Annotated in this window: 51 protein-coding genes; 28 read left to right on the top strand and 23 right to left on the bottom strand. The window is 74.4% G+C overall.

What is annotated here, in order from left to right; all coding sequences use genetic code 11:
* Positions 1-63: 63 nt before the first annotated feature.
* Positions 64-702, top strand: a complete 639-nt coding sequence (locus K353_RS06200) for an MSMEG_1061 family FMN-dependent PPOX-type flavoprotein (RefSeq protein WP_233533407.1) — start codon at positions 64-66, stop codon at positions 700-702.
* A 230-nt stretch (positions 703-932) separates the two neighbouring features.
* Complete coding sequence (locus K353_RS06195) at positions 933-2,321, top strand: FAD-dependent oxidoreductase (RefSeq protein WP_111552563.1); 1,389 nt, start codon at positions 933-935, stop codon at positions 2,319-2,321.
* A 175-nt stretch (positions 2,322-2,496) separates the two neighbouring features.
* On the opposite strand, the gene K353_RS06190 is transcribed toward K353_RS06195, so the two are convergent.
* Positions 2,497-3,123: an ABATE domain-containing protein gene (locus K353_RS06190; protein WP_111552562.1), complete on the bottom strand. Its 627-nt coding sequence runs from the start codon at positions 3,121-3,123 to the stop codon at positions 2,497-2,499.
* 148 nt (positions 3,124-3,271) lie between these two features.
* On the opposite strand from K353_RS06190, the gene K353_RS06185 reads away from it, so the two are divergent.
* The 3 genes from K353_RS06185 (at position 3,272) to K353_RS06175 (ending at position 7,102) form a co-directional block, all read left to right on the top strand.
* The gene (locus tag K353_RS06185) at positions 3,272-4,012 is read left to right on the top strand and encodes a metallophosphoesterase (RefSeq protein WP_111552775.1); all 741 of its coding nucleotides are present in this window, start codon (positions 3,272-3,274) and stop codon (positions 4,010-4,012) included.
* A gap of 11 nt (positions 4,013-4,023) precedes the next feature.
* The gene (locus K353_RS06180; RefSeq protein WP_111552561.1) at positions 4,024-4,620 is read left to right on the top strand and encodes a LysE family translocator; all 597 of its coding nucleotides are present in this window, start codon (positions 4,024-4,026) and stop codon (positions 4,618-4,620) included.
* A 124-nt stretch (positions 4,621-4,744) separates the two neighbouring features.
* Positions 4,745-7,102: a hypothetical protein gene (locus K353_RS06175; RefSeq protein ID WP_111552560.1), complete on the top strand. Its 2,358-nt coding sequence runs from the start codon at positions 4,745-4,747 to the stop codon at positions 7,100-7,102.
* A gap of 41 nt (positions 7,103-7,143) precedes the next feature.
* Here the strand turns inward: K353_RS06175 and K353_RS06170 are convergent, their stop codons facing one another.
* On the bottom strand, positions 7,144-8,532 hold the full coding sequence (locus K353_RS06170) for an FtsW/RodA/SpoVE family cell cycle protein (RefSeq protein ID WP_111552559.1): 1,389 nt from the start codon (positions 8,530-8,532) through the stop codon (positions 7,144-7,146).
* Between the two features lie 178 nt (positions 8,533-8,710).
* Here K353_RS06170 and K353_RS06165 point away from each other — a divergent pair, with 178 nt between their 5' ends.
* The gene (locus tag K353_RS06165) at positions 8,711-9,721 is read left to right on the top strand and encodes a cytochrome c oxidase assembly protein (RefSeq protein ID WP_111552558.1); all 1,011 of its coding nucleotides are present in this window, start codon (positions 8,711-8,713) and stop codon (positions 9,719-9,721) included.
* Positions 9,722-9,770: 49 nt separating this feature from the next.
* Here K353_RS06165 and K353_RS06160 read toward each other — a convergent pair whose 3' ends face one another.
* Both K353_RS06160 and K353_RS06155 read right to left on the bottom strand, forming a co-directional pair.
* On the bottom strand, positions 9,771-10,424 hold the full coding sequence (locus tag K353_RS06160) for an endonuclease (RefSeq protein ID WP_199528012.1): 654 nt from the start codon (positions 10,422-10,424) through the stop codon (positions 9,771-9,773).
* A 195-nt stretch (positions 10,425-10,619) separates the two neighbouring features.
* Positions 10,620-11,309 carry an HAD family hydrolase gene (locus K353_RS06155; protein WP_111552557.1) on the bottom strand — a complete coding sequence of 230 codons (690 nt, stop codon included), beginning with the start codon at positions 11,307-11,309 and terminating at the stop codon, positions 10,620-10,622.
* A gap of 372 nt (positions 11,310-11,681) precedes the next feature.
* Between K353_RS06155 and K353_RS06145 the strand changes: the two genes are divergently transcribed.
* The gene (locus K353_RS06145) at positions 11,682-11,888 is read left to right on the top strand and encodes a hypothetical protein (protein ID WP_111552773.1); all 207 of its coding nucleotides are present in this window, start codon (positions 11,682-11,684) and stop codon (positions 11,886-11,888) included.
* Between the two features lie 29 nt (positions 11,889-11,917).
* Here K353_RS06145 and K353_RS06140 read toward each other — a convergent pair whose 3' ends face one another.
* The 3 genes from K353_RS06140 to K353_RS06130 form a co-directional block, all read right to left on the bottom strand.
* On the bottom strand, positions 11,918-12,661 hold the full coding sequence (locus K353_RS06140) for an SOS response-associated peptidase (RefSeq protein ID WP_111552555.1): 744 nt from the start codon (positions 12,659-12,661) through the stop codon (positions 11,918-11,920).
* Positions 12,662-12,744: 83 nt separating this feature from the next.
* Positions 12,745-13,716 carry an aldo/keto reductase gene (locus tag K353_RS06135; protein WP_111552554.1) on the bottom strand — a complete coding sequence of 324 codons (972 nt, stop codon included), beginning with the start codon at positions 13,714-13,716 and terminating at the stop codon, positions 12,745-12,747.
* A gap of 76 nt (positions 13,717-13,792) precedes the next feature.
* Positions 13,793-14,227: a hypothetical protein gene (locus K353_RS06130; protein ID WP_199528011.1), complete on the bottom strand. Its 435-nt coding sequence runs from the start codon at positions 14,225-14,227 to the stop codon at positions 13,793-13,795.
* 102 nt (positions 14,228-14,329) lie between these two features.
* Here K353_RS06130 and K353_RS06125 point away from each other — a divergent pair, with 102 nt between their 5' ends.
* Together K353_RS06125 and K353_RS06120 are read left to right on the top strand one after the other, a co-directional pair.
* Complete coding sequence (locus K353_RS06125; RefSeq protein ID WP_111552553.1) at positions 14,330-15,007, top strand: (2Fe-2S)-binding protein; 678 nt, start codon at positions 14,330-14,332, stop codon at positions 15,005-15,007.
* A 154-nt stretch (positions 15,008-15,161) separates the two neighbouring features.
* Positions 15,162-15,818, top strand: a complete 657-nt coding sequence (locus K353_RS06120; protein ID WP_233533406.1) for a TetR/AcrR family transcriptional regulator — start codon at positions 15,162-15,164, stop codon at positions 15,816-15,818.
* Between the two features lie 24 nt (positions 15,819-15,842).
* On the opposite strand, the gene K353_RS06115 is transcribed toward K353_RS06120, so the two are convergent.
* A complete protein-coding gene (locus K353_RS06115; RefSeq protein WP_233533405.1) occupies positions 15,843-16,652 on the bottom strand; it encodes a helical backbone metal receptor in 810 nt (269 codons plus the stop codon).
* 328 nt (positions 16,653-16,980) lie between these two features.
* On the opposite strand from K353_RS06115, the gene K353_RS36785 reads away from it, so the two are divergent.
* Positions 16,981-17,217 carry a hypothetical protein gene (locus tag K353_RS36785; protein ID WP_305000288.1) on the top strand — a complete coding sequence of 79 codons (237 nt, stop codon included), beginning with the start codon at positions 16,981-16,983 and terminating at the stop codon, positions 17,215-17,217.
* Positions 17,218-17,254: 37 nt separating this feature from the next.
* Here the strand turns inward: K353_RS36785 and K353_RS06105 are convergent, their stop codons facing one another.
* Positions 17,255-18,229, bottom strand: coding sequence for a helix-turn-helix transcriptional regulator (locus tag K353_RS06105; protein WP_111552552.1), 975 nt, complete (start codon positions 18,227-18,229; stop codon positions 17,255-17,257).
* Between the two features lie 553 nt (positions 18,230-18,782).
* Here K353_RS06105 and K353_RS34250 point away from each other — a divergent pair.
* From K353_RS34250 to K353_RS06090, 4 genes are all read left to right on the top strand, one after another.
* Positions 18,783-18,944 (top strand): hypothetical protein, encoded by a 162-nt coding sequence (locus K353_RS34250; protein WP_158585356.1) that lies wholly within the window; start codon positions 18,783-18,785, stop codon positions 18,942-18,944.
* A gap of 377 nt (positions 18,945-19,321) precedes the next feature.
* On the top strand, positions 19,322-19,765 hold the full coding sequence (locus K353_RS06100) for a hypothetical protein (RefSeq protein WP_111552551.1): 444 nt from the start codon (positions 19,322-19,324) through the stop codon (positions 19,763-19,765).
* A 262-nt stretch (positions 19,766-20,027) separates the two neighbouring features.
* Positions 20,028-20,912 carry a peptidoglycan-binding protein gene (locus K353_RS06095; protein ID WP_233533404.1) on the top strand — a complete coding sequence of 295 codons (885 nt, stop codon included), beginning with the start codon at positions 20,028-20,030 and terminating at the stop codon, positions 20,910-20,912.
* A gap of 171 nt (positions 20,913-21,083) precedes the next feature.
* Complete coding sequence (locus K353_RS06090) at positions 21,084-21,890, top strand: CHAP domain-containing protein (protein ID WP_111552550.1); 807 nt, start codon at positions 21,084-21,086, stop codon at positions 21,888-21,890.
* 241 nt (positions 21,891-22,131) lie between these two features.
* Here K353_RS06090 and K353_RS06085 read toward each other — a convergent pair whose 3' ends face one another.
* Positions 22,132-25,239, bottom strand: a complete 3,108-nt coding sequence (locus K353_RS06085) for a carbohydrate binding domain-containing protein (protein WP_199528010.1) — start codon at positions 25,237-25,239, stop codon at positions 22,132-22,134.
* 232 nt (positions 25,240-25,471) lie between these two features.
* Positions 25,472-26,767 (bottom strand): MFS transporter, encoded by a 1,296-nt coding sequence (locus tag K353_RS06080; protein WP_111552549.1) that lies wholly within the window; start codon positions 26,765-26,767, stop codon positions 25,472-25,474.
* Between the two features lie 96 nt (positions 26,768-26,863).
* On the opposite strand from K353_RS06080, the gene K353_RS06075 reads away from it, so the two are divergent.
* From K353_RS06075 to K353_RS06060, 4 genes are all read left to right on the top strand, one after another.
* Positions 26,864-27,337, top strand: a complete 474-nt coding sequence (locus K353_RS06075; RefSeq protein ID WP_111552548.1) for a hemerythrin domain-containing protein — start codon at positions 26,864-26,866, stop codon at positions 27,335-27,337.
* A 186-nt stretch (positions 27,338-27,523) separates the two neighbouring features.
* Positions 27,524-27,832 carry a hypothetical protein gene (locus K353_RS06070; RefSeq protein WP_111552547.1) on the top strand — a complete coding sequence of 103 codons (309 nt, stop codon included), beginning with the start codon at positions 27,524-27,526 and terminating at the stop codon, positions 27,830-27,832.
* Entirely contained in the window at positions 27,808-29,469 is a 1,662-nt protein-coding gene (locus K353_RS06065; protein WP_111552546.1) for an alpha/beta hydrolase, read from the top strand. Before K353_RS06070 ends, K353_RS06065 begins: the two co-directional genes overlap by 25 nt.
* A 31-nt stretch (positions 29,470-29,500) precedes the next feature.
* Positions 29,501-30,013, top strand: a complete 513-nt coding sequence (locus tag K353_RS06060) for a hypothetical protein (RefSeq protein ID WP_146616407.1) — start codon at positions 29,501-29,503, stop codon at positions 30,011-30,013.
* A gap of 87 nt (positions 30,014-30,100) precedes the next feature.
* Here K353_RS06060 and K353_RS06055 read toward each other — a convergent pair whose 3' ends face one another.
* The 5 genes from K353_RS06055 to K353_RS33695 form a co-directional block, all read right to left on the bottom strand.
* Positions 30,101-30,967 carry an ABC transporter permease gene (locus K353_RS06055; protein WP_111552544.1) on the bottom strand — a complete coding sequence of 289 codons (867 nt, stop codon included), beginning with the start codon at positions 30,965-30,967 and terminating at the stop codon, positions 30,101-30,103.
* Positions 30,927-31,784: an ATP-binding cassette domain-containing protein gene (locus K353_RS06050; protein WP_111552543.1), complete on the bottom strand. Its 858-nt coding sequence runs from the start codon at positions 31,782-31,784 to the stop codon at positions 30,927-30,929. Before K353_RS06050 ends, K353_RS06055 begins: the two co-directional genes overlap by 41 nt.
* Entirely contained in the window at positions 31,781-32,263 is a 483-nt protein-coding gene (locus K353_RS06045) for a MarR family winged helix-turn-helix transcriptional regulator (RefSeq protein WP_111552542.1), read from the bottom strand. The genes K353_RS06050 and K353_RS06045 overlap by 4 nt, the downstream gene beginning before the upstream one ends.
* A 270-nt stretch (positions 32,264-32,533) precedes the next feature.
* Positions 32,534-33,343 (bottom strand): hypothetical protein, encoded by an 810-nt coding sequence (locus tag K353_RS06040; protein ID WP_111552541.1) that lies wholly within the window; start codon positions 33,341-33,343, stop codon positions 32,534-32,536.
* Positions 33,344-33,461: 118 nt separating this feature from the next.
* On the bottom strand, positions 33,462-34,433 hold the full coding sequence (locus tag K353_RS33695; protein ID WP_158585355.1) for a transglycosylase SLT domain-containing protein: 972 nt from the start codon (positions 34,431-34,433) through the stop codon (positions 33,462-33,464).
* A 301-nt stretch (positions 34,434-34,734) separates the two neighbouring features.
* Here K353_RS33695 and K353_RS06030 point away from each other — a divergent pair, with 301 nt between their 5' ends.
* Positions 34,735-35,004, top strand: coding sequence for a GlsB/YeaQ/YmgE family stress response membrane protein (locus K353_RS06030; protein ID WP_030913001.1), 270 nt, complete (start codon positions 34,735-34,737; stop codon positions 35,002-35,004).
* Between the two features lie 141 nt (positions 35,005-35,145).
* On the opposite strand, the gene K353_RS06025 is transcribed toward K353_RS06030, so the two are convergent.
* Positions 35,146-36,489, bottom strand: a complete 1,344-nt coding sequence (locus tag K353_RS06025; RefSeq protein ID WP_111552540.1) for a hypothetical protein — start codon at positions 36,487-36,489, stop codon at positions 35,146-35,148.
* A gap of 358 nt (positions 36,490-36,847) precedes the next feature.
* Between K353_RS06025 and K353_RS06020 the strand changes: the two genes are divergently transcribed.
* From K353_RS06020 to K353_RS06005, 4 genes are all read left to right on the top strand, one after another.
* Entirely contained in the window at positions 36,848-37,507 is a 660-nt protein-coding gene (locus K353_RS06020; RefSeq protein WP_233533403.1) for a hypothetical protein, read from the top strand.
* 330 nt (positions 37,508-37,837) lie between these two features.
* Positions 37,838-38,689: a fumarylacetoacetate hydrolase family protein gene (locus K353_RS06015; RefSeq protein ID WP_111552539.1), complete on the top strand. Its 852-nt coding sequence runs from the start codon at positions 37,838-37,840 to the stop codon at positions 38,687-38,689.
* A 48-nt stretch (positions 38,690-38,737) separates the two neighbouring features.
* Positions 38,738-39,340 carry an RNA 2',3'-cyclic phosphodiesterase gene (gene thpR, locus K353_RS06010; protein WP_111552538.1) on the top strand — a complete coding sequence of 201 codons (603 nt, stop codon included), beginning with the start codon at positions 38,738-38,740 and terminating at the stop codon, positions 39,338-39,340.
* Positions 39,341-39,700: 360 nt separating this feature from the next.
* Complete coding sequence (locus tag K353_RS06005; protein WP_111552537.1) at positions 39,701-41,809, top strand: cellulose binding domain-containing protein; 2,109 nt, start codon at positions 39,701-39,703, stop codon at positions 41,807-41,809.
* Between the two features lie 71 nt (positions 41,810-41,880).
* Here the strand turns inward: K353_RS06005 and K353_RS06000 are convergent, their stop codons facing one another.
* Complete coding sequence (locus K353_RS06000; RefSeq protein ID WP_111552536.1) at positions 41,881-43,299, bottom strand: MFS transporter; 1,419 nt, start codon at positions 43,297-43,299, stop codon at positions 41,881-41,883.
* Positions 43,300-43,675: 376 nt separating this feature from the next.
* Between K353_RS06000 and K353_RS37130 the strand changes: the two genes are divergently transcribed.
* Together K353_RS37130 and K353_RS05990 are read left to right on the top strand one after the other, a co-directional pair.
* A complete protein-coding gene (locus tag K353_RS37130; protein ID WP_199528008.1) occupies positions 43,676-45,448 on the top strand; it encodes a discoidin domain-containing protein in 1,773 nt (590 codons plus the stop codon).
* A 49-nt stretch (positions 45,449-45,497) separates the two neighbouring features.
* Positions 45,498-48,986: a discoidin domain-containing protein gene (locus tag K353_RS05990; protein WP_199528007.1), complete on the top strand. Its 3,489-nt coding sequence runs from the start codon at positions 45,498-45,500 to the stop codon at positions 48,984-48,986.
* A gap of 138 nt (positions 48,987-49,124) precedes the next feature.
* Here the strand turns inward: K353_RS05990 and K353_RS05985 are convergent, their stop codons facing one another.
* Both K353_RS05985 and K353_RS05980 read right to left on the bottom strand, forming a co-directional pair.
* Positions 49,125-49,892, bottom strand: coding sequence for an NPP1 family protein (locus K353_RS05985; RefSeq protein ID WP_111552534.1), 768 nt, complete (start codon positions 49,890-49,892; stop codon positions 49,125-49,127).
* 318 nt (positions 49,893-50,210) lie between these two features.
* On the bottom strand, positions 50,211-50,927 hold the full coding sequence (locus K353_RS05980) for a TetR/AcrR family transcriptional regulator (RefSeq protein ID WP_111552533.1): 717 nt from the start codon (positions 50,925-50,927) through the stop codon (positions 50,211-50,213).
* Positions 50,928-51,013: 86 nt separating this feature from the next.
* Here K353_RS05980 and K353_RS05975 point away from each other — a divergent pair, with 86 nt between their 5' ends.
* A complete protein-coding gene (locus tag K353_RS05975; protein ID WP_111552532.1) occupies positions 51,014-51,937 on the top strand; it encodes an NAD(P)H-binding protein in 924 nt (307 codons plus the stop codon).
* Positions 51,938-52,013: 76 nt separating this feature from the next.
* Here the strand turns inward: K353_RS05975 and K353_RS05970 are convergent, their stop codons facing one another.
* Positions 52,014-53,258: a S53 family peptidase gene (locus K353_RS05970; protein ID WP_111552531.1), complete on the bottom strand. Its 1,245-nt coding sequence runs from the start codon at positions 53,256-53,258 to the stop codon at positions 52,014-52,016.
* A 504-nt stretch (positions 53,259-53,762) separates the two neighbouring features.
* Here K353_RS05970 and K353_RS05965 point away from each other — a divergent pair.
* A complete protein-coding gene (locus tag K353_RS05965) occupies positions 53,763-54,101 on the top strand; it encodes a hypothetical protein (protein WP_146616405.1) in 339 nt (112 codons plus the stop codon).
* Positions 54,102-54,597: 496 nt separating this feature from the next.
* On the opposite strand, the gene K353_RS35285 is transcribed toward K353_RS05965, so the two are convergent.
* Both K353_RS35285 and K353_RS05955 read right to left on the bottom strand, forming a co-directional pair.
* Positions 54,598-54,786 (bottom strand): hypothetical protein, encoded by a 189-nt coding sequence (locus K353_RS35285; protein ID WP_233533402.1) that lies wholly within the window; start codon positions 54,784-54,786, stop codon positions 54,598-54,600.
* A gap of 242 nt (positions 54,787-55,028) precedes the next feature.
* Positions 55,029-55,907 carry an SDR family oxidoreductase gene (locus K353_RS05955; protein WP_111552529.1) on the bottom strand — a complete coding sequence of 293 codons (879 nt, stop codon included), beginning with the start codon at positions 55,905-55,907 and terminating at the stop codon, positions 55,029-55,031.
* A gap of 83 nt (positions 55,908-55,990) precedes the next feature.
* Here K353_RS05955 and K353_RS05950 point away from each other — a divergent pair, with 83 nt between their 5' ends.
* Positions 55,991-56,563 (top strand): TetR/AcrR family transcriptional regulator, encoded by a 573-nt coding sequence (locus tag K353_RS05950; protein ID WP_111552528.1) that lies wholly within the window; start codon positions 55,991-55,993, stop codon positions 56,561-56,563.
* Positions 56,564-56,815: the final 252 nt, after the last annotated feature.

Here is a 56,815-nt window from a genome sequence, read left to right as displayed (position 1 = left end):
GGTCGGGGAGTCGGGGCGACACCGCCCGTCGGGCGCGCGGTGAGCGGGGGTAGCGTCGGGCGGGTGATCTTCGACGCCCTGGCCGCGGACGCGATCCGCGGACCGGCCCGCCTGCGGGCCCTGTACGAGCAGCCGAGCGCGCTGGTGCGGCGCAAGCAGGTCGACCGCCTGCACGAGGCGGACCGCCGGCTGATCGGCTGCTCCTCGCTGGTGTTCGTCGCCACCGCCGACGCGGACGGCAACTGCGACGCCACGCCGCGCGGCGGCCCGCCCGGCTTCGTCGCGGTGCTGGACGAGCACACCCTGGCGATCCCGGACGCCACCGGCAACCGGCGGCTGGACACCCTGCACAACGTCGCCGCCACCGGGAAGGCCGGCCTGCTCTTCGTCGTCCCCGGCCGGGCCGCCACCCTGCGGGTCAACGGGCGGGCCTGCGTGAGCGAGGACCCGGAGCTGCTGGCGCGGCTGACGCCGGTGGGCAAGCCGCCGCGCACCGCGATCGTGGTGGCCGCCGACGAGGTGTACGGGCACTGCCCGAAGGCGCTGCTGCGTTCGTCCGCGTGGCGGCCCGAGCGGTGGCCGCCCGCCGACGCGGCGCCCGGTTCGGCCGAGATCACCCTCTCCCACCTGGGCGATCCGGCGCTCACCCTGGAGCAGGTGGTGGCCGCCGAGGAGGAGTCGCTGCGGCTGCGCTACGAGTGACCCGGGGTCCGCGGCGGGAGGGACCGCGGGAGGGGGCGGGCGGAGGGGCCGTGGGAGGGCTCCGCGGCGGGCTGGTGCATGCTGGGAGGCACGGGATCTCCGCATAGGCGGAACTTTGGGGGGCCATAGCTTCGACTTATGACGACATAAGCCGGAGCCCGGTACCGGGCGCGCCCGCCGGCTGCGAGGCTGGGCGGTACGCGCCCCGAGTCGAACAGGAGTACCTGCCCATGCCCCGCCCCGTCCGGGTGGCCATCGTCGGTTCCGGCCCCGCCGGAATCTACGCCGCCGACGCGCTGCTGAAGTCCGACCTGGCCGCCGCCCCCGGCGTCTCCATCGACCTGATCGAGCGCCTGCCCGCCCCCTTCGGCCTGATCCGCTACGGCGTCGCCCCCGACCACCCCCGGATCAAGGGCATCATCACCGCCCTGCACCAGGTCCTCGACAAGCCCCAGGTCCGCCTGCTCGGCAACGTCGACTACCCCGGCGACCTCTCGCTCGACGAGCTGCACCGCTTCTACGACGCGGTGGTCTTCGCCACCGGCGCCGAGGCCGACCGCGACCTGAACGTCCCCGGCATCGAGCTGGACGGCTCGTACGGCGCGGCCGACTTCGTCTCCTGGTACGACGGGCACCCCGAAGTCCCGCGCGAGTGGCCGCTGGAGGCCGAGCAGGTCGCCGTCCTCGGCGTCGGCAACGTCGCGCTCGACGTGGCCCGCATCCTGGCCAAGACCGCGGACGAGCTGCTGCCCACCGAGATCCCGCCGAACGTGTACGAGGGCCTGGCCGCGAACCGCGCCGTCGAGGTGCACGTGTTCGGGCGGCGCGGGCCCGCGCAGGCCAAGTTCTCCCCGATGGAGCTGCGCGAACTCGACCACTCCCCCACCATCGAGGTCGTCGTCGACCCCGAGGACATCGACTACGACGAGGGCTCGATCGCCACCCGGCGCGCCAACAAGCAGGCCGACATGGTCGCCTCGACCCTGGAGAACTGGGCGATCCGCGACGTCGGCGACCGGCCGCACCGCATCCACCTGCACTTCTTCGAGAACCCGGTCGAGGTGCTCGGCGCGGACGGCAAGGTCGTCGCGCTGCGCACCGAGCGCACCGAACTCGACGGCACCGGCAACACGGTGGGCACCGGCACCTTCCGCGACTGGCCCGTCCAGGCCGTCTACCGGGCGGTCGGCTACCGCTCCGACGAACTGCCCAAGCTGCCCTTCGACCCCCTGACCGCGACCGTCCCGCACCAGGCCGGCCGGGTCCAGGAGAACGGCGCCCACCTGCCCTCCGTCTACGTCACCGGCTGGGTCAAGCGCGGCCCGGTCGGCCTGATCGGCCACACCAAGGGCGACGCCAACGAGACGGTCGCCTGCCTGGTCGCCGACCACGCGGCGGGCCTGCTGCGGACCGCCGCCGAACCCGCCGAGGACGCCGTCGTCGGCTTCCTGCGCAGCCGCGGCGTCGACTTCACCACCTGGGAGGGCTGGCAGCACCTCGACACCCACGAGAAGGCCCTCGGCGCGGCGGGGGGCCGCGAGCGGGTCAAGGTCGTCGACCGGGTCGGCATGCTCGACGCCTCCCGCAGCGACCGGGCGGCGGACCGCAACCCGCGGTAGCCGCCCGCGGGCCCGGGTGAACGCCCGGCCGGACCGTCCGGGACCACGTCCCGCGGCGCGCCCGGCCGGGCGTTCGCGCGCGACCGCGCGGCAGGCCGGGGGGCCCGGGCCGGTCGGTCCGGGCCGGTCGGTCCGGGCCGGTCGGTCCGGCCGGGCGACCGGTCCTGCGGGGCGGTCAGTCCTGCGGGGCGGGGCCGGTGCGTCGGCGGTCGTAGTGCCGGGCGACCCGGGCCCGGTTGCCGCAGGAGGTCTTGCACCACTCCTGGCGGCCGTGGCTCTTGACGAAGTAGCGCACGCAGCGCGGCGCCTGACAGGCCCGCAGCTGTTCCCGCTCGGGCCCGGCCAGGAACTCGATCACCGCGCGGGCCAGCGCGGCGAGCAGCCGGGCCCGGGCGTCCCCGGTGGAGGAGAGCGGACGGATCGGGGCCGGTGACTCCCCCGCGTCCCAGCCGAGTTGCGGGGCGACCGGGTCGAGCGCGGCGGCGGCGTTCAGCCGTTCCAGCGCCCGGTCGGCGGGCATCAGCCGGTGCGCGTCGGCGCGGCTGGCGGGACCGGGGCTGACGGCCCGGGCGAACAGGGCGCGGGCGGCGCGGCGCAGTTCGAGCACCTCGGCGTGCACCTCGGCGTCCAGGGCGGGGAGTTCGGCCGGGCCGGTGAAGCGGGTGCCGTGTTCGGCCAGCCAGGCGGCCGCGTCGCCGGCCTCCGCCAGGTCGTCCAGCACGCCGCCGTCGCCGTCGTGGCGGACGGTGCCCACCAGGTCCAGTGCGGGCCACCGCTGCCGGGTGCCGCCCTCGTTCGCCATGCCGTCGCTCCTCGTTCGCGCCACCAGGCCACCGGGCCGGTGGGCCGGTGGGCATTCTCCCTTGCCCGGTCGGCCGTTCCTACCCTAGATTCCCTAACGCCAAAGCGAAAGTTATCCGTTAGGACATGGCCGAGGAGCCCCCGTGACCCTGCTGTTGGCCCAGATCAGCGACCTCCACCTGGACGGCACCGCGCGCGCCACCGAACGCGCCACCCGCGTCCTGCGCCACCTGTTCGACCTGCCCCGACCCGTCGACGCGCTGCTGGTCACGGGGGACATCGCCGACCACGGGACGGAGGACGAGTACCGGGAGGCGGCCGAACTGCTGGCGGACGCCCCCTTCCCGGTGCTCTGCTGCCCGGGCAACCACGACGCCCGCCCGGCCTACCGCAAGGCCCTGCTCGGCGAGGAGCCGGACACCGCGCCGATCAACCGGGCGCGCCTGATCGGCGACACCGCGATCCTGACGGTCGACTCGACCGTCCCGGGCCGGGACGAGGGGCTGCTGGCACGGTCGACGCTCGACTGGATCGACACCACCCTGGCCGAACTCCCTTCCGGCACAGCCGCGTTGATCGCCTTCCACCACCCGCCGGTGGCCCTCCACCACCCGATGCCCGACGGGTACTCCCTCCAGCGCCCCGAGGACCTCGCCGCGCTGCTCGACGCCCACCCCGAGGTGGCCGCCGTCCTCACCGGGCACGCGCACACCGCCGCCGCGACCGGCTTCGCCGGACGCCCGCTGCTCGTCGGGCCGGCCGTCACCTGGACACTTCAACTCCCCTGGGAGAGCGAGGACTTCGTCGGCCGTGACCAGCCGCCCGGACTGGCCTACCACGTGCTGGACGACGCCCGCCGGCTCACCACCCACTACCGCGTCGTGCCCTGACGGCCCGCGCCGTGGCCGACCCCCGCGCCGTCGCCGCCTTCCTGGTCGCGCTCCTCCCGCTGATCGCCACTCCCGGCGCGAGCCTCGCGCTGCTGCTGCGGCAGGTCGCCGAGCACGGCCGCCGCCGCGCGGCCCCCGTCGTCCTCGGCACCGTCACCGGCCTGGCCGTCCACGCGGCCCTCGCCGCCGCCGGACTGGCCCGCCTCACCGCGCACCACCCCGGCGCGCTCGCCGCCGTCCGGTGGGCCGGCGGCGCCTACCTGATCGGCCTGGCCGTCCTGACCTGGCGCTCCGCCGACCGCCCACCGGGGGCGCGCCGTCCGCACCGGACGGGCCCGGTCCCGGTCCAGGCCCTGCTGGCGAACGTCCTCAACCCGAAGGCGGCGTCCGTCTACCTCACCCTCGTCCCGCAGTTCCTCGACCCCGGACGTCCGCTGCCCGGCCAAGTGCTCACCCTGGCCGCCGCCCACGCCGCCCTGCTCACCGCCTGGCTGCTCGCCTGGACCGCCCTGCTCGGCCGCGCCGCCCCGCGCCCCGGCCCGCACCGCCGGACCACCCGCGCCACCGCCGCCGTCCTGCTCGCCCTCGGCCTGCACGCCCTGCGCTGAGGCCCCGGCCCCGGTGCGCCCTCCGTTCGGGCGACCGGCGGTGCGTCGAGGGCGAAGGTGTGCCGTCGGGCCAGGTCGGCGTGCTTCGCTCGGACGGTCACTGCCCCCGACCGGACGGGCCGTCATGCGCCGACTGCGGTTCCTGCTCGCCACCGCCGCCCTGCTCGCGGCCCTCCCCGGCCCGGCCGCGGCCGCCCCCGACCCGGGGGACCTGCTGGTCACCTACGTCGCCCGGGTCTGCGACAGCTACGACCAGGTGATGGCCAACAAGGCCCGCAACAACGTCCAGGAGTCGCTGCGCGACCTCGGGCCGGACTCCAACTACGCCCGCACCGAGACGGTGGGCGCCGCCAAGGAGGCCGCCGGGACACCGCTGCCGCCCTGCCGCCCGCTGCCGGACTGGACCTTCTCCACCGGGCGCGGCTTCACCGGCCGCAGCCCCGCCACCCGGAACCTCAGCACCGTCTCCACCCCGCTCCGGCAGGACATCACCACCACCGCGAGCACCCCCGAGCTGGACGCCGCCGGGAACCCCACCGGCCGCACCCTGACCGGCGCGGTCACCGTCGCGCTGACGGCCGCCGAGCGCGCCGCCGTCCAGGTCGGCAACCTGGTCGCCCAGGGCGGCACCAAGGCCGACCCGCTGAACGGCCGCGCGGACACCTACAGCTTCGCCGCGCTGCGCTGCGCCCAGGACGCCGTGAACGGCGACAACGTCGAGTACCTGAGCTACCCGTCCGGCGCCCGGCACGTGTTCTGCTACTACTACGCGGTCACCCCGCCGTCCGGCGCGGGCACCATCACCGTGGTCAAGCAGGTCGCCCCCGGCAGCAACGGCGCGGGGACGTTCCGCTTCGACGGCGACATCTCCTACGCGGACACCAACGGCGACGGCGTCAACGACTTCACGCTGACCGCGAGTTCGGCCAAGCCGGCGTCGATGGACTTCATCCGTGCCGCGACCGGGCCGAACGACCCGCCGTGGACCTTCCAGGAGCGGATCGACCCGGACAGCGGGTGGGCCCCGCCCGGCGCCCCGAGCTGCACGGCCGTGGACGCGGACGGCGGCCCCGGGCGCAGCGTACTCACCACGGACTCCACCGGCCGGGCCGGCGTCTCGCTGGTCGGCGGGGAGCACGTCACCTGCACCTACACCAACCGGCGGGAGGCCGGGAGGTCGCTGCTGGAGAAGGAGACGATCGGCGGCACCGGCACCTTCGACATCGCCCTCACCCCGCCGCCGGGCTCCGACGTCCTCGTGATCAGCCCCGTCACCACCACGGCCGAGGGCGAGCCCGTCACCGTCGCCTCCGCCGCCCACCCGCTGGCCGGCCACTACGCGCTCACCGAGGCGATCCCCGCCCCCGACGGCACCGGCCACTGGGACACCCCCACCGCGTACTGCAACGGCACCGAACTGCCCGTCACCACCGGGCCCGCCACCGGCACCGCGCCGCGCGGCACCTGGAACGCCGGGTACGACCTGCCGACCGACAGCGAGACGCACTGCCTGCTGACCAACCGGTTCGTCCCCGGCGGGCGGATCACCGTCGAGAAGACCACCCTCGGCGGGACCGGCACCTTCGACTACCTGATCACCCCGCACCCCGTCGGCCGCACCGCCGAACCGACGGACGTCACGCTGCGTGCCACCGCCACCACCACCGCCGAGAACACCCCGGTGACCGCCGTGCCCGCCGCCGAGCAGCTCCGCGTCAGCGACCAGATCCGCTACACCGTGCAGGAGTTGATGCCGCCGGCGACCGCCGACGGCCGGTGGGAGCTGGAGAGCGCCGACTGCGGCCCGAACACCGGCCCGGTCGACCGCGAGCGCGCCGTCACCGACGTCCTCCTCACCGCCGCGGACCCCGCCCCCACCTGCCGGTTCACCAACCGCTTCCACCGGTTCGCCCGGCTCGACGTGGTCAAGCTCACCACCGACGACACCGCCCTGCGCCCGCTCGCCGCCCGCCTGGAACTGCGCTGCACCGGCGACGACGCCCCGACCGCGCTCCGCGTCGAACCCGGCCGCACCCGCGGCGACCTCCCGCGCCGCACCTTCGCCGCCCCCGCCGCCTGCACCCTGACCGAACCCGCCACCGGCGGGGCCGACGGCATCGACACCGCGACCGAGGCAGTCCTGCGCACGGACGACGGCGCCGAGCAGGCGATCACCCTGGGGCGCGAGTTCACCGTCCCGGCGGAGCGCACCAGCACGGTGACCGTCACCAACCGGCTGACCCGGCCGTCCCCCTCGCCGTCCCCGTCCCCGTCCACCTCCGGCTCCCCGTCGCCCTCGCCCTCGCCGTCCGCCGGGCCGTCCTCCCCCGCGCCCACGCCGCCCACGCCGCCCCCGCCGCCCACCGGGGGCCTCCCGGACACCGGCGCCTCCCCGCTCGCCCTGCTGGGTGCGGTCTGCGCCGCCGCCCTGCTCGTCGCGGGAGCGGTCCTGTGGACGGGCAGCCGCCGGAGCCGGGGCTGACCGGGCGATAGGGCGAGCTGGACGGCCAGGCGGGCCGGGCGTCAGGGCGGGCCGGGTTCCCGTTCCGCCCGGCCCGCCGCGTCGGAGAGTTTGAGCAGGACGGCGGTGAGCAGCCAGTTCGCGGTGAGCGAGGAGCCGCCGGCGGCGAGGAAGGGGAGGGCCTTGCCGGTGAGCGGGATGAGGCCGGTGACGCCGCCGACGACGACGAAGACCTGGAGGGCGAGGGCGGCGGCCAGGCCGGTGGCGAGGAGTTTGCCGAAGGGGTCGGGCAGGGCGACGGCGGTGCGCAGGGCGCGTTGGACCAGCAGGCCGTAGAGGAGGAGGACGGCCATCGACCCGGCCAGGCCGAGTTCCTCGCCGATGGTGGTGAAGATGAAGTCGCTGCGCCCGGCGAAGCCGATCAGGAAGGGGCGGCCCTGGCCGAGGCCGGTGCCGAGGACGCCGCCGGTGCCGAGGCCGAAGAGGGCCTGGGCGGGCTGCTGGGAGATCAGCGCCGGGTCGTGGACGGGTTCGTAGATGTCGAGCGGGTGCAGCCAGGCTTCGACCCGGCCGTGCACGTGCGGTTCGAGGTCGCCGACCACGGCCGCGCCGCCGACGGCCATCAGCAGGCCGATGACCACCCAGCCGGTGCGTTCGGTGGCGGTGTAGAGCATCACCACGAAGACGCCGAAGAAGATCAGCGAGGTGCCGAGGTCCCGTTCGAAGACCAGCACCAGCAGGCTGACCACCCAGATCGCCAGCACCGGCCCGAGGTTGCGGCCGCGCGGCAGGCGCAGGCCCCACGCCTTGCGGCCGGTGAGCGCGAGGGCGTCCCGGTTGGCGGTCAGGTAGCCGGCGAAGAAGACCGTGATGGCGACCTTGGCGAACTCGTCCGGCTCGAAGGAGAGTCCGCCGACCCGGATCCACCGCTTGGCGCCGAAGCTGTCGCCGGGGAAGAACGCGGGCGCGGCGAGCAGCACCAGCGCGCCCGTCATGATCAGGTAGACGTACTTCTGGAACAGCCGGTGGTGCCGGACCACGGCCAGCACGCCGACGGCCAGCAGCACGGCGATCACCGTCCACCGCACCTGGGCGGGCGCGGCCGGGAGCTTCTGCCAGTCGCCCTTGTCGGGGTGCCAGAGCGCGTAGGAGCGGTCCAGGCGGTCGAGCAGGACGAGTCCGAAGCCGCTGAGCAGGACCGCGAGCGGCAGGATCAGCGGGTCCGCGTACGGGGCCCAGCGGCGGACGGCGAGGTGCAGCAGCAGGGCGAGCGCGCCGAGGCCCGCGCCGTAGGGCAGTAGGCCGGGCGGGACGGTGCCGTGCAGGGCCAGGCTCGCGGTGGTCCAGCCCGCCAGGCAGACGGCCACCGCGAGGAGCAGCAGGGTGAGTTCGCTGCGGCGGCGGCGGTGCGCGGCGCGGCGGCGGCCGGCGCGGTGCGGGGCGGCGTTCACCCGGGCTCCCCCACTCGGTAGATTCTACAGCGGTGTAGATGCCGGAGCCGGGTCCGCGGTCGCGGGCCCGCCCCTGCGACGACGCCCGGAACCCCGCCCCGGGTTCCACCGCCGGGCCCCGCCCCCGGCACCGTCCCGGCACCGCCCCCGGCACCGCCGCCCGAAGGAGGCCCCCGGCATGACCCACCCCGCGGTCGTCGCGCCCTGGCACTGGTCGGCGTTGGCCGACACCTGGACCCTCGAACCGGCGGTCGCCGCCCTGTCCGTCCTGCTCGCGGCCGGCTACCTGGCCGGCGCCCGCCGCCACCGCACCGGGGGCGCCGGCCGCTGGCCCTGGTACCGCACCCTGGCGTTCCTGGGCGGCCTCGCGGTCTGGGTCTGGACCACCTGCTCCGGCCTCGGCGCGTACGAGCGGGTGCTGTTCACCGACCGCGCGGTGCAGCTGGTCCTGCTGCTGATGCTGGTGCCGATGCTGCTCGCCCTGGGCGCGCCCGTCTCGCTGCTGGCCGCCGCCCTCCCGGCGGCGGGCCGCGAGCGGCTGCGGGCGGCGCTGTCCGGCCGGGTCTCCCGGGTGCTGATGTTCCCGCTGGTGTCCACCGTGCTGCTGGTCGCGCCGCCCTGGCTGCTGTACTTCACGCCGCTGTACGTCCGGACGCTGACCGACCCGGCCTGGAACACCGGCTTCCACCTGGTCCCGGTGCTGCTCGGCCTGCTCTACTTCTGGCCGCGCCTGCAACTGGACCCGGTCGCGCACCCGTACCCGCTGATGATCGGCGTGGTGATCACCTTCGTCGAGGTGGTCTTCGACGCGGCCCTCGCCCTGGTGCTGCTGTACGGCGGCCACGTGATCGCCGAGCCGTACTACGCGGGCCTGGCCCGCGACTGGGGGCCCACCCTCGCCCGCGACCAGTTCGTCGGCGGCAACGCGATCTGGCTCCTCGGCGACCTGGTCGGCCTGCCCTTCCTGTGCGCGCTGGTCCGCCGGATGATCGTCACCGGGCGCGCCGAGACGGCGGCGGTGGACGCCGCGCTGGACGCGGCGGAGGAGGCCCGGGCGGCGGCCTCCGCCGCGGCCTCCGCTGCGGCCTCCCCGGCGGGCACCGCCCCGGGGGCTCCGGCGGGCGCTGTCACCGGGGACCGGCCGTGGTGGCTGGACGACCCCAACCTCCGGCATCGCTACGGCGGTTGAGGCCCGGCGTCCCGCGCTGTCGCGCCCCGCGCCGTCGCCACGGCTTGGGCTACCCGACCGGCTCGCCGGCGTTCAGCACCCGTCCGGCGAACTCCGGGTCGAGGGCGACCCGGACCAGGGCGTCGGCAAGCCGGTGCAGTTCCGCCGGATCGATCAGGGCGGCCAGCTCGGCCGGGTCGGTCGGGAGCCGGAGCAGTTCGGCGCCGGCCAGCACCCGGGCGTCCAGGGCCGGGCGCAGGTGCGGCCAGACCGCCTGCGCGTCGCGGCAGAACGCGGCGGCGCCGGCCGGGCCGATGCCGGGGAAGCGCTGGAGCAGGGCCCGGGTCCGTTCGGGGCGGTGCTGGGCGGCGACGGCGAGCTTGCGCAGGTCGCCGCCGTACTCGTCCTGGGCCAGGCGGGCGCAGTCGTTGAGGCGGGTGGCGGTGCCCTCGGCGAAGTGGCGGTAGTGCCCGGCGATCAGTGCGTCCTTGCAGTGCTGCCGCCCCAACTCCAGGGTGCCGTAGGGCGTTCCGGCCCCGGCGGCGATCAGCGCGGCCGTGCCGGTAACGGCGGTCGCGCCCTGGACCCGGGCCGACACCAGGTTGCTCAGCACCAGGAGCTGCCAGAGCGGTTCGGCCCGGTCCGCGAGCACGATGCCCGCCTGTTCCGGGTACGTGCCCCCGGCCGCCTCCACCAGCACCGCCACCCGTCGCCGCGCGTCCATTCCGGCCCTCCCGCCGTTGATTCGCTGACGAACCGCCAGCCGTCGGGCCCGACGGTACGCGGCGGCGGCCCCGACCGGCCCGCAGCCACGCCGCGAACGCCCCGGTTCGGCCCGCGCCCGCCCGCCGGGAAACGACGGGCGGGCGGGCGAGTGGGCGGAACGGTCGGGGCTCCGGGACTCCGGGGCGCCGGGGGCTCAGCCCAGCAGCGCGGCGACCTCGGCCAGCGAGTGCACCCGTGGTACGGCGCTCCCCTCGCCGCTCGGCTCGCGGTCCAGCCAGATGCCCAGCAGCCCGGCCTCGGTGGCGGCCTGCGCGTCCACGTCCAGGCGGTCGCCGACGTACGCGGCGCGCCCGGGGGCGACACCGAGGGCGCGGCAGGCGAGGTGGAAGATCGCCGGATCGGGCTTGGCGCAGCCCGCCTCGGCGGAGGCGGTGGTGTGCGGGACGAGCAGGTCGAGGCCGACGGCGCGCAGCTTGCGCCGCTGGATGTCGCCCTCCCCGTTGGTGATCACGCCCGTCCGCCGTGTCGCACCCAACTCCCTTACCACGTGCGGTACTTCCGGGTAGGCCCGCCAGGAGCGCTCGTAGCGCCGCAGGTAGCCGGCGAACCAGGCGTCGGCCCGCTCGGCCGGCCACTCCCCCAGCCCGAGGTGCGCGGCCAGCCCGGCGGCCCGGTTGCGGCGCTGCTGGTGCACGGTCGACTCGCCCGCCAGGTAGCGGTCGTACTCGACCCGTTCGAGGTGGCGCCAGAACCGCAGCACCTCGTCCCGGTCGAACTCCCGCCCGGGCAGCTCCGCCGCGACCCCGGCCAGCACGGCCGCCTCGGCCGCCCCGGCGTGGTCGAGCAGCGTGCCGTCGAGGTCGAACAGCACCGCTTCGATCACCGCCCGCCTCCCGTCCTCGCCCGTTTCACCCTACCGGCCGCTGACGTGCCGTCACCACCCGGCCACCGGGCGCTCACCTCGCGGTACCGGGCGCCCCCGCTTCCGGCTCCAGCTCCAGCTCCAGCTCCAGCTCCAGCTCCAGCTCCAGCTCCAGCTCCAGGAGGACGTCGAGCAGGTGGGCGGGGCCGGACCGGTGGGCCGGGTGGGCCTCGGTGCGGGCGGCGCGCGGGTGTCAAGCGCCTTCCCGTGGCGGCCGAGCGGCCTGCGGACCCCGGGGGGGGAGGACGGGGTGACCGGTCGCGCGTCGCCCGGCCGGGGCGGCGGTGGCCTGGGATGATCGGCCGGTACGTTCCGGAACGGAAGGTGGACCCCATGGTCGGCACGGTTCTGATCGTCGTCCTGCTGCTCGTGCTCGGCGGCTGCGCCTGCGTGGTGTGGGCCGCGCGCGGCGGCCCCGGTTGGGTGCGGGCCGTCTCGCGGGTCACCCTCGGCGTGGGCGAGGTGGTCCGCCGGGCCGAGCGCGACCGGCAGCGACGCGGCTTCACCAGCGGCAAGTCCGGTACCAGCAACGGGGACTGACCCGGGCGCCGACGGCTCCCGGCGGGGCGTCAGTCGGACAGGCCCAGCGGGTCCGGGGTGTCGGCCAGCAGCTCGGGCCCGTTCGCGGAGACCCGGTTGACGGCGGTCGGCACCGCCCGGACCAGGATGTCGCCGTCGGCGGGGCGGTGCAGCAGGTCGTGCAGGTCGGCCGGGTCGGTGCTGGCCGGGTCGAGCCAGTCGTCCAGGTCGTCCCGGTCGATGATCAGCGGCATCCGGTCGTGCACCCGGCCGGCCCGGTCGGTGGCGTCCGTGGTCAGGATGGCCGTCGTCGCCAGCCAGGCCGCCGGGTCGTCCTCGGGCAGGCTCGCGTCCCGCCAGAACTCGTACAGCCCGGCCATCAGCATCAGTCCGCCGGTGGACAGGAAGTAGGGCTGCTTGTACGCCTTGCGGCCGTCGGCGGCGGGCACCGGGCGCCACTCGTAGTACCCGTCGGCCGGGATCACGCAGCGGCGCTTCGCGAAGGCCCGGCGGAACGAGGGCTTCTGGTCGGCGGTCTCCGAGCGGGCGTTGATCAGCCGGGCCGCGCCCGACCGGTCCTTCGCCCAGGACGGCACCAACCCCCAGCGCAGCGTCCGCAGTTGGCGGACCACCTCGCCGGTCTCGGGGTCCACCCGCTCCAGCACGGCGGAGACCGGCTGGGTCGGGGCCACGTTCCAGTTCGGCGCCAGGGCCTCGGTCGGGTCCCAGCTCGCCACGTCGAGCAGGGGGACCAGGTCGGCGGGATCAGTGGTGGAGACGAAACGACCGCACATGCGTCCCACCCTGCCACCGAACCCCGACAACCGCACGCGTCGGCGCCGGGCGCCGGGCCCCGGAAATGTCTCCCGGGAGTGCCTCAGGAGTAGAAGTTGCGCTCCCAGCGGTGCCCGGCCAGCACCTTCAGCTGCCGCTCGTCCAGCGGCACCCCGTCGGCCACCGCCGCGTTGCGCTCCACGTTGCGCACCGTGCGCATGCCGGGGATCACCGTCGACACGGCGGGCGCGCCGAGCACGAACCGCAGCGCCGTCTCGGCGAGCCGGTCCGGCTCGATGCCCAGGTCGGCGGTGATCGCCGCGACCCGCCGGGCCACCTGCGCGGGCCGGTCGTCGCGGAAGTACCGCCGCCGGAAGTCACCCTCCGGGAAGGTGGTGTCGGCGGTGATCCGGCCGGTCAGCCCGCCCTCGTCCAGCGCGACCCGGACGATCACCCCGACGCCGTGCTCCTCGCAGGCCGGGAACAGCTCGTCCAGCGGCGACTGGTCGAACACGTTGAAGATCACCTGCACCGCGTCCACCTCCCCGCTGCGCACCAACTCGACCGCGCTGTGCGGCTCGTGGTCGTTGATCGAGACGCCGAACAGGCCGATCAGGCCCTCCCGCTTCAGCTCCCGCACGGTCTCCAGCCAGTCGCCCCGGCCCAGCCACTCGTCGCTCCACACGTGGAACTGGAGCAGGTCGAACCGCTCCAGCCCGCTGGCCGCCAGCGAGGTCTCCAGGCTCTGCCGGATGTGCGCCCCCGGGAAGGTCTCCGCCGGGTCCACCCCGGCGCGGGCCGGCCACTGCCCGTTCAGCGGCGGCACCTTGGTCGCCACCCGCACCTGCTCGCCGTTGGCCGCCCGCTCCCGCACCACCCGGCCGACCAGCCGCTCGCTCTCCCCGTACCCCCGGGCCGTGTCGACGAAGTTCACCCCCAGGTCGACCGCCCGGTGCAGGGCCGCCAGCGAGTCCTCCTCCCGGGCGCCCACCCAGCTGGACGCCCCGATCCCCCACGCCCCGTAACCGATTTCCGAGACCTGCACGCCGCTGCGCCCGAGCTCGCGGTACCGCATCCGTTCTCTCCCTCACCGGTGAGCCGACCGTTCCGGGACGGACCCTAGGTGCCGTGGCCGGGCGGACGCCAGGGGGTTATCCGGGCTGCTGGGTGCCGTTCGTCGGCGCGGGCGCCTGCTGCGGCTGGTGCTGGTGCTGGTGGACGCCGCCGTTGACCTTGCCCTGGATCGTGATGCCGCTGAACGTGCCGCCGCTGATCACGTTGTGCAGGGTGTCGCCGCTCAGCGCGGCCTCGGCCTGGCCGTGCCAGCGCTCCAGCGCGGGGCCGAACTCCGGTTCCAGCGCGGCGCGGACAGCCAGCGCGCTGTTCAGCCGCCCGGCCAGTTCGGTGTTCTGCGGGTCGCGCTCCAGCGCCACCAGCTCGGCCTCGCCGCTGCTGACCGAGGCCGCCGCCGCGTGCTGGAACGGCCGGCGGACCAGTGCGGTCAGCCCGGTCCAGCACTGCTTGCCGAGCTCCCCGCCCGCGCCCCCGGCCAGTGCCGCCAGCAGTCCCAGCGAAATCGGGTCCATCGGCCCGCCCCCTCCCTCGATCTGCCGCCCGCGCCGGGCGGCTTGCCACACTACACTCCGCGATGTGCCCCTCACCTGCGATTCGCCGACGCCGTCCCGACCGTGACGGCCACCGATCCGCGCGCCGCGCTCGGCCCGTACTTCGCCGTCCGCACCGACGCGTCCCCGCCGCCCGGGTTCCGGCCGCTGCCCGAACTGTCCGCAGCGGACGGCCCGTTGGCGGCGCGGATCGCCGAGGTGGGCCGGGTGCTGGGGACGGGCGAGCCGCGGGTGGCGGCGTCGACGGCGCACCTGGGGCTGGCGGCGCGGCTGTGGTCGGTGGCGCTCGGGGCGGCGCTGGCGACGGGGCGGGTGCCGGAGTTGGACGGGGCGTGGTTCGCGCTGCCGCCGCAGGGGCCGTTCGACCTGTGGCTGCCGTCCGCGCCCGGCCGGGAGGCCACCGCCGAGGCGCTGGAGGCGACGGTGCTGACGGGCCAACTGGCGCCGCTCGCGGGGGCCGTGCGCGCCGTCACCCCGCTCGCCCCGGGCCTGCTCGCGGGCAACGCCGCCTCCGCGCTGGTCGGTGCGGCCCGCCAGGCGGCGACCGTCCCGGCCTTCCGCGCCCCGGCCGCCGCGCTGGCCCGCGCCCTGCTGGCCCGCCCGGCGCTCGCGGCCACCGGGACGGTCTCCGCGCCCGGGCGTCCGCTCGCCTTCCGTCGGGCCTCGTGCTGCCTGTACTACCGCACCCCGTCCGGCGGCCTGTGCGGCGACTGCGTGTTCACCCGGGCGCCCCGCCGCTGAGGCCCGCTCCGGGCGGCCGGGCCCGTGAACCCGGGGTCGGCGGGTAGCAGGCGGGGTGAGGGCAGTGGGCGACGCATCGCGCGAGGGGGCGGACGGGGCAGTGGCGGTGGCCGGGGCGGGGACAGGGACGGCGGAGACCGGGCCAGGGACAGGGGTGGCGGAGCCGGGCGGCAACCGGCGCGGTCGGCGTTCGAAGGAGGAGATCCTCGACGCGACGGCCCGCGTGATGGCCCTGCGGGGCTACGCCGCCACCACCATCTCGACCATCACCGCCGAGACCGGGCTGCCCCGGAGCGCGATCTACCACCACTTCCACTCCAAGGGCGGCCTGCTCTCCGCCGTGATGGCGCGCGGCGCCCGCGACTTCTTCGCCGCCATGCGCACCGCCCACCGCGATCCCCCCGAGGGCGGCAGCCACCGCGAGCGGATGGCCTGGTACCTGGACCGGACCGCCGAAGTCCTCGCCGCCCAACCCGACTTCATGCGGCTGCACTTCCTGCTGCTGCTGAGCGACGAGGCCACCGAGGCCGAGGTCGCGGAGATGAACCGGCGGGTGCGCGACGAGGCCCGCGCCCACATCCGGGCGATGATCTCCGCGGTCTTCACCGACCAGGGCCCCGAGACCGCCCGGGCGGTCGCCGAGGAACTCGACCACTTCACCCTCGCCGGTTTCGACGGCGCCTTCCTCACCTCCCAGGCCGACCCGGAACGCACCGTCGCCACCCAGACGGCCCGCCTCGCCGACGCCCTCGTCGCCCTCGGCGAGGCGACCGCCGTGCACCACAAGGGCCTTTCGCGACAGCCGAGTTGACCCACCGTCGGGGCGGTCGGGCAGTCAGGGGCGGCGGCGGTCGGCGAGCTGGGCGGCGAGGACGGCCGGGGCCTGGGCGAGCGAGGGGCCGTACCAGGTGAGGTGGCGGCCGTCGAGGAGGGCGTACGGGAGGCCCGGGAAGGCGTCCGGCCCGTCGGTGGCGGTGAAGCGGTAGGGCTCGTCCGGCAGGAGCAGCAACTCGGGCCCCAGGGAGTGGAGTTCGGCGAGCGGGAGGCGCGGGTAGCGGTCGGGGGCGCCGGGGCGGTCGGGGTCGTCGGGAGCGTCGGCCGGGAGCAGGTCGACGCCCAGGCGGCGGAGCAGATCGGCGGCGAAGGTGTCCCGGCCGAGGACCATCCAGGGGCGGCGCCAGATCGGGGCGACGGCCCGCACGGCGCAGGCGGGCGGCTGGAAGGACCATGCCTGTCGGGCGGCCACCAGCCAGTCGGGGCAAGGGAGTTGGAGGACGTCCACGAGCAGCCGGTGGAGCGAGGCGAGGGCCTGGTCGAGGTCGCGGACGCGGGTGGTCCACACCGGGAGTCCAGCGGCGCGCAGCGCGGCCAGGTCGGGGGCGCGGTTCTCCTCCTCGTTGGCGATCACCAGGTCGGGGCGGAGCGCGCAGATCGCCTCCACCGAGGGGTTCTTGGTGCCGCCGATCCGGGCGACGTCCAGCCCGGCGGGGTGGGTGCACCAGTCGGTGGCACCGACCAGCAGGCCGGGGGCGCTGACGGCGACGGCCTCGGTGAGCGAAGGGACGAGGGAGACCACCCGCCGGAGCCCGGGCGGCAGCCGTACGTCGTCGCCCTCGTCGTCCGTCAACCGCCGCGCCGCGTCCATGCGGGACACGTTACTGAATTCGGCGGCCAATGACGCATTTTTCACGAATTCGGAATGTCCGGACGTCCGGATTTTCCCGACATCACGCCGGAATCGGATTCGCCCGCCGCCACTACCGCGCGGAGAACCCCGCGAACCCCGGGTGCACGGAACGGGAACGGGCGGGGCGCATTTCCGGTTCGGGGCCACGGTGCGGGCGCGCGATTCGAGCCCGCGATTCGGGCCCGCGGTTCCGGGACGACCGCCGCACGGCCACCCGGGCCGCGGTTGCCTCCGGTACCCCGCGAAGGCGTCCCCGATCGCGGGCCTGGGGACGGGAGCGGACGAGATGAGCGGTCCGGACTGGGTGCCGGCCTCGTGCACGCTACCCGTGGCGGAGCGGCCGCTGCGGGTGGCGGGGTGGGACGCGCTGTTCGCCGAACGGCTGGAGCGGGTCTCGCGGCCGGAACCGTTGCGGCTGCGGCTGGTGCTGCGCGGCGGCGAGGGCGTCGAGGAGCGGGTGCGGGAGCCGGCCGAGCGGCCGGGGCGCCCCCGTTCCCTTCGCCGGGACGACGCACTCCCGTAGTGCCCCGGGCAGCCGCTCCGGGGCAGTTGCCGTGGGGTCAGAGCCAGTCGTTCCGGACGGCCTGGGCTCCCGCCTGGAAGCGGCTCTCGGCGCCCAGCCGGCTCATCAGGTCCTGCATCATTCGGCGCACCGTCCGCAGGGACAGGCCCAGCTTGCGGCCGGCGGACTCGTCGGTGTGGCCTTGGCTCAGCAGTTCCAGCAGGGCGCGCTCGGACCCGGTGAGATCCTGGCCGTCGCGGGGGGTGGGCTGCCCGAAGTCGGTTCCGCTGCGCCAGAGTTCGTCGAACAGCGCGCACAGCGGCTGGATCAGCGCCGCCCCGTGCAGCTCCAGTGCGCCGCGGCGGCCGTCGCTGGGGTCGATCGGCACCAGGGCGATGCTGCGGTCGACGATCACCAGCCGGATCGGCAGCAGCGGCACGGTGCGCGTCAGACCGCCCAACTCGGCCAACCAGCGGGCATATCGCAGGGTGTCGGGGTCGTTGCGGAAGCTGTCCTGGAAGATGCTGCGAATGACCACGCCGCGTTCCAGCGCCAGCTGATTGGGGTGTTTGCCGGCCTGGATGGAATCGGGACGAACTGCTCCCCCCCGCATCAGGGAGAGGCATTCCCGGGTCGCGGTGGCCGCGAGTTCCTCCAGGCGGTCGCGGACGGCGTCGAGGGACTCCAGCCGCAGGACCTGCTCGTCGTCGGGCCGCCGGTCGACGTACTCGGCGGAGAGGGCGGCGATCTCGGACCGGGCGCTCTCCAACTGCTGCTGGCGGAAGAGTAGTTGGTTCTGGTTGCGGGCGAGTAGCCTGGTCAGTCCGACTTCCGGGCTGACGGCCCGCAGTGCGTGCGAGCCGGTCGTCGGCCGAAGCAGCGTCAGTTCCAGTAGTTCGTCGAGCGCTTCCCGCACCTGCGCCTCCGTCAGGCGCAGGCTCGTGGCGATCCGTTCGACCCCCGCGTCCGGCTCGGCCAGTAGGGCCCTGTAGACGCCCTCCGTCAGGGCGTTCAATCCCAGTACGTGCAACACCGCGACACCCTCCCCGTATCGATGATCATCATCGGTGCAGGGCAGCCGGGGACGCAATGCTTTCGCAGGCGAAATGATCTGGCACTTAGCTGCCGAGTGACTTCATGCCAGTTCCGTAGTCGTGACATCGCCTTCCGTAGGCGGCAAGCTCTTCCTCGTCAGCGGAAAACGCCGCAAAAACCGGGACGAGTTCCGCGAACCACTCACTGACACAGCAAACCCTCACGGGCACAGCATGGGTACGAAACAGGAGAGAACAGTCGTGACTCACTCGATACGCATCGTATGCACTGGTCTGGTCGTCGCATTCACTGTCGGTCTGGTCTCCTTCGCCGCGGACGGCGCCGCCGCCGGCCACTCGGCCGTCCGGCACTCCGTCGCCGGCTCGGGCTTCGACTGGGATTCCGCTCCTGCTTCACCCCCCGCACAGAGTTGACCGGACCTCGTGCAGTTGGTCGCGGTGACTCTCACCTGTTCCGATCCGGCGCCCTCGCAACTGACGGCTGAAGCGGTCACCGACCTGATCTGGGTCCACAGCCGGCACGAAGACCGAGTGGAACACATCCGCACCCGCGTCGACCTCAACTGCTACCGCATCGCCGCCGCGATCATCGCGGACACCCCGGACGCGGCGACCATGAACCTGCGCCACGTCTGCGAACGCGCCCTGCAGCAAGCGCCGGCCCTGCGCGGCTGGTGCCTCGCCCTCACCTGAGCCTCCGCCGAGAGCTCCAGCGAGGGCCCCACCCGGACTCCCCTTCAGACTTCCGCGCAGACCTCCACGGACCGAGCCCGCGGCTCTGCCGGCCGCACGAGGCCGTCCCGCCCGGAGGTCGAGCACCACCTGCCCGCCGCCGCCGTCCGAACACCTCGGACCAGACCGGAACATGACGTCACGTCGGGAAGAGACGACCCCGACCGCGACAGCCCCCGATGGCCGACGCAGCGGTCGTCACAGGCTCCTCGGCCCCGCCCGCCGGTCTCCGCACGCCCTGAGCGGCCCGGTCCGTCCCCGGCGGAACCCGCTCCGGCGTCCCGGCGACGGCCGAGACACCTCCTCCCTCCCCCTTTCCCGAAAGAAGGCTCCTCGCCATGCGCGTCCTCGCCAAGATCGCCACCGCCGCGGCCATCGCCGTGCCGATGCTCGTCGCCATCCCCGGAGCGGCCAACGCCGCAGCCACCCCGTCCGGCTGTTCCAGCGTCACCCAGATCGGCAGCACCGCCTACCTCAACGTCGGCGGGCAGACGATGGCGTCGGTGAAGCAGTACAAGGGCTGCGGGAAGAACTACTCCTACCTGTACGTGTGGGAGGGCTACCGCAACACCCACAGCAGCTGGGACGTGTGCACGGCCATCGTCACCGGCGGCGGGCACGACGTCCAGGACCCCCGGTGCGGCCACAACTCCGTGGAGCTGTGGTCCTTCGGCGCCGCGACCCTGGCGGAGTGCACCCAGGGCCTGGGCTGGACGGGCTACGGCCCCATCCCCTACCCCAGCGACGGCGACATCGCGGTCAAGACCGACGTCCGCTGCTGACCGCCTGACCGCCCCACCTGCGGCGACCGCCGTGGCACCGGCTCCCGGAACACCGGCGACGACCGTGACGGCCGCGACAGCCATGACGACCGTGACGACCGCACCGGCCGGCCGCACCGACCGGCGGTGCCGCTGAGCGCCGCCCCGGCCGGGAGCCCCTCCGACTGAACCCCCGCCCGCCCGCTGCCCGTTGCCCGACACCGGGACGGGAGCGGGGCCGGGGTCGAGATCCATCCTCCACCGAACCAGAAGGAACCCTCGCATGGCATCCGCCATCAAGACCCGCAAGACCGCCGTCCGACTGCTCACGGCCGCCGCCGTCCTGAGCGGCCTGGTACTGAGCGCCGCCCAGGCCAACGCGGCGATCCCGACGCCCCGCGCCGACGCGGCGGCCGCCGCCGCGCTGCCGACGGTGAACATGGAGGCCACCGTGCTGGCCGCCCAGATCGACCCCCGGCGCGCCGACAACACGCTGACCCCGGGCGCCAAGGACTCGGTCCTGGCCGTCGAGCGGGCCCTGCAGGCCCGCGGCCTCCTCGACGCCAAGTGGGTGGACGGCTACTTCGGCACCACCACCATCGCCGCCTACGCCGCCTACCAGCGCTCCCTCGGCTACACCGGCCTGGCCGCCAACGGGCTGCCCGGCACCACCTCCCTCACCTCGCTCGGGCAGGGCCGGTACACCGTCACCCAGCAGATCGGCCCCGGCGCCCACGTGCAGCGCAACGGCTACACCATCGACACCCGCACCCAGAACATGCTCACCGAGGCCGAACGCCTCCTGGGCTACAAGCTCACCCTGGATCAGGGCTCCTACAACCCCGGCGGCGACCCCACCTCGGCCGGCACCCACGACGGCGGCGGTGTCGTGGACGTCAACGTCGACGGCATGACCAGCGCCACCCGCACCGCCGTCGCCAAGGCCCTGCGCCAGGTCGGGTTCGCCGCCTGGGTCCGCAACCCCAGCCAGGGCGACTGGCCGTGGCACATCCACGCCGCCGCGATCAACGACACCGACCTGTCCACGCAGGCCCAGAACCAGACCGGTGACTACTACCTCGGCCTCAACGGCCTGGCCAACCACGCCGCCGACGACGGCCCCCACGTCCCGATCCAGACCTGGGAGGAGTACCAGCGCACGCACTGACCGCGCGCTGCCTCCCGAGCACGACCCACGCACGGCCCGGGGCACGGCCCGAGCACGACCGGGGCACGGCCCGAGCACGACCGAAGCACGACCGAAGCACGACCCGATCGCCCGTCAGCGCCCGTTGACGGCACGTCACCGAGAGAGAAGACCGTGAAGAACATACGCAACATGATCACCGTCGCCGGCACCGCCCTGGCGCTGGCCGTCCCGCTGATCGCCACCACCTCCGCGCCCGCCTTCGCCGCGTCCCGCGACGGATCCTGCGGCTCCGGAGAGTTCTGCTACTACTACAACAGCGACGAGGCTGGCTCGGTCTCCGACTTCACCGGCTCCCTCAGCAACTACGGGGACAGCCAGCCGGACTGCTACGAGTTCAAGGGGTCCGGCGCCGGCCAGGGCCTCTGCGTCAAGAACAACGCCGCATCGGTGTGGAACCGCAGCAGCCAGACCGTCCGCGTCTACTACAACAGCGGCTACGCCGGCTCCTACCAGGACTTCGCCCCCGGCGCCAAGGGCAACCTCAACTCCACCCTGAAGAACAACGACGCCTCCCACAAGTTCCTCAGCAGCTCCAGCAACGACAACGAGAGCCCCACCAACGACTTCGACGGCGGCACCCGCGGCTTCGCCGCCAAGAACTGCACCGCCTTCGCGGCCTTCCGCATCGCGGACCGCCTCGGCATCCCGAACTTCAGCAACTCCTACGGCGGCACCACCTGGGGCAACGCCAGCACCTGGGACGACGCCGCCCGCCGCCTCGGCATCAGCGTCAACACCACCCCGACCGTCGGCGCCATCGCCGTGAACGACACCCACGGGGCCTACGGCCACGTCGCCTACGTCAACGCGGTGTACTCCGACGGCTCCTTCGACGTGGAGGAGTACAACTGGAACAACCCGCTCGCCTACGGCACCCGCAGCCACCTCAAGGTCAGCAGCGCGGAGTCGTCCTTCCAGCACATGATCCACTTCTAAACCGCCACCGACCGGCCCCCGGCAGCGCCGGGCCGATCAGCTGAGCGCGCGGCCCACGGCGGTGTGACGAACTCCGCCGGAGCCGCAGCGGTACGCACGGCACGTACGGCACGTACGGCACGTACGGCACGTACGGCAGGTACGGCACGTACGGCACGTCTCGAAGCCCCGTCGGGCAGGTGACCCCTCCAGGTCGCCTCCGCCCGGCGGGGCTTCGACGTGGTGCCGCGGTGCCGGTGCGCTACTTCAGGTAAGGGCCGTCGGTGCCGACCTTGCCCGGGGCGGCGTTCCTGCCGCCCAGGTCGAGGACGTAGACCCGCAGGTTGCCCTTGCCGGGGGCGGCGACGGACAGGGTGCCGTCGGTGACGGTGCGGACGGCCCCGGAGACGGCGTCCCGGTACGTGCCGTCGGGGACGCCGGTGAAGGTGGCGGCGTCGGTGACGGTGACCAGGGCGAAGGAGTCGACCCCGGCGGCGGCGTCGGTGTAGCGGCGCTTGAAGGACATGCCGCCGGTGACGCCCTCGGTGGAGTACTGCCCCATCTGCAGGGCGGGGACCGCCCGGCGGATCTGGTTGAGCCGCTGCACCTGCTTGACCAGCGGCTGCTGGAGCGTGACGGCGACGGCGCCGCTCGCGCCGGAGACGACGGAGAAGTCGGGGGCGGTGACGCTGCCCTCGACGTGGTCGCCGTAGTAGGCGCGGCCGGTGCCGGCCAGCGGGCAGGACGGGCCGCAGTCGATCTGCTTCCCGGCCTGGAACTCGATCTCGGAGCCGTAGTACAGGGTGGGGATGCCGCGGAAGGTCCACATCAGCGCCATGTTCTCGGCCCAGGCGTCGGTGCCGCCGGTGTAGCGCACACCGGACTTGTTGGGCCCGTAGTCGTGGCTGTCGACGTAGACCACGTTGTAGGTGGCGTCGTTGGTGGAGTCGTCGGAGTCCTTGCCGTTGTGGTACGCGTTGTGCGCGTCGCCGAAGTTCATGTGCATCCGCATGTCGATGATGTTCATGCCGGAGGACTTCGAGTGGTCGGGCGCGTGGTAGGTGTTGCCGTCCAGGAAGGCGTTGGCGGACGTCGGCTGGTTGCCGGTGCCGAGCTGCTCCTCGTAGGCGTACTGGTCGAGCGCGGCCTGCGCGTCGTCGGCGGTGTAGTCCTTGCGCTCCTTCCAGGTGTAGAACTGCGCGGAGTGGTTGACCGAACCGCGGTTCCACTTGTCGTTGACGAACGCGGCGACCTCGCCGAAGACGAAGAAGTTCTGCGCCTTGGCCGGCCCCCAGTCCCGGGTGACGCGCTGCTGGATGGCGGGCAGGAAGCGCCGGTTCCAGGTGACGCGCGGAACGTGCACGGCGGTGTCGACCCGGAAGCCGTCCACGCCCATGTCGATGTACTTGTCGTAGGCGCCGATCAGGTAGTTCTGGACGTCGGCGTCCTCGGTGTTGAAATCGGCCAGGTCGTCGGCCAGCCAGCAGGAGCGCGAGTCCTCGCCCTCCCAATTGCCGATCCAGCACCGGTGGTAGTACTTGGCCGGGAACATGCCCGAAGTCGGGCTCGGCCACTGGCAGTTGTAGATGGTGTAGCCCTCGGGGCTCCTGTACTGGGTCGGGGTGCCCCAGCCGACGCAGGTCTGGCCGCTGGGCTGGGTGGTCGACCACAGGTCGCCGTTGTAGTACGACTTGCCGCTCTTCGGCTCGACGGTCAGGCCGTCGTACTCGAAGCCGGGCTGCTTCTCGTCGTAGTACCAGGACCACTGCGCGTCCCGCACGCCGTACACGGTGGGCACGTACAGGCCCTTGGCGCCCCAGCGGGAGCTGTGGTTGTAGACCACGTCCTGGTAGACCTTGATGCCCTTGGCGTGGGCGGCGTTGATCAGGTCCTGGTAGGAGGCGCCGGCCGACTCCAGCCGCGGGTCGACCTTGTAGAAGTCGTAGCCGTGGTAGCCGTGGTAGTCGTAGTCGGAGCGGTTCAGCACCACCGGGGTGATCCAGATCGCCGAGAAGCCCAGGCCCTTGACGTAGTCGAGCTTCTGCACCAGCCCCTTGAAGTCGCCGCGGAACATCGGGTCGCCGTTGGCCGCGTTGCCGGACTTCACGTCCTGGTTGCCGCCCCGGTCGTTGGACGGGTCGCCGTCGTAGAAGCGGGCGGTGAGCACGAAGTAGATCGGGTCCTTGCGCGGGTCGGTGCCGATCATCTCGCCGGGCCGGGCGGCCGGCGGGGCCTCCCCGGTGGTGGCGACCGCGGCGGCGGAGGCCGCGGAGACGTTCCCGGCCGCGTCCAGCGCCGTGACGGTGTAGGTGTAGACGGTGCGCGGCTCCAGGCCGCTGTCCGCGTACACCGTCGAGGCGACGTTGACCACCGAGGTGCCCCGGGTGCCGCCGCTGCGGGTGACCCGGTAGCCCGTCACCCCCACGTTGTCGGTGGCCGGTTCCCAGGTCAGCACGACGGAGGTGTCGGTCGCGGCGGCGGCCACGCCGCTCGGCGCGCCCGGCGCGGTGGTGTCGGGGACGACGGCCGCGCACGGGTCGGCGGCGTTCGCGGTGACCTTGCCGTTCTGCACGGTGCTGACGCCCGACGGCAGGACGTAGTTGACGCCGTTGTTGTTGTCCCAGGTGCCGTTGCCGTTGTTGAACGTCGCCGCCAGGGTGGCCGCACCGCCCAGGTCGACGGTGCGCTCGTACCAACCGGGGCAGGCGAGCGTCATCCCGACACCCGGCACCGCCGTCCACGCCCCGCCCGCCGGGGCGTAGTGCAGGTTGACGACGCTCCAGCCGACCACGGCGGTCGAGTAGAACACGGTGGCGCTCCTCCCGGCGGGCGGGCTGCTGCTCGCGGACGGGGACGGGCCGGCGGACGGGGACGCGGAGGCGCTGGTGGACCGGCTCGGGCTCGGGCTCGAACTCGGCGTTCCGGTACCGCCGTTGTCGTCTCCGCACGGGTCGCTGTGGGCGATCACGCCGTCCTTGACCACCACGGTGCCGGTGCCCAGGGCGTAGTTCTTGCCACCGTTGTTGTCCCAGGTGCCGGAGCCGTCGGTGAACGTCGCCTGCAACCCGGTGGCGCCGCCCAGGTCGACGGTCCTCTTTACCCAGTCCGTGCAGGCGGCCTCCATCGCCACGCCCGGCACGGTGGTCCAGGCCCCGCCGTCCGGGGCCCAGTGCAGCTTGTACGCCGACCAGTTGCCGGTCCTGGTGTAGTAGAAGACGGTGGCGGTGTTGCCGCCGGCCGCCGCGGTGCCGGCCGCCGCGCCCGCGGCGGCGCCGAGTGGGGCGGTGGACAGCAGACCGGCGGTGAGCGCCGCCACCGCGGTCAGGACGACGGCGAGGGGGCGCCGTCGGTGCCGTGCTCGTCTGGTCAAGGGAGTGTCCCTCGTGCGGGGCCGCAGGCGGTGGGGAACTGCCTTGCGGCAGGGGATGGGTGGGGGTACTTGCGCAAGAGACTGCAAGAACTTCCAGGAGGTTACTGAGGCATGACCGGCCTGTAAAGACTTCTCACCCTCCCCCGCTGCCGGGCATTCCGCCGGAAATCCACCTCACTAGCCGAAAAGTCTTTCCGCAACCATCAGGAGGTGAAGTAGAACTGATGTACCGTCAACTCTGCACAACCGGAAGTCCCATAGGCTGCCGCAGCGCGTCGGCCGCGACCACCGCCACCGCCACCGCACCGGTGAGGGCCGCGCAGCCGAGCAGCGAGACCCGGACGCCGACCGCCCCGGCGAGCGCGCCCCAGACGGGGTTGGCCGCAGTGAGGGCCGCGCTCTGGACGAGCGTGAGCAGTGCCTGCACCCGTCCGAGGTGGGTCGCGGGCGCGCCGGACAGCACGAGCGGGCCCAGGTGGCAGGCGAAGACGCTGGAACCCGCCCCGACCAGCACCGCGGCCGCCCCGGCCCAGACCGGGGCGGGGGCCAGGGCGAGTGCGACGGTGCCGAGGGCGGCGACCCCCAGCCCGAGGACGATGCCGCGCCCGACCCGACGGAGCACCCCGTACCGGGCGGCGGCCAGCGAGGCGCCCAGCACACCGAGCGCCTGTCCCCCGGCCGACAGCCCCGCGGTGCCCGTGCCCCAGGCGTGCGCCCGAACCAGCAGCGGCCCGAGCAGCCCGACCACCGGCAGCACCCCGGCCGCCGCGACCGCCGCCACCGGCAGCGCGACCCGCAGCGTCCGGTCCCGCCGCACCACCCGCAGACCATCCGCCAGTCCCGCCACCAGCCCGCCACCGCTCCGTCCGCTCTCCCCCCGCTCCCCCTTCCCCACCCGCACCCGCACCCGCACCCGCACCCGCACCCGCAGCCGCAGCGTCACGGCGAGGACCGCGAGGAAGGTCACCGCGTCGGCGACCGCCACCCCCGCCAGGCCGAGGCCCCCGGCCAGCAGCGCGCCGACCGGAGCGCCGAGCAGCACCGCCACCTGGCCACCCGCCTGACGCAGCGCCAGCGCCCGGGACAGCCGGGCGGGAGCGACCAGCAGTCGCGGCAGCGCACCGCTCGCGGGGAGCTGGAAGGCGTCGACGGTGCCGATCAGCAGCGCGAACCCGATCAGCGTCCACCGGCCGCCGCCCGCCGTCCGGTCCACCACCGCCAGCGCCAACGCCAATGCCAGGACGACGACCACCATCGCCGCGTCCGCGAGCAGCGCCACCCGCCGGGGCCCGTGCCGGTCGACCACCGCCCCGCCGAGCAGCAACAGGACGGTGCGCGGCACGGTGACCGCGGCCAGCACCAGCCCGGCGGCCGAACCGCCGTAGCCGGCACCGGCCCAGCCGAGGGCGGCGGCGAGGGCGGCGTCCCCGACGGCGGAGACCCGGGTGCCCGCGAGCCACCACAGGTACGCCCGTGGCAGCCCGGCGGCATCGGCATCGGTATCGGTATCGGCGGTACTGGTTCCCATGGCGGCCGACGCTAGGAACCTCGACCCGCTCGAAGGCAAACGCCGCCCCCGCGTGCCGTCGGTCCACCACCGGGGCCGGGCCTCCACACTGGCGGGATGTGCCACTACTGCGGGTGCCGCGAGATCCCGCTGATCAAGGACTTCATCCGGGAGCACGAGGCGGCCACCGACCTGACCGGGGAGATCGCCCGCCTGCTGGAGTCGGACGACCCGATCTCGGCGGGAGCACTGCTGGCACCGCTGGCCGCCGAACTCGCCGCGCACTGGCGGGGCGAGGAGGACGGCCTGTTCCGAGTGATGCGCACGGACCCGGAGTTCACGGCGTACATCGACGCCCTGGAGACCGAGCACCGCGCCCTCGCGGACCTCCTCGCCACCACCGACCTCGCCCGCCCCGCCGACCGTTCCGCCCTGCTGACCGCCTTCGCCGAGCTGCACGCCCACATCGCCAAGGAGGAGGACGGGCTCTTCCCCGCCTCCCTGATCGCCCTGACCGCCGCCGACTGGAACACCTCGATGGCCGCCTGGCGGGCCGCCCACCCCGGCCGCCGCCCCTCCCCGCCGGGCTGACCCGCCCTCGCCGGCGCCCGGCGTGACGCCCCGGTCAGCGGGTCCGGTGGTGCGGTGCCGGGTGTCGGCGCCCGGCGCACCACCCCGGCGCGCGTCAACCTGCCGAGTATCCGATTGGACACGCAGTGTCACTACGTGTCCGTATGATCTCTGCCGGTGGCAGCGTCCAGGGTCCAGGGGAGATCAGTGAGCGAGCAGATCAGCGTGGACCCGGCCGAGTTGAGGGCGTCGGCCGCCGCCTCGCGGAGCATCGGCGAGGAGTTGCGGCAGCCGGTCGCCGCGGCGACCGGTGCCAGCCGGACGACCGGCGGGGAGCTGGCGGGGTGGTCGGTGGGCGCGGAGTTGCAGCGCCTCGCGAAAGGGTGGACGACGCCGCTCGGCGGGCTGGCGGAGCGGCTGGCCGCCACGGCCGCGGCCCTGGAGGCCAGTGCGCGGGGGCACGAGTGGAACGACGACCGGATCGCCGGGACGTGGCGGAAGCCGGGGGCGCGGTGAGCGGCGACTTCGCGCTGCTCCGGCGTTTCGACCCCGGCGGCCTCCGGGACGCGGCCGAGGGCTGGCGCCGGCTGTCCGCCGCGGCGGAGGACGCCAACGGCCGGCACCGGCACCGGGTCAACGGGCCGCTGCGGGCGCACTGGCAGGGCAGGGACGCGGACAGCGCGTTCTTCACGATGGAGTCCACCGAGCAGGAGCTGGAGGTCGTCCGGGTGGAAGCCGAGTCGGTGGCCCTGGTGCTGGACACCGTCGCCGACCGGATGGACCAGGCCAGGACGAACCTGTCGAACGCGCTCCGGCGGGCCGACGAGTGGAACCTCCCGGTGGCGGACGACGGCACGGTCGGCCTCCCGCCGCAGGCCGCGGCGGACCGCCACGACCCGGACGCCCGCGACGAGCGGCAGCGCCGGACCCTGCTGCGCGCGCAGCTCCAGGGCCGCATCGACACCGCACTCGCCACCGCCCGCGAGGCCAGCGACCAGGGCGCCCGCGCGCTCGGACGGCTCGGCGCGGACATCCTCACCCAGCCCCGGGTGTTCGGGGCCGCGAGCGAATCGGCCCAAGACGTCCGGGACGTCGCCGCGGACCTCGGCCTCGCCGCCCCGCACCTCCCGGCGAACGAGGACCCCGCACGGGCCGCACAGTGGTGGCGGTCGCTGACGCCCGGACAGCAGCAGCGCCTCCTCGCCCTGCACCCCGAGGAGATCGGCCGCCTCGACGGCCTCCCCACCACCGTCCGGGACCGGGCCAACCGCCTCGTCCTGGAGCAGCGGCTCGACGCCCTGAAGGCCGGCGACGCCAGGGGCTCGGGCCTGACGGCCGATGAGTACGGCCGACGCGAGACCGCCCTGCGCGTACTGAAGGAGACGCTCGACCGGCGGGACGGATCGGACCAACAACACCGGCTGTTCCTGCTGGGCCTGGACCCGCGGGGCGACGGCAGGGCCATCGTCTCGACCGGCGACCCGGACACCGCCGACCACACCGCCGTCCTGGTGCCCGGCACCGGCACGACCGTCAAGGAGATGCCCGGTCAGATCGAGCGGATCAGCAGGTTGCAGGACGCGGCGCGAGGAGAACTCACGGACACGGGACAGAAGGTCGCCGTGGTGTCCTGGCTCGGCTACGACGCGCCCGAGGTGAGCGGCAGCGTCCTCACCCGCGGCCGTGCCGAGGACGGCGCCGAGGACATGCGCCGCTTCACCGAAGGCGTCCGGGTCGCCCAGGGCGACCACCACAGTCACCTGACCGTCATCGGCCACAGCTACGGCACCACCGCCGTCGGAGCCGCCGCAGCAGGCGGTCAGGGACTACAGGCGGACGACATCGTCGCCATCGCCAGCCCCGGCATGTCCACCGACAGCGCCTCGGAGCTCCACGTCGACCCCGACCACTTCTGGGCCGGGACCGCTGCCGACGACAACATCGGCCTGGCCACCGGCCTGACCCTCGGCCCCGACCCGACCCTCGGCGCCTTCGGCGGGAACACCCTCGCCATCGACACCTCCGGCCACAGCGGTTACTGGGATCCCCACAGCAAGAGCCTGGCCAACCAGGGAAAGATCATCGCTGGAAAGCTGCCGAGCACCGTCGACAACCACCGGGGCGAACCCAATGGAGTCGTACCCGGTCTCTGACCCCCGAACGCTGCCCGAAAGAGGCCTTCCGATGCGCCGATCGAACCCGCCCCTCGGCACCGTCATCGCCTTGGCCCTGCCCCTCCTCCTGGGAGCCTGCATGAACAACCCCGACCCGAACGAGCCGCTGCCTGTCATGGCCAAGAACGAGGCCGAGGCGTGGGCTCAGCACCTCACCCAGTACCTGGCCCAGACCGCCGGCGTCACCCTGACCACGGAGAGTGCCACGCCCTACTTCAGCAACTGCGAGGGCAGGAAGGGCGAAGTAGCCGACGACGGCCGCTACACCCTCGCCTACCACGTAGCGGGTGCCGTCCCCCGGGCTCAACACCCCGACGCCGCACGCAAGATCAGGTCCGCCCTGGAGAAGGACCGCTTCACCGTCACCGATTACCGCGAGACGGTGCAGGACCAGCCGGACGTACTGCTGTACGCCGAGCACACCGAAGGCCGCTACTTCGTCGACGTCAGCACCGGCGTCAACACCGACCGGCTCACCTTCACCGTCAATACCCGCTGCCTCATGCCGCCTCCCGCCTCCTGACCGTCGCGCACCGGTTCACTCCTGGGGGTCGCGGACCAACCTGGGGGGGAGGACGGCCTGGAGGGGCCGGGGCGCTGCCGGCGGCTCTCAGCGGGCCAGCCGCCCCAGCAGCGCGGAGGCCGCGGTGATGCCGGCGCCGGTGGCCAGGGCGAGTACGCCGAAGTCGAGGGCGAGGTGGGACGGGGTGCCGATGAGCAGGCCGCGCAGGGCGTCGACCTGGTAGCTGAGCGGGTTGGCCCGGCTGACGGCCTGGAGCCAGCCGGGCATCAGGTCGACGGGGTAGAGCGCGTTGGAGCCGAAGAACAGCGGCATGGTGATGGCCTGTCCGATGCCCATCAGCCGGTCGCGGGTGAGCACGATGCCCGCGATGGTCATCGACAGGCAGGAGAAGAAGGCCGAGCCGAGCACCACCGCGACCGCGACGCCCAGCAGCCGCAGCGGGTTGGCGGTCATGCCGACGCCCAGCACTGCGGCCAGCACCACCACCACGGCGGCCTGGATCACCGCCTTCACCCCGGCGGCGAACGCCTTGCCGGTGACCAGCGCGGCCCGCGGGGTCGGGGTGACCAGCAGTTTGGTGAGCACCCCGGAGTCCCGCTCCCAGATGATCATGATGCCGTAGAAGATCGCGATGAACATCGCGGACTGCGCGATGATGCCGGGCGCCAGGTAGTCCAGGTACGGGATGCCGCCGGTCGGGATCGCCTTCAGCCGGGTGAAGGTCTCCCCGAAGATCAGCAGCCACAGGGCGGGCTGGACCGCCCGGGTGTACAGCTCGGTGCGGTCGTGCCGCAGCTTCTGCAGCTCGACGGTGCACATCGCGACGACCCGGGCCGGGACCACCCGCCAGCCCGTGCGGGCCTTCGGCGGTACCAGCAGCAGGCCCAACTCGGGCCCGGCGGACGGGCGGTGCTCAGCCGACTCGGCTTGCGGTGCGGCGGGTGCGGCGGACATCCGAGAACTCCCCTTCCTTGGCGTCGTCGGTCAGTGCGCGCCCGGAGAAGTGCCGGAACACGTCGTCCAGGGTGGGCGCCTGCTGGGCCGGGTCCTCGGCCCGGACCCGGGCCTTGAGCTCCTCGGGGGTGCCGAGCGCGCGGATCCGGCCGCGGTCCATCAGGGCGATCCGGTCGCAGTGCCGGTCGGCCTCGTCCATGTAGTGGGTGGTGACCAGCACCGTCATGCCGGTGGCGCGGCGGACCGCCTCCACCCGCTCCCAGACGCCGGCCCGGGCGATCGGGTCCAGTCCGATGGTGGGCTCGTCCAGCACCAGCAGCCGGGGCGCGCTGACCAGGGCCTGGGCCAGTTCGAGCCGGCGCACCATGCCGCCGGAGTAGGTGCCGGCCATCCGGTCGGCGGCCTCGGTCAGGTCGACGGCGGCCAGCGCCTGGGCGACCCGTTCGGCGCGCTCGGCGCGGGAGACGTCGAAGACCCGGGCGAACAGGGCGACGTTCTCCCGCCCGGTCAGCCCGGAGTCCGCGGAGAGCGCCTGCGGGACGTAGCCGAGCAGGCGCCGCACCCCGGTGCGTTCGGCGGCGCAGTCGTGGCCGAACACCCGCACCATGCCGTGGGACGTCGGCAGCAGGGTGGTGATCGCCCGGATGGTGGTGGTCTTGCCCGCGCCGTTCGGCCCGAGCAGCCCGAACACCTCGCCGGGGCGCACCGTCAGGTCGACGCCGTCGACCGCCCGGGTGGCCGGGCCCTTGCCCCGGCCGTGGTGGAAGCTGTACACCAACTCCCGGCACTCGACGGCCGGTTGGTCCTGTTCGCTCATGCCTCCGCACTCCCCTCTCCGGCCGCCCCGGCCCGCAGGCCGGCCGCGACCGCGCGCAGGGCGGGCACCGCGGCCGCCAGGGCCGCCCGCTCCGCCTCGTCGAGTTCCGCCACCACTTCGCCGACCAGTTCGGCCCGCCGGACCCGCCAGGCGGCCAGCCGCTCGACCGCCTCGTCGGTGACGTACAGCAGCGCCGCGCGCCGGTCCGCCGGGTCGGTCTCGCGGCGCAGCAGGCCCTGTCCGACCAGCTGGTTGACCAGCGTGGACACCGAGTTGCCGGCCAGGAACAGCTCCTCGGCCGCCTCCGAGACCCGCGTCCCGGGCGTGTCCGCCACCAGGCGCAGCAGTTCGACCTGGGCGCCGCGCAGCCGCGGCACGGCCAGCCCGGCCCGCAGTCGGCGGCGGATCAGCCGCTGGATGCCGACCAGGAGGACGGAGAGCTCCTCCGCCGTCGTTCCGGTTCCGGCACCGTTCGGCACCGCCCGTCCACCGGGTTCCGGGCCCTTCGCCAGGTGTTCGCTCACCCTTCGATTTTAGCTCTGAATGAGAGGTATCGGTCGAGGGGCGTCCGGTAAAGAGTTCCGCAAGCTTCCGGGGGCGCCGCACCGGAACACGGCACCGAAGCACCGGAACGCCGTACCGAAGCGCCGGAGCGCCGTCGGGCCGGGCCGCGTTGTGTATGCGGACCGGCCCGGCGAAAGGGGTGGAACGGGCGGGGTGGAACGGGCGGGGCAGGACGGGAGGCGGGCTCAGCAGTCGTCGAACGCGGTGCACACCGCGCCGCCCAGCGGGTTCAGCACCGCGTCGTCGGAGCCCCCGGCCCAGGCGGTCTTCGGGTGGCCGCCCTTGGGCAGCTGGGCGTGCAGGGTCAGTTCGGCGAGCGAGCCGTCCTTCGCCGTCAGGTACTCGCGCACCTCGGTGCTGCCGCCTCCTGACTGCGGCACCGTCAGGGTGGCGGCCACCGACGCCCCGTCCTCGACGGTGACCTTGACGGTGGCGCCCGGCACGGTGGAGGCGCAGTCCTTCAGCCCCTCCGTGACGCCGGCGAGCAGGGCGTACGCGCTCTGCGCCGCGGCGCTGCTCTTCGCGGACGAGCCGAAGCTGGCGATCGTCTCGTCGGCCGACCAGTCCCCGGCGGCGCCGCCCAGCGCGGCGGTCTCCACGATCGGCACCTCGGCGAAGGAGTCGTCGCGCGGGATCTTGCAGAGTTCCTCGATCCGCAGCCTGCCCTTCTCGCCGAGCACCTTCGCCGGGCCCGCCTTCCAGTGCAGCGCGGAGTTCAGCGGCACGGACTTCGGGTCGATCCACGCCCCGGCGGGCAGCCGGCCGGCCTTCCCGGGGGTGGCCTCGGGCGCGGCCGGGGACTTGGACGCGGCCGGGGACTTGGCGCCGTCGGCGGACGGCGCGGCGGAGGCGGTCGTGGCGGCGGTGGACGCGGTGCCGGGCGCGGCGGAGGCGGCGGAGTCACCGGTGTCGGTGCCCTCCGGGTCGCACGCCGACAGGACGGCGACGGCGGACAGGCAGGCCACCGTGGCGGCGGCGAGGCGGAGCGAACGCACGGATGTATCCCTGGGGGGTTCGAGGACGGTGGAGAGAGGAAAAGGGGAACGGGCCGGGACGGGGCGCGGCGGTGGCGGCCGTCCCCGGGCGGGAACGGCCGTCCCGGCGGGGGCCCGGTCAGTAGCCCTGCGGCTTGTGGTGCGGGTTGGCCTGCGGCACCTTGCTCGCCAGGTCGTGCCCGTCCGGCGCGACCTTGTACCTGCTGCGGATGTACGTCATGGACGCCGCGACGTTGGCCACCGGGTCGTAGATGTCGGTCGAGGTGCCCTTGACGTGGTTGGCCGCGAAGGTGCTCGGGATGCACTGCCAGCCGCCGCGCGAGCAGTTCGCGGGCTTGCCGTCGCCGACGATCGCGCCGTGGGCGTTGCTGTCCCAGGCGTTGATCTGCGAGCCGGGCGCGTTGTACGAGGACTCCCGGGAGGCGATGGTCAGCATGCCCTCGGTCCAGGCGGCGCGGGCCTTCGGGTCGGTGACGCCCATCGCGTCCAGGGCCTGGGAGATGTACTCGCGGCAGGCGGCCTCGCCGCTTCGGTACTTGCCGGCGCCCTGGTAGCCGACCTGGCTGACCTTGATCGCGCCCTCGTGGGAGACCGTCGGCGCGGGGTCCTCGCCGTGGCCGCCGTGGCCTCCGTGGCCTCCGGTGGGCTTCTTCGGACTGGTGGGCATCGGCTTCTTCGGTCCGGTGGGCTCGGCCCCGTGCGTGCCGCCGTGGCCGCCGGCGGGCTTCTTCGGGCCGGCCGGCTTCCCCGGGTGGCCGCCCTGGCCGGGTTTCCGGACGCCCTCGCGGGCGCGCCGCTCGGCGTCCGCGTACTGCTTGACGATGACGCCGAGCTTGTCGACGTCGCCGCCGAGGTTCTTGGTGAGCTCGTTCTTGGTGGCCTCCAGGGCCGCGACCTGCCGCTCGATCGCGCCGACCCGCTCACGCACCTGGGCGACCACCGCGCCGAACCCGACGACGCCACCGAGGGCGCCCGCCGCGAGGTCGGTGGTGACGGCCTTGGCCATCACGCCCTTGATCCGGCCGGTCCGCTGGGACAGTTCACCCATCCGCTGCTGGATCGTCTGGAAGTCCTGCTGGATCCTCGCCAATTCGCCCGGTTCGTAACCGAAACCCGCTGCCATTCCGTGTCCCCCCGTAGGACCTGACCTGACGTCTGCTGAGGTCGTCCATCCCATCACATCGCGTCGTGACGCAATCACCGGACCCTCCGGTTCGGCTACCGCGCATACCCTTTGCCCTGGTTTTGCAAACCCGGCGAACGGGTGTCCGTCGAGATGCCCGGGCTCACCCGGCGCGCGATCATGGTTGGTGCGGACCGTCCCGTCGGCGGGCCCGCGTACGGCTCACCGCCGTCGACCGCCGGCGCCCGACCGGAAAGGCTGGGTCTCGATGTTCCAACTCCTCTGGATTCTGTTGATCGGTTTCGTGCTGGGCGTGCTGGCCAAGCTGATCCTGCGTGGACCGCAGTCCATCCCGTGGTGGCTGACCATGCTGCTCGGTGCGGCCGGCGCACTGCTCGGAAACCTGGTGGCCGGCTGGATCGGCGTCCGGCACACCGGCGGCATCGACTGGATCAGGCACCTGCTCCAGATCGGTTTCGCCGTCGTCCTGGTGGCCTTCGTCGCCCCGGCCTGGAGCAAGTCCCGCCCGGGCAGGTAGCCCCGCGGTCCCCACGACCGACTCGCCCACTGCCCGCCCGGCTCCCTGCCGGGCGGGCAGTGGCCTGCCAGGGTCCTTTCGGGGGACCGGGGGACCGGGGGACGGCGCGGCGGACGGCGCGGCGGGCGACGCGGCGGCCGGTCAGGCGAAGCGGGAGCTGCGCACCGGCCCGGCGGAGCGGATCCGGTCCCGGCTGCCGGTCGCCCAGGTGGCGGCGGCGCGGGCCGCGAAGCCCGCCAGCGCCGCGTCCGGGTCGGGCGGGGTCGCCCCGTCGCCCGGATCGGGCTCGGCGGAGGCGGCCAGGATCTCCCGGGCCAGTTCCTCGGCGGGGCGCTCGTCGGCCGGGGACGAGGTGACCTCGCCGTCCTCGTCCACCGCCGTCCGCGGCTCCCAGGGCGCGACGATCCGCTGCACCAGCAGGCCGCAGACGTCCGCCGACACCGCGGGGGTGTCCGTCCAGCAGGTGGCGTGCTCGTACAGCAGCTCGCCGGGGGCCCGCTCGTGCAGCGCGGAGAGCACCTCCCCGTCCAGCTCGTTCAGGTCGTACGCCACCACCAGCGTGTCCGGCGTGCCCGGCCGGTACGGGGCGGCGGGCAGGCCCAGCAGCTCGGCCGCGGCCAGGCCGAGCGCCCGGCTGCCCCGGTCGGGCAGCAGCGCGACGGCGGCGGGGCGGCGGCCGGTGGCGTCCAGCACGACGCGCAGCCGCTCCAGGCCGAGCCGGCAGTCGTCCCAGCCGCCCTGGAGGTACGCCCAGCGGCCGGTCATCCCGGCGTCGTGGCCGTACGGGGAGAGGGTGGCGAGCAGGCCGCCAGTGAGCACGTGGTGCCAGCCGCGCAGGTCGGCCGGGCCGGCCGGCGGGACGGCGGCGGCCCGGGCCAGGGTGCGGCCGATCCGGTCGGCGGCGGGGCGCCAGGTCTCGTCGGGCGCGGAGAGCTGCCCGAAGACCTCCCGGGCGAGGTCGAGGTCCCCGGCCATCAGGGCGTTGTGCACCAGCAGGTAGCGGTCGGGCCAGTCGCCGGTGACGTCCCGGTGCTCCCGGAGCAGCTCGACGGCCTCGTGGTGCCGCTCGCCGTCCTCCAGCGCGACGGCCAGCTCCAGCAGCACCTGCCGCGGGTTCACCGCCGGCCCGGCCGGGCGGGAGCGGCCGAACAGCCGCCGCTTGGCCGCCTTGGCCTCCGGCTCGGCGGCGGCCTGCCGCGCGCCGCGCAGCGCCTGGCGCAGCGCGGGGACGGCGAACTCGGACAGGCCGTGCTCGATGCAGGCGTACCCGTACGCGTACAGCGCGGCGGGGCCGGACGGGTCGGCGGCCAGTTCGGCGGCGGCGCCCGCCAGGTCGTCGATCCCCACCAGATCGGCCAACTGCCTCACTGCCGGGGCGAGTTCGGCGGCGCTCAGGCCGTCGGCGGCGCTCCGCAGTTCCCGGACGGCGCCCTGCGGGTCACCGGCGTCGAGCAGTTCGCGGGCCTTGGTGAGGTCGGCGTGCACGCAGTCTTCTCCTGGAGTTCGGGGGTTGTGAGGGGTGGTCCACACGGGGCGCTCCGGCACCGGCCGGGGCGCGCACCCGCCCGATCATCGCCGCGGCGTGCCGTTCGGCCAAACGGTTTTCCACCCGGCGACCAGGCGGCTCGGCGGCCCGGCACCGGGGCGTCCCCGCCCCTCCTCTACGACCGGTCTGGCGGTCTGCCGACGTGTCACCGTCCGGTCCCGATGCGGTCCGGAATCCGCGTCTTCGCCCCGGCGGCCCGACGGACGGCCGTAGCGTCCTGCCCCGTACCGCCGCGCGGGGTGCAGCCGCCCCGTCCGGTCGGCCGCTCCGCCACCACGCACCCGGGAGGAACCCGCCATGACCAGACGCCGGCCGCTCGCCGCCCGCACCCTGCTCGCCACCGCGGCACTGGCCGCGACGCTCACCCTCGCCGCCTGCGACCCGGAGGGCCCGGACGCCGACGCCGCCCCGCCCGCGCCCACGTCGGCCTCCGCGTCGGCTTCGGCCTCCGCGTCCGCGTCGGTATCCGCTTCCGCCTCGGCCTCCGCGTCCGGGGCGGGCGGCAAGCGTGCTCTGACCGAGGCCGCCACGGCGGGCGGGCTGGCCCGGGCCACCGGGGACGCGCAGCTGAGCGACGTGCCGGTCGACCCGGGCGAGATGCGCGAGGGGATGACCCTGGTGGAGGCCAACTACCGTCAGGCGAAGGGCGGTTCCGGCCGTGCGGTGCTGTTCGCCGGGGTCGACAACGTGCCCGAGGACCCGAGCAAGCGCCGCGAGCACCTGTGGCGCGGCCTGATCGACCACGCGCTCGGCGAGGGCTCCACCGGCAGCCCCGGCACCTCCGTCGCCTACCCGGCCGGTCCGCTCGGCGGCAACCTGGAGTGCTTCCCGCTCGGCGCCGACGCCCTGTGCGGCTGGGCGGACGCCTCCACCGCCGCCGTCGCGCTGTTCCCCGCCACCTCACCGGCGGACGCCGCCGCACGGTTCGTCCGGATGCGCGCCGACCTCGAACACTGAGAACGCCGACAACGTCGAGAACGCCGAGAACGCTGAGAACACCGAGCACACCGAGCACACCGAGCACACCGAGCACACCGACCCGCCGGACCGACCCGGTAGGCCATCGGCACCGGGTCCAGGATGTTCCACCAGTCCACGCGCCTTGCCGAAGAACGGAGTTGCCCGCTCTTCGCCCGTGGCCGAGTTCACCGTCCGGCCGGACGTGCGCGCCGGTCGCCCCCGGCGTCCGCCGGGAGGGCGGGGAGGGCGGGCTCCTTGTCGTGGCCCGGGCCGGAAACCTAAGGTCGTCAGGCATCCCGTCCCCGTCCGCAGAGGAGTCCGTTCCCCATGAAGCTGCTGCGCATCGGCGCGCCCGGTGAAGAGGTGCCGGCCGTCCTAGACGCCGACGGCACCGCGTACTCGCTGGCCGGGCTGACCGGTGACATCGACGGGGCGTTCCTCGCGGGGGGCGGGGTCGAGCGGGTGCGGGCGGCGCTCGCGGCGGGGTCGCTGCCGGTGGTGGCGAGTGCCGGGGTGCGGCGGGGGGCGCCGGTCGCCCGGCCCGGGAAGGTGGTCTGCGTCGGGCTCAACTACCGGGACCACGCGGAGGAGACCGGGGCGGCGGTCCCGGCGCGGCCGGTGGTGTTCATGAAGGACCCGGCGACGATCGTCGGCCCGGACGACGAGGTGCTGGTGCCGCGCGGCTCGACCCGGACGGACTACGAGGTGGAGCTGGCGGTGGTGATCGGGCAGCGGGCCCGCTACCTCGCCGACCCGGCCGGGGCCGCCGCGTGCGTCGCCGGGTACGCGGTCAGCAACGACGTCTCGGAGCGGGAGTTCCAGCTCGACTTCTCCCCGCAGTGGGACCTCGGCAAGTCCTGCGAGACCTTCAACCCGCTCGGCCCCTGGCTGGTGACCCCGGACGAGGTGCCCGACCCGCAGGCGCTCGGCCTGCGGCTGAGCGTCAACGGCGAGTCGCGGCAGGACGGCAGCACCGCGCGGATGATCTTCGATGTGCCGTACCTGGTCTGGTACTTGAGCCAGTACATGGTGCTCAACCCCGGCGACGTGATCAACACCGGCACGCCGGCCGGCGTCGCCCTCGGCCGCCCCGACAAGCCGTACCTGCGGGCGGGCGACGTGGTCGAGCTGTCCGTCGACGGCCTCGGCACCCAGCGCCAGACCCTCGCCGACGCCTGACGGGCCGACGGTCGGCGGGGCGGGGGGCCGGGGTGCTAGAAATCCCTGGTGGACGATCCTTCCGAGCCCCCGGCCCTGCGCGCTTTCGTGGCGCTCGCCCCGCCCGACGAGGCCAAGGACGAGCTGGCCCGGGCGCTGCGCCCCGCCTACGAGGCGCACCCCGGGCTGCGCTGGAACCGGATCGAGGACTGGCACATCACGCTGGCCTTCCTCGGCGAACTCCCGTCCAGCGCCGTCCCGTTGCTGCGTTCCGCGCTGTCCGGCGCCGCCGTCGGGCGGCCCGCGCTGCGGCTGGGGCTGCGCGGCGGGGGCCACTTCGACGGGCGGCTGCTGTGGAGCGGCGTCGACGGGGACCTGGCGGGGCTGCACCGGCTGGCCGAGGAGGTCCGGGGCCTGGTGCGCGCCCGGGGCATCGGCTTCCGGGAGCGCCCGCTGCACCCGCACCTGACGCTGGCCCGGGCCCGGCGCGACGACGCCACCGGTGTCCCGGCGGGCGCCGCCGTCCTCGCCGGGTTCACCGGCCGGAGCTGGTGGACGGCGCGTCTGCACCTGGTCGGCAGCAACACCGCCCGCGGCCCGGGCCCGATCCACTACCGCGACATCGAGTCCTGGCCCTTCGCCACCGCCGACCGTCCTGACCGCACCCCCTGAGGCCGCACCGCCCGGCCCCGCCGCCCGAGACCCGACCGCCTGAGACCCGATTGTCCGAGACCCCGCCGCCCGGAACCCCGCGGCCGCCGCCCGGAACCCCGCCGCCCGGCCCCCGCGAACGTTTCACCCGCCCCGGCGGCCCCCGGAGCTGCGCGGACGGCCGGGGACGCGGGCGCGGGATTGACAGCCCCGACCCGCCTTCCCACCATGGGAGCGCTCCCAAGGCGGTCGGCGCACGCACCGACGACCGCCGCGCGGCACCGTACGCCGCACCGCCCTCACATCCCCCGCCCCCGTCCGGGCCCGGGGCCGCCGTGGCGCGGCCCCGGGCCGGCGCCCCACCCGGGAGGAACGACCCCCATGCTGTTCCGCAGGAGATCAGCCGGGCCCCGCCGCCCGCTCGCCGCGGCGGCCCCGGCCGTCCTGGCCGTGCTCGCGGCGGCGCTGCCGCTGTCCGCCCCCGCCGCGGCCGCCGACCCCGCCCCCGTCGGCGACACCACGGTCACGGTGAACGCGAACGCGGGCCTGGGCACCGTCGACCCGGCCGCGCTCGGCGTCAACACCGCCATCTGGGACTCCGCCATGAACGACCCCCAGGTGGCCTCGCTCTACCGGGACGCCGGGATCGGCGCGCTGCGCTACCCGGGCGGCTCGTACGCGGACATCTACCACTGGGCCGACCACACCGCGCCGGGCGGCTACGTCGCCCCGGGCACCGGGTTCGACGCGTTCATGGGGACGGTGCGGGCGACCGGCGCGCAGCCGATCCTGATCGCCAACTACGGCTCGGGCACCCCCCAGGAGGCGGCGGACTGGGTCCGGTACGCCAACGTCACCAAGGGCTACGGGGCGAAGTACTGGGAGATCGGCAACGAGATCTACGGCAACGGCGTCTACGGCAGCGGTTGGGAGAACGACACCCACGCCGACAAGACGCCGGACCAGTACGCCCAGGAGGTCAAGGCGTACGCCGCGGCCATGAAGGCCGTCGACCCGGCGGTGAAGATCGGCGCGGTGCTGACCATGCCCGGCAACTGGCCGGACGGCATCGTCGCGGCCGGCGACAGCGGCGACTGGAACCACACCGTGCTGGCCGCCGTCGCGCACGACGTGGACTTCGTCAGCGTCCACTGGTACCCGAACGCCGGCGGCGGCGAGCAGGCGCTGGCCGCCGTGCGGCAACTGCCCGGCGAACTGCGCGAGGTGCGCGGCCTGCTGGACCGGTACGCGGGCGCGGACTCGGCGCGGATCGGCATCGCGATGACCGAGGTGAACTCCGACTCCGGCAACGGCGCCCTCACCAGCCGCCCGAACGGCCTGTTCGCGGCGGAGGCGGTCAGCACCGCGCTGGAGAACGGCGTGTTCAGCGTCGACTGGTGGGACACCCACAACGGCGCGGGCCCGATCACCACCGTCAACGGGGAGACCGACTACGGCGACATGGGCCTGCTGTCGAACGGCAGTTGCACCGGCAGCGTCTGCGAACCGGCCGTGAACACCCCGTTCGCGCCGTACCACGGCATCAAGGCGGTGGGCGCGCTCGGCGACCCCGGCGACACCCTGCTGGCCTCCGGCGCCTCCGGCCCCGACGTCTCCTCGCACGCGGTGCTGCGGGCCAACGGCGACCTCGGCGTGCTGCTGCTGAACAAGAGCCCGTCCACCAGCCACACCGTGGACCTGCGCTACCTCGGCTTCACCCCCGGCACCGCCGCCCCCGCCGTGCAGCGCTGGGCGCCCGGCGACCCGGGCCTGGTGGACGCCGCCGGCACCGCCACCGCCGCCTCGGCGACCCTGGCCCCGTACTCGATCACCGTGCTGACCGTGCACGCCAAGCCCGGCACCGGCTCGTCGGCCGCCACCGTCGGCACCCCCGGCGCGCCGCGCGCCACCGCGGTGGACGCCACCACCGCGACGCTCTCCTGGCCGGCCGCCACCGGCGCGGCGGACCGCTACGAGGTCTACGAACAGCTGGGCACCACCGTCCAGTTGATCGGCTCCTCGACCGGCACCTCCACCACCCTGCGCAACCTGCCGCCGGGCTCCCGGCACACCGTCAACGTGCTGGCCCGCGACCAGGCCGGGCGCCTCTCCCGGCCCTCCGCCCCGCTGACCTTCACCACCGGCACCCCGGGCGACAGCACCTGCACCGTCTCGTACCGGGTGACCAGCGGCTGGGGCAACGGCTTCGTGGCCGACGTCGTGGTGAGCAACACCGGCCCGGCGGACCTGAACGGCTGGACGCTGGACTTCGACTGGCCCTCCGCCGGACAGTCCGTCGGCTCCTGGTGGAACGCGGACATCGCCGCCACCGGGCAGCACGTCCGGGTCACCAACGGCCGGGACAACGCCCACCTGGCGCCGAACGGCGGCACCTCCGCCGAGTTCGGCTTCGTCGGCGGCAACAACGGCGCCAACCCGTCCCCGACGGTGTTCCGGCTGAACGGCACGGTCTGCCGTACCACCGGCTGACCCTCCGCACCCGGGTCGCCCCACCGGCCGGGAGCCCCGCTCCCGGCCGGTCGGGCGTCGTCGCCGGGCGCTCAGGTCTCGTCGCCGACCGGGGCCGGGGCCGGAACCGGGGATGGAACTGGGGCCGGAGACGGGGCCGGGGTCCGGGTCGCGGTGGACGGGGAGAGGGCGGCGGCGGCGAGGGCCAGGAGCAGGACCGGGAGCATCGCGGCCCGCAGCCCGTGGTGCTCGCCGAGGAAGCCGAGCGTCGGGGGGCCCGCGAGCAGGGCGACGTAGCCGATCCGGGAGGTGAGGGCGATCCGGGCGGTGGTGTCGGGGCCGGACTCCCCGGCGGCCGAGAGCGCGAGCGGGAAGCCGAGGGCGGTGCCCAGGCCCCAGAGCAGGACGGCGCAGCCCGCCGCGGCCGGGGAGTCGACGAGCGAGACCAGCGCGATGCCCGCGGCGGTGAGGAGCGCGCCGCCGCCGAGCACCAGGGGACGGCCGAGGCGGGCGACCACGGGCCCGCCCGCGAAGCGGCCGGCGGCCATGGTGGCGGCGAACCCGGCGTAGACCAGCGAGCCGAGGCCGGCCGGCATGTCGTGGCCGTCGACCATCAGCAGCGGCAGCCAGTCGGTGGCGGAGCCTTCGGCCAGTGTCATCGCGAACACCACGCCGCCGATCAGCAGCAGCCGCGGGTCGAGGTAGGGCCGCCGGTCCGCCGCCACCGCCGCCACCGCAGCCGGGGCGCGGCCGGGAACCGGCGCGTCGGGACCGGTGGCGGCACCTCCGGCGGTACCGGCGCTGGCACTGGCGCTGGCACTGGCGCTGGCGCCGGCACCGGCACCGGCGCCGGTGGCGCGGCCGAGGCCGGGGCGCAGGCCCGGCAGGGCGCGGGCGAACAGCACGGCGGTCACCAGCAGGACGGCGGCCAGGTGCCAGGGGACGGGCAGGCCGATCGCGGCGCCGCCCGCGCCGAGGGCGGCGCCGATCAGGGTCCCGAGGCTGTAGCAGCCGTGCAGGGCGGGCAGGACGGGGCGGCCGTACGCGCGTTCCACGTCGGCGCCGTCGACGTTGCTGGCGACTTCCGAGAGGCCGACGCCCGCGCCGATCAGCAGCAGGCCGAAGGCCACCAGCGGGGCCGAGGAGAGGGCCGCGCCCAGGGCGGTGGTGCCCGAACTGGCCAGCACCAGGCCCATGCCGGTGATGATGACGGGCCGGGTGGAGAACCGGGCCACCAGGGCGCCGGCCGCCAGGATGCCGAGCATCGAGCCGATCGACATCCCGAAGAGCACCAGGCCCATCTCGGCGGTGGAGGCGTGCAGCCGGTCCCGGACGTCGGGGGTGCGGGTGACCCAGGTGGCGAGCGCCAACCCGGGTATCCCGAAGCAGAGTTGCAGGGCCCGGCGGTGCCGGCGGACCGCCGCGCCGGGCGGCCGGGGCTCCGAGCGGTCCGCCGGACGGACGCCCGGCGGGGCCTGCGCGGGGACACGGGACTCCGGGCTGGACTCCATGGGAAGGCGGGCCTCCGGGGACGGGACGGACGGGACGGGCGGAACGGGACAGGCGGAACGGGCGAAACGCACCGAGCGGGGGCGCCCCTCAGAAGCGGACCGGCCGGTGCCCCCACGCACCCTAGCCGCGCCCCGCCCCGGCCCTCCGCGCGGGGCGGAATCCCGCGTTCCGGCGCGCCCGGCCGACCCCTCCGACGTGCCGGTTTCAGGGCGTCCCCGAGCGCCACAATGGGAGAGCGCTCTCCCGCTTGACATGCATTCTCCCAGCTCCGCACACTGCTGGGGCGAGAGAGCGCTCTCAGCGCTCCCCCTCTCTCTCGCTGCGCGCCCGCACATCCCACTCCCCCACCTGCACGCGCACCCGAGGAGCCGTCAGATGCTCGCGCCACGCCCCCACCTGCACTGGAGGACGCCGCTGTGCGCCCTCCTCGCCGTCGCCGCCCTGCTGGCGAGCCTGCTGCTCGCCCTGGCCCCGGCGCCGACCGCCCAGGCCGCCGGGACCCTGCTCTCGCAGAACAAGCCCGCGACCGCCTCCAGCACCGAGAACGCCGGGACGCCCGCCTCCGCCGCCGTCGACGGCAACACCGGCACCCGCTGGTCCAGCGCCGCCGCCGACCCCCAGTGGCTCCAGGTCGACCTGGGCTCCGTCCAGGCGGTCAGCCAGGTCGTCCTCCAGTGGGAGGCCGCCGCCGCCAAGGCGTACCAGATCCAGCTCTCGACCAACGGCTCGACCTGGACCACCGCCTACTCCACCACCACCGGCACCGGCGGCACCGAAACCCTCAACGTCACCGGCACCGCCCGCTACGTCCGGATGTACGGCACCGCCCGCACCACCCAGTACGGCTACTCGCTCTGGGAGTTCCAGGTCTACGGCGGCTCCTCCGCGCCCGGCACCTGCGGCACCCAGAACGCGGCGCAGAACCGGCCCGCCACCGCTTCGTCCACCGAGAACGCCGGGACGCCCGCCTCCGCCGCCGTCGACGGCAACACCGGCACCCGCTGGTCCAGCGCCGCCGCCGACCCCCAGTGGCTCCAGGTCGACCTGGGGGCCGTCCAGACCGTCTGCCGGGCCGTCCTCCAGTGGGAGACCGCCGCCGCCAAGGCGTACCAGATCCAGCTGTCCACCGACGGCGCGACCTGGACCACCGCCTACTCCACCACCACCGGCACCGGCGGCACCGAGACCGTGAACCTCACCGGCTCCGCCCGCTACGTCCGGGTGTACGGCACCGCCCGCACCACCCAGTACGGCTACTCGCTCTGGGAGTTCCAGGTCTTCACCACCGGGACGGGCTCCTCGCCCAGCCCGAGCCCGACCTCCGGCACCGACCCGTTCTGGGGCGACACCAGCGCCATCCCGCCGGCCTCGAACGTGCTGACGGTCAAGGTGCTGAACCGCACCAACGGCGCCTACCCGGACAGCCAGGTCTACTGGAGCTTCAACGGGCAGACCCACTCGATCGCCGAGCAGCCCTACCTCGACATGCCCGCCAACTCCTCCGGCCGGATGTACTTCTACCTCGGTTCGCCGACCAGCCGGTACGCCGACTTCATCGAGTTCACCGTCGGCGCGAACGTGTTCAACGGCAACACCACCCGGGTCGACGCCTGGGCCCTGCCGCTGGCGATGCGGCTGCACACCACCGACGGCTACGACGTGCAGGTCGGTGACGCGCAGTCGGTGTTCAACGAGAGCCGCACCCAGCTGTTCCAGGACTTCGCGAACGCCGTTCCGCAGGAGTTCAAGGTGCTGGCGCAGACCGAGGCCCCGTACCGGATCATCGCGCCGGGCAGCGACCCGAGCTTCCGCACCGGCGGCGTGAACGCCAACTACTTCACGGCGTACGCGAATTCGGTCGGCGTGAACGAGTCCACCTCGAACATCTTCGGCTGCGCGGGCACCCTGGCCGGCGACCCGGGCATGTGCGCGGCGCTCAACCGGCACGTCGCCACGCTGCCGCAGAGCCAGTGGTCCGACCCGAGCAAGTACTACGCGGCGGGCCCGGCCAACTACTACGCCAAGTTCTGGCACGACCGGGCGATCGACTCGCTGGCGTACGGCTTCCCGTACGACGACTACGCGAGCCAGTCCTCCTACATCTCGCACGCGAACCCGCAGTGGCTGGAGGTCGCGGTCGGCTACTGAGCCCGGCCCCGCCCGTCCGCCCCTTCGACCGCCGTCCGCGAGGAGAACCGTGAACGCACGCGCAGCACGCCCACCGGGCTTCACCCCGGTGCCCCGACCCACCGTCAGAACGCTGTGGACGGCGGCACTCGCCGTCCTGGCCCTGCTCACCACCCTGCTGGTCTCCGGCGCGCCCGCCGCGCAGGCCGCCCCGACCCTGCTCTCGCAGAACAAGCCCGCGACGGCCTCGTCCACCGAGAACGCCGGGACGCCCGCCTCCGCCGCCGTCGACGGCAACACCGGCACCCGCTGGTCCAGCGCCGCCGCCGACCCCCAGTGGCTCCAGGTCGACCTGGGAGCCGTCCAGACCGTCAGCCAGGTCGTCCTCCAGTGGGAGGCCGCCGCCGCCAAGGCGTACCAGCTCCAGCTCTCGACCAACGGCGCGACCTGGACCACCGCCTACTCCACCACCACCGGCACCGGCGGCACCGAAACCCTCAACGTCACCGGCACCGCCCGCTACGTCCGGGTGTACGGGACCGCTCGCACCACCCAGTACGGCTACTCGCTCTGGGAGTTCCAGGTCTACGGGACGGCCGGGAGCGGCGGGGGCGGGGCCGTCTGCGGCACCCAGAACGCCGCGCAGAACCGGCCGGTGACCGCCTCCTCGCAGCAGAGCGACGCCTTCCCGGCCGCCGCGGCCGTGGACGGCGACGCGGGCACCCGCTGGTCCAGCGCCGCGGCCGACCCGCAGTGGCTCCAGGTCGACCTCGGCTCCGCGCTGACGCTCTGCCGGGCCGTGCTGAGCTGGGAGGCCGCGTACGCCACGGCGTTCCAGCTCCAGACCTCGACCGACGGCACGAACTGGTCCACCGCCTGGTCCACCACCACCGGCACCGGCGGCACCCAGACCGTGGACCTCGCCGCCACCGGCCGGTACGTGCGGGTGTACGGCACCGCCCGGGCCACCCAGTACGGCTACTCGCTCTGGGAGTTCCAGGTCTTCACCGGCGGCAGCGGCGGCAGCACCAGCCCCTCGCCGTCCCCGTCCCCGTCCCCCTCCCAGTCCGGCGGGGGCGGCGGCTGCGGCACCGTCAACGCGGCGCTCGGGCACCCGGCCACCGGGTCCTCGGTGCAGGACGGCAACCCGGCGTACGACGCGTTCTACGCGACCGACGGCAGCACCCTGACCCGCTGGTCGAGCGAGGTCGGGGAGCCGCAGTGGATCGTGGTGGACCTCGGCGGGAACCTGCCGGTGTGCCAGGTGGTGCTCCAGTGGGAGAACGCGTACGCCAGCGGGTTCCGGATCGACCTCTCCCCCGACAACGCCACCTGGACGACCGTCTGGTCCACCACGACGGGCACCGGCGGCACCCAGACCGTGAACGCCTCCGGCACCGGCCGCTACCTGCGGCTGTACGCCACCACCCGGGCCACCGGGTACGGCTTCTCGCTCTGGGAGCTGGCCGTCCGCACGGTCGGCAACCAGACCGTCACCATCCCCCCGCCGCCGCCGAAGCCCGCACCGGGCAGCTGCCCGTGGGTCAACCGGCCGGACGTGCCGGTCGCCACCCGGGTCGCCCAGCTGATGGGCGCGATGACCCAGGAGCAGAAGGACCGGATGCTGTACGGCGACGGCTCGGAGGTGTACATCGGGCAGATCGCCGGGCAGCCCGCCCTGTGCATCCCGGACGTCAACTTCGAGGACGGGCCGAGCGGCGTCGGCGACGGGCTCGGCGGCGTCACCCAGTTCCCGGACGGCGAGGTGTCCGCGGCCACCTTCGACACCGACTACGTGCACGAGTTCGGCGTGGCGGTCGGCCAGGAGTTCGCCGGCAAGGGCGTGCACGTCTCGCTCGGCCCGACCGTCAACATGGTGCGCGACCCGCGCTGGGGACGGGCCTACGAGACCTTCGGCGAGGACCCGTACCTGAGCGGGCAGATCGCCAGCGCCGACGTCCAGGGCATGCAGAGCCAGGGCGTGATGGCCGAGGTCAAGCACGTGGCCGCGTACAACGTCGAGCAGCCCTCGGCGCCCGGCAACGAGATCGTCGACACCCGCGCCCTCCAGGAGATCTACCTGCCGGCCTTCCAGACCGCGATCGAGAAGGGCGGCGCGGCGGCGCTGATGTGCGGGTACAGCATGGTCAACGGCGAGTACTCGTGCCAGAACCCGGCGCTGGAGAACGTCGCGATGTACCAGCAGGCCGGCTTCCAGGGCTTCATCACCTCGGACTGGGGCGGCATCCACTCCACCGTGCCCTCGGCCAACGCGGGCGAGACGGTCGAGATGCCGTTCAGCGGCTTCTTCGCCACCGCGCTGCTGCAGGCCGTCGCCAACGGCCAGGTCACCCAGGCGACCTTCGACACCATGGTCTCCCGGGTGCTGACCCAGATGTTCCGCTTCGGCCTGTTCGACAAGGCGCCCAGCGGCTCCAAGACCGCCATCGTCGCCACCCCGGCGCACCGGGCGGTCGCGCTGCGCGGCGCCGAGGAGGGCACCGTCCTGCTGAAGAACAACGGCCTGCTGCCGCTCGACGCCAACGGCGGCCGCTCGCTCGCGATCATCGGCACCCAGGCCGGGCCCGGCACGCTCACCTCGGGCGGCGGCAGCGGCAACGCCACCAGCTCCGGCACCTACACCCCGCTGTACGGCATCCAGCAGCGCACCGCGGGGACGAACACCACCGTCGCCTACAACGACGGCACCGACCAGGCCGCCGCGGTCGCGCTCGCCAGGTCCTCGAACGTGGCGATCGTCTTCGCGGCCGACAACTACGGCCACGAGACCGCCGACACCACCACGCTCACCCTGCCCGGCAACCAGGACGCGCTGATCTCGGCGGTGGCCGCGGCCAACCCGAACACCGTCGTGGTGCTCAGCAACAACTCCGCGATCATGATGCCCTGGCTGAACCAGGTCGCGGGCGTGTTCGAGGGCTTCTACCAGGGCCAGGAGTTCGGCGAGGCGATCGCGGCGCTGCTGTTCGGCGACGTCAACCCGTCCGGGCACCTGCCGATCACCTTCCCCGCCTCGCTCTCCCAGGTCCCGGCGAACACCCCCGCGCAGTGGCCGGGCACCGGCGGCACCGTGCAGTACTCGGAGGGCCTGAAGATCGGGTACCGCTGGTACGACACCAACAACCTCACCCCGCTGTTCCCGTTCGGCCACGGCCTGTCGTACACCGGCTTCGCGTTCGGCAACCTCCAGGTGGGACCGCTGACCAACGGCCGGGCGACGGTCACCGCGACCGTCACCAACACCGGCAGCCGGGCCGGAACGGAGGTCGCCCAGCTGTACGTCGGCGCCCCGGCCTCCGTCGGCGAGCCCCCGCACCAGCTCAAGGGCTTCCAGCGGATCACCCTGAACCCCGGCGCGTCCGGCACCGTCACCTTCACCGTGACGGCGCACGACCTGGCGCACTGGGACACCACGAGCAGCAACTGGACCGCCACGGCGGGCAGTTACCAGATCCTGGTCGGTGACAGCTCGCGCAACCTGCCGCTGACCGCCACCCTCGCCAACCCGACCACCGTCGTCGCCAACGCGATGGACTGACCCCGTCCCCCTCCCGTCCCCCGGCCGGGGGCGCCCTCCTCGGGGCGCCTCCGGCCCTCGCCTTCTCCGCTTCTCCGACCGCCCTGGTGTCGGGCGTCAGGCGTCGGGCGTCGGGCGTCAGGCGTCGGGTGTCAGGCGTCAGGCGTCGGGGTCGAACGGGATGCCCGCGGGCATCGCGTGCGCCAGCGCGTACGCGAAGTCCCCGTCGCCGATCTTGATGGTGGCCGCGCCGAAGTCGGCCGCCAGCAGCTTGTCGCGGTAGCCGGCCGGGTAGCCGTCCCAGCCGACCAGGCGCGGGTAGAACCAGGTGCCGGTGGCGTTCTCGGCCGGCTCGTCGTTGGCGTTGGCGAACCGGAAGTCGTGGGTGGAGGCGCCGTCCTTGTGGTAGACGATCTTCGGGTGGGTGCCGTCGAAGCGGATCGCCGAGCGGGCGGCGACCTGGTAGCCGCTGTGCTGGGAGACCGACACGTACTGGACCTGGTCGTCGTGCACCCACACCAGCACGTGCTCCCAGTCGTGCCGGTGCCCGATCGCCGCCGGGCCCAGGGTGGCCTGGTCCTTCTCGAAGTAGCTGGCGTACATCAGCGCGCACCAGCCGTTGTTGCACCTGGTGCGCGAGTAGGTGTTGGAGTCGGCGAGCTGGGCGTAGTCGCGGCAGTGGCCGTTGACGTCGCCGCCGAGCTTCAGCCCCGGGTTGATCGTGCCGTCGGCGCCGATCGCGGCCGTGGCGTAGCAGCCGTCCTTGTCGTAGTCGTACGCCGGGGAGAAGGTCTGGTCCAGCCCCGGGGCGTTCTGCGGCAGCCGGGTCAGCACGTTCGCCCCGGCGGGGGTCGGCAGCGCCACGACGAGCGCCGTCGCGGCGGCCAGGCCGAGCAGGGCCCTGGCCGGAGAACTCGGCTTGCGCATGGTGGCTCCTCGTCAGCCGTCACGTGCGGTGCGGTCCACCGCTCCGGGCGGCCGACGGGCCGTCAACTCCGGTGCGGGCACGGCGAATCTAGAGCGGGCACCCATGACCGTCAAGGCGCGGACCGGGGCGTCGGACGACCCCCGCAGCGGGCGCGCCGACGCGCGGGGGGCGGGGGTACGGAGCGGTGCACGAGGGGTGGTGCACGAGGGGCGGCCGGGCAGGGAACGCCGGTCGAAGCGGGGCGTCGGCGCGCCGGCGGGCTCGGGCGCCGCCCCCCGGACTCCGGTGCCGCGCCCCCGGACTCCGGCGTCGCGCCCTCAGGCTTCGGCGACGCGCTCCAGCCAGTCGCCGAACAGCGCGCTCTCGTGCGGGGTGAACACCTCCAGGCCGGGCAGCGCGGCGCGCAGGGTGACGGCGGCCGTGGCCGGGACGGAGAGGGCGAGTTCCTGGGGGTCGACCAGGACCGTGCTGCGGACCGCCTCCCAGGCCAGGTCGGCCAGGGTGGTGTCGCGGCTCTCCTCGGGCTGGTCGATCAGGGTGAGGACGACCCCGGTGCCGGCCGCCCGGATCAGGTCGACGGCGCGCCGTTCGGGGACGCGCAGCCGCCCGGCCCGGGCGACCCGGCCCACCCGCTGCCGCAGGATCCGCAGCCCGGCCTCGGCGGCGGACCGCCCGTCCGGGCTCGGCGCCGTGGTGTGCATCAGCCGGAACAGGGCCGGGTTGACCAGGCCGAAGCCGATGTGCAGGTCCCAGCCGGCGCGCAGTCCGCGCACCGGGTCCTCGTCCGCGTCGACCGGCGGTTTGCGCGCCATGTAGGTGGCGAAGCCGTGCTCGGCGACGGCGTCCAGCAGGCCGTCCTTGTCGCCGAAGAGGCGGTAGATGGTGGGGGCCTGGACGCCCGCGGCGAGCGCCACCGAGCGGGTGGTGACCGCGTCGGGGCCGTCGGCGGCGAGCAGTCGGGCGGCGACCTCGACCAGCCGGGCGCGGACGGCGTCGCGCGAGGTCTGCGGGGGGCGGGGACCGGCATCGTTCACGTTTCCAATGGTATCTCACGTTTGTTATCGATGAATTTCCAGTGCTAACGTCGAAAGTGAAACATCGATAACACGTGGAGTGGACCATGATCGTCATCACCGGAGCCACCGGCGCGCTCAACGGCGCCACCGTCGACCACCTGCTGGCCCGCGTCCCGGCCGCGGAGATCGCCGTCGCCGTGCGCGAACCCGCCCGGGCCCGGCGGTTCGCCGACCTCGGCGTGCGGGTGCGCCACGGCGACTACGCCGACCCGGCCTCGCTGCCCCGCGCCTTCGAGGGCGCCGACCACCTGCTGCTGGTCTCCGCCAACGACCCGGGCGCGGACGCCGTCGCCCTGCACCGCACCGCGATCGACGCCGCCGTCGCGGCCGGCGTCGGCCGCGTCCTCTACACCAGCCACCAGGGCGCCCACCCCGACAGCGCCTTCAAGCCCGCCCGCGACCACGCCGCGACCGAGGGGCTGCTCGCCGACTCCGGCCTCGCCTGGACCGCCCTGCGCAACGGCTTCTACGCCCACAGCCTCACCCACCTGGCCGGGCCCTGGCGCGAGACCGGCACCCTCACCGTCCCCGCCGACGGCCCGGTCTCCTGGACCGCCCGCGAGGACGCCGCCGAGGCCGCTGCGGTCATCCTCGCCGCCCTCGCCGGGTACGGCGGTCCGGCCGCCGCCGGGCACGGCGATCCGACCACCGCCGGGCACGGCGGCCCGGCCGCTCGCGGGTACGACGGCCCGGTCACCCTCACCGCCGCCGCGGCGCCCACCTTCCACCAGGTGGCCGACCTCGCCGCCGAGCTGTCCGGCCGTCCGGTCCGCTGCGTCGCCGTCGATCCCGAGGAGTGGGTGGCCACCCAAGTGGCCTCGGGCACGCCGGAGTTCATGGCCCGCTTCACCCTCGGCATCTACCAGGCCGCCGCCCAGGGCCGCTTCGCGGGCACCGACCCGCTGCTGTCCGCCCTCCTCGCCCGCGAGCCCCGCACCGTCCGCGACCTGCTCGCCGACGACGCCTGACCCGACACGGCGGAGGCCGCCACCCCGGCTCGCGAGGTGGCGGCCTCCGGTCGGAGCCGTTCGTGCCGGTGCGGCGTCAGCCCTTGAAGGCCGTGGTGCCGTTGGGGGTGCCGAGGCCGGTCGGGCCGTCGTACCCGGCGCCGGCCTTGCAGAGGTAGGCGGGCGAGCAGGAGCCGTTCGAGCCGGAGGTCACGTCGAAGAGCGCGGAGGTGTGGGCGTAGGGGAAGGACGCCGGGCTGGAGCCGCTGGAGGGGTTGCCGCCCAGGGCGTAGACGCCGGCGATGATCGGGGCCGCGGCGCTGGTGCCGCCGTAGACGGCCCAGCCGCTGCCGCCGTAGGTCTGGTAGACGGCGACGCCGGTGGCGGGGTCGGCGACGGCCGAGACGTCGGCGATGGTGCGCTTGGTGCAGCCGGTGTCCTTCTGCCAGGTCGGCTTCGCGTCGTACTTGGAGCAGCCGGAGCCGGTGCCCTCGGTGGAGTTGGTCAGCCAGACGCTCTCCGACCAGCCGCGGGCGCTGGAGTCCCGCTTGAGGGCGGTGCCGCCGACCGCGGTCACGTACTTGGAGGCGGCCGGGTACTGGGCGCCGTAGGCGGAGTCCCCGGAGGAGACGGTGATGGCGACGCCCGGGTGGTTGAAGTACGAGGAGTCGTACGAGGTGTCGGCGGAGGACTCCGAGCCGCCGTAGCTGTTGGAGACGAACTTGGCGCCCAGGCTCACCGCGGTGTTCACCGAGGTGCCGAGGTTGGCCATGGTCGCGCTGCTCGCCTCGACCAGGACGATGTGGGCGTTGGGGGCGATCGCGGAGACCATGTCGAGGTCGAGCGATATCTCGCCCGCCCAGCCGGAGTTGTTCGCCGGCAGGCTGCTGCCGCCGGTCTGGTTGACCTGCTTGAAGCACCCGCTGGCCTTGGTGCAGGCAGGCAGTCCGTACTGGGAGCGGTAGACGGCCATGTCCGACTCGGCGTTCGGGTCGTTGTACGCGTCCACGATCGCGATGGTCGTCCCGGCGCCGCCGTTGGCGGGCAGCTTGTAGGCGCTCAGCAGGTCGCTCGGCCCGAGCCCGGACGGGGTGGCGTTCGGGGTGACGCCGAGCTGCCGGACGCCCTCCACCGTGCTGGTCACGCGCAGCGCGTGACAGGCCACGGTGTCGCCGTGGGCGAGGGTGTCGCACGCCTTGACCCAGGACGTGCCGTCCTTGCCGTACACCTGGGGGTCGGCCGCCGCGCCCGCCGGGGCGGCGGCCGTGAAGGCGGAGAGGAGGAGGGCGGCGGTGCCCGCGACGGCGAGGGCCGTACGGCGGGCTGCGGCGGAAGTGCGCATGCGGAGGTGCCTCCTTGGCTGGGGTAGACCGGAAGCGGTGCAGGCCGGGCCGCACCGGCGGATGGTGTCCGCCCGCGTGGCCGGGCCGGGCCTGACGGCGGGATTCGGGGCCGCCGTCGAGCCGGGGAGTCCGTGCAACACCGGACTGGCGTTCGACAGTAGGCGGGCATGCTCATGCCCAACAAGCGGCCCGGGACGATCCGAACCGCAGCTTTACCCAACGGGCCTGACGCTTGGCCAGTCGCCGCCCCTTCGCCTGGGGAGGGTTTGCCTCCGCTTCCGCCTCCGGCCGTCCCCTCCCCCCCTCCCGCCCCTCCCCCCCCCTCTCGCCCCCCCTGCCGCCCCCCACCCCCGGGAACCCGGCCGTGACCGTCGCCGGACCGGGCGGTGACACCGTCACAGTCCGGGAACAGGCCGCGCCCCTCCCCTGTCGCGGCGCGCCCGACACCTGCCACAGTGAACCGGTCGCAGGCCACGGGGGCCGGACGGGAACGAGGTTGGCAGATGAGAACACGTCTGGCAGGAGTGCTGCTCGCCCTGGCGCTGGCGGGCGGCGGCGCCACCCTGGCCACCGGCACGGCGTCCGCCGCACCGCGCACCACCGCGGTCACGGCCGCCGCCCAGCAGGCACCCGCCGCCGCACCGGCGACCGGCACCCAGACCCAGACCCAGGCCCCGACCGGCCAACGGGCCCAGCACGCCACCCAGTTGGCCAAGAGCAAGGCGAAGAAAAAGAAGAAGTCCAAGGGCGGCCTGATCGGCTTCCTGCTGGTGGCCGTCATCGTGATCGCGGTGATCGCCCTGGTGATCTGGCTGATCTTCCGCAAGCTCCGCCGCCCCTGACCCGACCCGGTGCCGCCCCGGCGTCCGGGGCGGGCCGTAGGGCGGCAGCCGGGCAACCGGACCACCACCGCCCAAGTCGCCCTCGTCGCAACGGAGTCGGCGGGGGCCGTCGCACGCGGGTCATCGCGCCCGCTCAGTCGTGCCCGCCCGGGTCGCTCCCCTAGGGGATCTCGACCGGCCTGCGGCGCCACCGCCCCTTGCGCTCCGCGAGGACGGACCGCCGCCGCAGCCCCAGCGCCGCGTCCGAGGCGGCGCCGCCGTCGTCCACGGTGAGCCGACGGTACGCCTCGTCGAACCGCGCGATGAACTCGGTGCCGCCTCGGCCTCGGCGGCCTCCGGACCACCCGCCCGCACTTCGCCGTCGATCCGCTGGGCGATGGTCGGCGTCACGACGCGCCGACTCGCGCGCGGACGGCCTGCTCGGCGCCCCGGCCCGGGGCCTCCTCGCCCTCTTGGCCCTCTTCGCCCTCTTCGCCCTCTTGGCACGACATCCGTACTACCGCTTCTGGGCCCTGTACCGCTTGAGAAGAACGGTGAGCCTCTCCGGATCGGCCCCACCGTTCAGTTCGGCAGTGAGATCGTCGGGGCAGAGCTCGTAGAGATCACCCCACCACCGGCGCCCCCGGTTGTCCCAGACGCGGTATCCGCCAGGAACACCTCTGGCCACGTAGCGACGCCTACTCACGAGGCCGTCCGCTGAAAGCGAGTCCCACGTCCGTAGCCCACTTCCCTTCCCGCACGGTCTGCGGGCAGCAGGCTACGACGGATCTCCCACCCGGTCACGAGAGAACAGGGTCGACCCAGAAGCCCCCGCAGGGCGCCGGCGCACCGGCCGCCCGCGAGGGCGCCTACCGCAGTACGGTCCAACCGTCCGGGCGGAGCAGCACGCGGGACGGGCGACGGCAGGCGGGCGGGGCGGGGCCGGGGTCAGGGGGCGATGTGCTCCAGGTCTTCCAGCAGGCTCGGGTGGGTGGGCGTCCAGCCGAGGGCGGCGCGGGTGCGGGTGCTGGTGGCGGGCTGGTCGGTGGCGAAGATCGGGCCGAGGAGGCCGAAGTCCTCCTGCGGGACGGGCCGGACCGGGAGGTCGAGGCGGCGGCCGATGACCGCGGCGATGTCGCGGACCTTGTCGCCCTCGTCGGCGACCGCGTGGTAGACGCCCCCGGCCGGGGACTGCTCCAGGGCGAGGCGGAACAGCACGGCGGCGTCGCGCGCGTGGACGGCGGGCCAGCGCTGCTCGCCGTCGCCCGGGTAGCCCGCGACGCCGGTGCGCCGGGCGGCCTCGGTGAGCAGTCCGGCGAAGCCGCCGGCGCCGTTGTCGTGCACGGTGCGCGGCATGCGCACCGCGGAGCTGCGCACGCCCCGGGACGCGAGCGCGAGCGCGCGGGCCACGGTGCGGCTGCGCTCGGCGACCGGGCCCTCGGGCAGGGCGTCCTGTTCGGTGGCGGGCCGGCCCGGCACGGCGGGGGTGCCCGAGACCACGACCAGCGGGCGGTCCGTGCCCACCAGGGCCTCTCCCAGCGCGTCGACGGCGGCGGCCTCCTCGGCCATCGCCCGGACGAACGCGTCCGGCGCGCTGAAGTCGTTGCCGAAGGCGAGGCTGATCACGCCGTCGGCCTGCCGGGCGCCCTCGCGCAGGACGTCCAGGTCGGTGAGGCTGCCGCGCAGGGTGTCGGCCCCGGCCGCCCGGGCCTTCGCGGCCGAGGCGTCGGAGCGCGCGAGCGCGGTGACGCGGTGGCCCGCGGAGCGGAGTTCGGCGAGGACGGCGGATCCGATCAGGCCCGTCCCGCCGGTGATGAACACGTGCATGGGAGTCTCCCCAGAGCGATGCAACAGGTGTCTCATCAATGTACACGCGATGCGTCACCTGTCGCATCACGTACGATGGCGGCATGCCACGATGGAAGCCCGACGCCCGGCAGCGCCTGGTAGCCGAAGCACTGCGGCTGTTCGCGGAGCAGGGCTACGACGCCACCACCGTCTCCCAGATCGCCGAGCGGGCGGGCCTGACCCGCAGCACCTTCCACCGCTACTTCGGCGACAAGCGGGACGTCCTCACCGCGGGCCGGGAGACGCTCGGCCGCCTGCTGGCCGACGGCATCGGGGCCGCCCCGCCCTCGGCCACCCCGCTGGAGGCCGTGTGGGCCGGGCTGGAACGCGCCGCCGCCGCGATGACGCCCTTCAACCGCGAGATCAGCCCGCTGATGCGGGCGGCGGTCGAGGCGAACCGGGAGCTCCAGGAGGGCCTGGAGCAGAAGCACGCCGGCCTCGCCGCCGCGATGGCCGAAGCACTCGGGCGGCGGCGGGTGCCCCGGCCGGCGGCGCGGATAGCGGCCGAGATCGGCGTGCTCGCCTTCACCACGGGCTACCAGCGATGGAACCCCGAACGGGACGACGAGGAACTCGCCCCCCACCTGCGGGCGGCGTTCGAGGAACTGCGCTCGGCCGTCACCGACCTGCGGTAGCCCCCGGCTGCCCCGGCGGGCGGCACGGACCCCGGCAGCGCCGTCGCCCTCGCCCGCCCGCCTCCTCGACGACCCGGTCGACGCGGCGCCCGCCGACCCGGACGGTTCCGCGGGCGGGGGATCATGGTGCGTCAGCATGTGGTCACGGGGCCCGCTCCAGGGCGGTCCGGTCGAGTGGAACAGGGAACGGGATGAAGGTCGGGTTCGGGTGGAAGCTGCACGGGGACGGGCGGGCGCCGCGGCCGGGGGCGG

This window comes from Kitasatospora sp. SolWspMP-SS2h (assembly GCF_003259315.1).
GTDB classification, from domain to species: Bacteria; Actinomycetota; Actinomycetes; order Streptomycetales; family Streptomycetaceae; genus Kitasatospora; species Kitasatospora fiedleri.
The sequence above is the reverse complement of the archived record's forward strand: the minus strand, read 5'-3'. Positions and strand labels throughout refer to the sequence as shown.

What these genes read in the sequence shown, in the direction of transcription:
- K353_RS06195 (WP_111552563.1), top strand. Translation starts at nt 933, where the DNA reads ATGCCCCGCCCCGTCCGGGTGGCCATCGTCGGTTCCGGCCCCGCCGGA.
- K353_RS06190 (WP_111552562.1), bottom strand. Translation starts at nt 3,123, where the DNA reads ATGGCGAACGAGGGCGGCACCCGGCAGCGGTGGCCCGCACTGGACCTG.
- K353_RS06175 (WP_111552560.1), top strand. Translation starts at nt 4,745, where the DNA reads ATGCGCCGACTGCGGTTCCTGCTCGCCACCGCCGCCCTGCTCGCGGCC.
- K353_RS06165 (WP_111552558.1), top strand. Translation starts at nt 8,711, where the DNA reads ATGACCCACCCCGCGGTCGTCGCGCCCTGGCACTGGTCGGCGTTGGCC.
- K353_RS06160 (WP_199528012.1), bottom strand. Translation starts at nt 10,424, where the DNA reads ATGGACGCGCGGCGACGGGTGGCGGTGCTGGTGGAGGCGGCCGGGGGC.
- K353_RS06145 (WP_111552773.1), top strand. Translation starts at nt 11,682, where the DNA reads ATGGTCGGCACGGTTCTGATCGTCGTCCTGCTGCTCGTGCTCGGCGGC.
- K353_RS06140 (WP_111552555.1), bottom strand. Translation starts at nt 12,661, where the DNA reads ATGTGCGGTCGTTTCGTCTCCACCACTGATCCCGCCGACCTGGTCCCC.
- K353_RS06135 (WP_111552554.1), bottom strand. Translation starts at nt 13,716, where the DNA reads ATGCGGTACCGCGAGCTCGGGCGCAGCGGCGTGCAGGTCTCGGAAATC.
- K353_RS06130 (WP_199528011.1), bottom strand. Translation starts at nt 14,227, where the DNA reads ATGGACCCGATTTCGCTGGGACTGCTGGCGGCACTGGCCGGGGGCGCG.
- K353_RS06115 (WP_233533405.1), bottom strand. Translation starts at nt 16,652, where the DNA reads ATGGACGCGGCGCGGCGGTTGACGGACGACGAGGGCGACGACGTACGG.
- K353_RS36785 (WP_305000288.1), top strand. Translation starts at nt 16,981, where the DNA reads ATGAGCGGTCCGGACTGGGTGCCGGCCTCGTGCACGCTACCCGTGGCG.
- K353_RS06100 (WP_111552551.1), top strand. Translation starts at nt 19,322, where the DNA reads ATGCGCGTCCTCGCCAAGATCGCCACCGCCGCGGCCATCGCCGTGCCG.
- K353_RS06095 (WP_233533404.1), top strand. Translation starts at nt 20,028, where the DNA reads ATGGCATCCGCCATCAAGACCCGCAAGACCGCCGTCCGACTGCTCACG.
- K353_RS06090 (WP_111552550.1), top strand. Translation starts at nt 21,084, where the DNA reads ATGATCACCGTCGCCGGCACCGCCCTGGCGCTGGCCGTCCCGCTGATC.
- K353_RS06080 (WP_111552549.1), bottom strand. Translation starts at nt 26,767, where the DNA reads ATGGGAACCAGTACCGCCGATACCGATACCGATGCCGATGCCGCCGGG.
- K353_RS06075 (WP_111552548.1), top strand. Translation starts at nt 26,864, where the DNA reads ATGTGCCACTACTGCGGGTGCCGCGAGATCCCGCTGATCAAGGACTTC.
- K353_RS06060 (WP_146616407.1), top strand. Translation starts at nt 29,501, where the DNA reads ATGCGCCGATCGAACCCGCCCCTCGGCACCGTCATCGCCTTGGCCCTG.
- K353_RS06055 (WP_111552544.1), bottom strand. Translation starts at nt 30,967, where the DNA reads ATGTCCGCCGCACCCGCCGCACCGCAAGCCGAGTCGGCTGAGCACCGC.
- K353_RS06050 (WP_111552543.1), bottom strand. Translation starts at nt 31,784, where the DNA reads ATGAGCGAACAGGACCAACCGGCCGTCGAGTGCCGGGAGTTGGTGTAC.
- K353_RS06030 (WP_030913001.1), top strand. Translation starts at nt 34,735, where the DNA reads ATGTTCCAACTCCTCTGGATTCTGTTGATCGGTTTCGTGCTGGGCGTG.
- K353_RS06020 (WP_233533403.1), top strand. Translation starts at nt 36,848, where the DNA reads ATGACCAGACGCCGGCCGCTCGCCGCCCGCACCCTGCTCGCCACCGCG.
- K353_RS06015 (WP_111552539.1), top strand. Translation starts at nt 37,838, where the DNA reads ATGAAGCTGCTGCGCATCGGCGCGCCCGGTGAAGAGGTGCCGGCCGTC.
- K353_RS06005 (WP_111552537.1), top strand. Translation starts at nt 39,701, where the DNA reads ATGCTGTTCCGCAGGAGATCAGCCGGGCCCCGCCGCCCGCTCGCCGCG.
- K353_RS06000 (WP_111552536.1), bottom strand. Translation starts at nt 43,299, where the DNA reads ATGGAGTCCAGCCCGGAGTCCCGTGTCCCCGCGCAGGCCCCGCCGGGC.
- K353_RS37130 (WP_199528008.1), top strand. Translation starts at nt 43,676, where the DNA reads ATGCTCGCGCCACGCCCCCACCTGCACTGGAGGACGCCGCTGTGCGCC.
- K353_RS05985 (WP_111552534.1), bottom strand. Translation starts at nt 49,892, where the DNA reads ATGCGCAAGCCGAGTTCTCCGGCCAGGGCCCTGCTCGGCCTGGCCGCC.
- K353_RS05975 (WP_111552532.1), top strand. Translation starts at nt 51,014, where the DNA reads ATGATCGTCATCACCGGAGCCACCGGCGCGCTCAACGGCGCCACCGTC.
- K353_RS05970 (WP_111552531.1), bottom strand. Translation starts at nt 53,258, where the DNA reads ATGCGCACTTCCGCCGCAGCCCGCCGTACGGCCCTCGCCGTCGCGGGC.
- K353_RS05965 (WP_146616405.1), top strand. Translation starts at nt 53,763, where the DNA reads ATGAGAACACGTCTGGCAGGAGTGCTGCTCGCCCTGGCGCTGGCGGGC.
- K353_RS05955 (WP_111552529.1), bottom strand. Translation starts at nt 55,907, where the DNA reads ATGCACGTGTTCATCACCGGCGGGACGGGCCTGATCGGATCCGCCGTC.
- K353_RS05950 (WP_111552528.1), top strand. Translation starts at nt 55,991, where the DNA reads ATGCCACGATGGAAGCCCGACGCCCGGCAGCGCCTGGTAGCCGAAGCA.